The 57671-nt window shown below is 46.7% G+C and carries 45 protein-coding genes and 3 tRNA genes (1 of these 48 running past the window's edge); 42 read left to right on the plus strand and 6 right to left on the minus strand.

Annotated features, from left to right (window positions below):
- The 6 genes from mnmG to rpmH all read right to left on the minus strand — a co-directional run.
- A partial coding sequence (gene mnmG, locus GXO76_13990) for a tRNA uridine-5-carboxymethylaminomethyl(34) synthesis enzyme MnmG (GenBank protein ID NOY78968.1) occupies positions 1 to 1109 on the minus strand: 1109 nt, incomplete at its 3' end.
- Positions 1106 to 2503, minus strand: coding sequence for a tRNA uridine-5-carboxymethylaminomethyl(34) synthesis GTPase MnmE (gene mnmE, locus GXO76_13995; protein NOY78969.1), 1398 nt, complete (start codon positions 2501 to 2503; stop codon positions 1106 to 1108). The genes mnmE and mnmG, both read right to left, overlap by 4 nt.
- A gap of 57 nt (positions 2504 to 2560) precedes the next feature.
- Positions 2561 to 4390 carry a membrane protein insertase YidC gene (gene yidC, locus GXO76_14000; GenBank protein ID NOY78970.1) on the minus strand — a complete coding sequence of 610 codons (1830 nt, stop codon included), beginning with the start codon at positions 4388 to 4390 and terminating at the stop codon, positions 2561 to 2563.
- Positions 4391 to 4441: 51 nt separating this feature from the next.
- Positions 4442 to 4654: a membrane protein insertion efficiency factor YidD gene (gene yidD / locus GXO76_14005; GenBank protein ID NOY78971.1), complete on the minus strand. Its 213-nt coding sequence runs from the start codon at positions 4652 to 4654 to the stop codon at positions 4442 to 4444.
- Positions 4655 to 4670: 16 nt separating this feature from the next.
- The gene (gene rnpA / locus GXO76_14010) at positions 4671 to 4985 is read right to left on the minus strand and encodes a ribonuclease P protein component (GenBank protein ID NOY78972.1); all 315 of its coding nucleotides are present in this window, start codon (positions 4983 to 4985) and stop codon (positions 4671 to 4673) included.
- A gap of 41 nt (positions 4986 to 5026) precedes the next feature.
- Positions 5027 to 5182 (minus strand): 50S ribosomal protein L34, encoded by a 156-nt coding sequence (gene rpmH / locus GXO76_14015; protein ID NOY78973.1) that lies wholly within the window; start codon positions 5180 to 5182, stop codon positions 5027 to 5029.
- Between the two features lie 339 nt (positions 5183 to 5521).
- On the opposite strand from rpmH, the gene dnaA reads away from it, so the two are divergent.
- From dnaA to GXO76_14225, 42 genes are all read left to right on the plus strand, one after another.
- A complete protein-coding gene (gene dnaA, locus GXO76_14020) occupies positions 5522 to 6889 on the plus strand; it encodes a chromosomal replication initiator protein DnaA (GenBank protein ID NOY78974.1) in 1368 nt (455 codons plus the stop codon).
- 369 nt (positions 6890 to 7258) lie between these two features.
- Positions 7259 to 8455, plus strand: coding sequence for a DNA polymerase III subunit beta (gene dnaN / locus GXO76_14025; GenBank protein NOY78975.1), 1197 nt, complete (start codon positions 7259 to 7261; stop codon positions 8453 to 8455).
- A 56-nt stretch (positions 8456 to 8511) separates the two neighbouring features.
- A complete protein-coding gene (recF, locus tag GXO76_14030; GenBank protein ID NOY78976.1) occupies positions 8512 to 9648 on the plus strand; it encodes a DNA replication/repair protein RecF in 1137 nt (378 codons plus the stop codon).
- A complete protein-coding gene (locus GXO76_14035; GenBank protein NOY78977.1) occupies positions 9645 to 9929 on the plus strand; it encodes a DUF721 domain-containing protein in 285 nt (94 codons plus the stop codon). Before recF ends, GXO76_14035 begins: the two co-directional genes overlap by 4 nt.
- 28 nt (positions 9930 to 9957) lie before the next feature.
- Positions 9958 to 11892 (plus strand): DNA topoisomerase (ATP-hydrolyzing) subunit B, encoded by a 1935-nt coding sequence (gene gyrB, locus GXO76_14040; protein NOY78978.1) that lies wholly within the window; start codon positions 9958 to 9960, stop codon positions 11890 to 11892.
- Positions 11893 to 11948: 56 nt separating this feature from the next.
- The gene (gene gyrA / locus GXO76_14045) at positions 11949 to 14402 is read left to right on the plus strand and encodes a DNA gyrase subunit A (GenBank protein ID NOY78979.1); all 2454 of its coding nucleotides are present in this window, start codon (positions 11949 to 11951) and stop codon (positions 14400 to 14402) included.
- A gap of 47 nt (positions 14403 to 14449) precedes the next feature.
- Positions 14450 to 15223 (plus strand): FecR domain-containing protein, encoded by a 774-nt coding sequence (locus tag GXO76_14050; GenBank protein NOY78980.1) that lies wholly within the window; start codon positions 14450 to 14452, stop codon positions 15221 to 15223.
- Positions 15224 to 15311: 88 nt separating this feature from the next.
- On the plus strand, positions 15312 to 15710 hold the full coding sequence (locus tag GXO76_14055; protein NOY78981.1) for a YjbQ family protein: 399 nt from the start codon (positions 15312 to 15314) through the stop codon (positions 15708 to 15710).
- 111 nt (positions 15711 to 15821) lie between these two features.
- Entirely contained in the window at positions 15822 to 17000 is a 1179-nt protein-coding gene (locus tag GXO76_14060; protein NOY78982.1) for a hypothetical protein, read from the plus strand.
- Position 17001: 1 nt separating this feature from the next.
- Positions 17002 to 18282, plus strand: coding sequence for a hypothetical protein (locus GXO76_14065; GenBank protein ID NOY78983.1), 1281 nt, complete (start codon positions 17002 to 17004; stop codon positions 18280 to 18282).
- Positions 18279 to 19238, plus strand: a complete 960-nt coding sequence (pdxA, locus tag GXO76_14070; protein ID NOY78984.1) for a 4-hydroxythreonine-4-phosphate dehydrogenase PdxA — start codon at positions 18279 to 18281, stop codon at positions 19236 to 19238. The genes GXO76_14065 and pdxA overlap by 4 nt, the downstream gene beginning before the upstream one ends.
- Positions 19207 to 19998, plus strand: coding sequence for a class I SAM-dependent methyltransferase (locus tag GXO76_14075; GenBank protein NOY78985.1), 792 nt, complete (start codon positions 19207 to 19209; stop codon positions 19996 to 19998). Before pdxA ends, GXO76_14075 begins: the two co-directional genes overlap by 32 nt.
- A complete protein-coding gene (gene ftsE, locus GXO76_14080) occupies positions 19982 to 20632 on the plus strand; it encodes a cell division ATP-binding protein FtsE (GenBank protein NOY78986.1) in 651 nt (216 codons plus the stop codon). The genes GXO76_14075 and ftsE overlap by 17 nt, the downstream gene beginning before the upstream one ends.
- Positions 20629 to 21489 carry an ABC transporter permease gene (locus GXO76_14085; protein ID NOY78987.1) on the plus strand — a complete coding sequence of 287 codons (861 nt, stop codon included), beginning with the start codon at positions 20629 to 20631 and terminating at the stop codon, positions 21487 to 21489. Before ftsE ends, GXO76_14085 begins: the two co-directional genes overlap by 4 nt.
- A 106-nt stretch (positions 21490 to 21595) precedes the next feature.
- Positions 21596 to 22624, plus strand: a complete 1029-nt coding sequence (gene hrcA, locus GXO76_14090) for a heat-inducible transcription repressor HrcA (protein NOY78988.1) — start codon at positions 21596 to 21598, stop codon at positions 22622 to 22624.
- 7 nt (positions 22625 to 22631) lie between these two features.
- Positions 22632 to 23204 (plus strand): nucleotide exchange factor GrpE, encoded by a 573-nt coding sequence (gene grpE / locus GXO76_14095; GenBank protein ID NOY78989.1) that lies wholly within the window; start codon positions 22632 to 22634, stop codon positions 23202 to 23204.
- Positions 23205 to 23238: 34 nt separating this feature from the next.
- Complete coding sequence (dnaJ, locus tag GXO76_14100; GenBank protein NOY78990.1) at positions 23239 to 24354, plus strand: molecular chaperone DnaJ; 1116 nt, start codon at positions 23239 to 23241, stop codon at positions 24352 to 24354.
- A gap of 199 nt (positions 24355 to 24553) precedes the next feature.
- The gene (locus GXO76_14105; GenBank protein ID NOY78991.1) at positions 24554 to 24811 is read left to right on the plus strand and encodes a helix-hairpin-helix domain-containing protein; all 258 of its coding nucleotides are present in this window, start codon (positions 24554 to 24556) and stop codon (positions 24809 to 24811) included.
- Positions 24812 to 24884: 73 nt separating this feature from the next.
- Positions 24885 to 25535 carry a hypothetical protein gene (locus tag GXO76_14110; GenBank protein ID NOY78992.1) on the plus strand — a complete coding sequence of 217 codons (651 nt, stop codon included), beginning with the start codon at positions 24885 to 24887 and terminating at the stop codon, positions 25533 to 25535.
- Between the two features lie 153 nt (positions 25536 to 25688).
- Positions 25689 to 26630, plus strand: coding sequence for a hypothetical protein (locus tag GXO76_14115; protein NOY78993.1), 942 nt, complete (start codon positions 25689 to 25691; stop codon positions 26628 to 26630).
- A gap of 99 nt (positions 26631 to 26729) precedes the next feature.
- Positions 26730 to 27848 carry a hypothetical protein gene (locus GXO76_14120; GenBank protein NOY78994.1) on the plus strand — a complete coding sequence of 373 codons (1119 nt, stop codon included), beginning with the start codon at positions 26730 to 26732 and terminating at the stop codon, positions 27846 to 27848.
- Positions 27849 to 27854: 6 nt separating this feature from the next.
- Complete coding sequence (gene rsmD, locus GXO76_14125) at positions 27855 to 28430, plus strand: 16S rRNA (guanine(966)-N(2))-methyltransferase RsmD (GenBank protein NOY78995.1); 576 nt, start codon at positions 27855 to 27857, stop codon at positions 28428 to 28430.
- 16 nt (positions 28431 to 28446) lie between these two features.
- A complete protein-coding gene (gene coaD / locus GXO76_14130) occupies positions 28447 to 28956 on the plus strand; it encodes a pantetheine-phosphate adenylyltransferase (GenBank protein NOY78996.1) in 510 nt (169 codons plus the stop codon).
- Between the two features lie 19 nt (positions 28957 to 28975).
- The gene (gene pta, locus GXO76_14135) at positions 28976 to 29956 is read left to right on the plus strand and encodes a phosphate acetyltransferase (protein NOY78997.1); all 981 of its coding nucleotides are present in this window, start codon (positions 28976 to 28978) and stop codon (positions 29954 to 29956) included.
- A gap of 15 nt (positions 29957 to 29971) precedes the next feature.
- Entirely contained in the window at positions 29972 to 31168 is a 1197-nt protein-coding gene (locus GXO76_14140) for a pyridoxal phosphate-dependent aminotransferase (GenBank protein ID NOY78998.1), read from the plus strand.
- Positions 31169 to 31355: 187 nt separating this feature from the next.
- A complete protein-coding gene (locus tag GXO76_14145) occupies positions 31356 to 32483 on the plus strand; it encodes a tetratricopeptide repeat protein (protein NOY78999.1) in 1128 nt (375 codons plus the stop codon).
- Positions 32484 to 32497: 14 nt separating this feature from the next.
- The gene (locus tag GXO76_14150) at positions 32498 to 32992 is read left to right on the plus strand and encodes a hypothetical protein (protein NOY79000.1); all 495 of its coding nucleotides are present in this window, start codon (positions 32498 to 32500) and stop codon (positions 32990 to 32992) included.
- A 63-nt stretch (positions 32993 to 33055) separates the two neighbouring features.
- Complete coding sequence (locus GXO76_14155) at positions 33056 to 33247, plus strand: type II toxin-antitoxin system HicB family antitoxin (protein ID NOY79001.1); 192 nt, start codon at positions 33056 to 33058, stop codon at positions 33245 to 33247.
- Complete coding sequence (locus GXO76_14160) at positions 33244 to 33423, plus strand: type II toxin-antitoxin system HicA family toxin (GenBank protein NOY79002.1); 180 nt, start codon at positions 33244 to 33246, stop codon at positions 33421 to 33423. Before GXO76_14155 ends, GXO76_14160 begins: the two co-directional genes overlap by 4 nt.
- A gap of 84 nt (positions 33424 to 33507) precedes the next feature.
- Positions 33508 to 44862: a hypothetical protein gene (locus GXO76_14165; GenBank protein NOY79003.1), complete on the plus strand. Its 11355-nt coding sequence runs from the start codon at positions 33508 to 33510 to the stop codon at positions 44860 to 44862.
- Positions 44863 to 44874: 12 nt separating this feature from the next.
- Positions 44875 to 46782 carry a PorV/PorQ family protein gene (locus tag GXO76_14170; protein ID NOY79004.1) on the plus strand — a complete coding sequence of 636 codons (1908 nt, stop codon included), beginning with the start codon at positions 44875 to 44877 and terminating at the stop codon, positions 46780 to 46782.
- Between the two features lie 2 nt (positions 46783 to 46784).
- Complete coding sequence (locus GXO76_14175) at positions 46785 to 50546, plus strand: SpoIIE family protein phosphatase (GenBank protein NOY79005.1); 3762 nt, start codon at positions 46785 to 46787, stop codon at positions 50544 to 50546.
- Positions 50547 to 50621: 75 nt separating this feature from the next.
- Positions 50622 to 51308: an STAS domain-containing protein gene (locus tag GXO76_14180; protein NOY79006.1), complete on the plus strand. Its 687-nt coding sequence runs from the start codon at positions 50622 to 50624 to the stop codon at positions 51306 to 51308.
- Positions 51309 to 51622: 314 nt separating this feature from the next.
- Positions 51623 to 52879, plus strand: coding sequence for an isocitrate dehydrogenase (NADP(+)) (icd, locus tag GXO76_14185; protein ID NOY79007.1), 1257 nt, complete (start codon positions 51623 to 51625; stop codon positions 52877 to 52879).
- Between the two features lie 38 nt (positions 52880 to 52917).
- Positions 52918 to 53346, plus strand: a complete 429-nt coding sequence (locus tag GXO76_14190; GenBank protein ID NOY79008.1) for an RDD family protein — start codon at positions 52918 to 52920, stop codon at positions 53344 to 53346.
- A gap of 117 nt (positions 53347 to 53463) precedes the next feature.
- Positions 53464 to 54480: a GTPase ObgE gene (obgE, locus tag GXO76_14195; protein NOY79009.1), complete on the plus strand. Its 1017-nt coding sequence runs from the start codon at positions 53464 to 53466 to the stop codon at positions 54478 to 54480.
- The gene (gene dprA / locus GXO76_14200; GenBank protein ID NOY79010.1) at positions 54473 to 55579 is read left to right on the plus strand and encodes a DNA-protecting protein DprA; all 1107 of its coding nucleotides are present in this window, start codon (positions 54473 to 54475) and stop codon (positions 55577 to 55579) included. The genes obgE and dprA overlap by 8 nt, the downstream gene beginning before the upstream one ends.
- Positions 55580 to 55761: 182 nt before the next feature.
- Positions 55762 to 55845, plus strand: a tRNA-Ser gene (locus GXO76_14205).
- A gap of 49 nt (positions 55846 to 55894) precedes the next feature.
- Positions 55895 to 55981 (plus strand) — tRNA-Ser (locus GXO76_14210).
- Positions 55982 to 56097: 116 nt separating this feature from the next.
- Positions 56098 to 56184 (plus strand) — tRNA-Ser (locus GXO76_14215).
- A 19-nt stretch (positions 56185 to 56203) separates the two neighbouring features.
- A complete protein-coding gene (locus GXO76_14220; GenBank protein NOY79011.1) occupies positions 56204 to 56557 on the plus strand; it encodes a hypothetical protein in 354 nt (117 codons plus the stop codon).
- Positions 56558 to 57671 carry the 5' portion of a glutamate--tRNA ligase gene (locus tag GXO76_14225; GenBank protein ID NOY79012.1) on the plus strand. Its footprint extends 314 nt past the window's final position, so 1114 of the gene's 1428 nt are visible here — the first part of the coding sequence; its start codon is at positions 56558 to 56560; the stop codon falls past the right edge of the window.

The raw sequence follows: 57671 nt of genomic DNA on the forward strand, positions 1-57671 counted from the left end.
GGCTTCAATTGGGTGGGTGGAAAAAAATCATACTCAATGGCATACCCCAACCGGGTTATTTCCACCCTTTCGAGACCCGGAATGGTTCGAATGGCCTGAATCTGCACATCCTCCGGCAGGCTGGTTGCAAAGCCGTTCACATACATTTCAAAGGTATCCCTTCCCTCCGGTTCCAGAAAAATCTGGTGATGCTCCTTGTCGCTAAACCGGACAATTTTGTCCTCAATCGAGGGGCAATACCGGGGACCTACCCCGTGGATCATTCCCGTGTACAGGGGGGAGCGATCCAAACCCGAGCCAAGCACCAGATGCGTTTTGGGGGTGGTGGCAGTCAAATAACAGGGAATCTGCTCAAGCTCCAGCCTTTCCGTTTGATAGGAAAACGGAACAGGCGTTTCATCCCCCGGCTGGAGGGTCATGGCCGAAAAATCCACCGTCCGGCCATCGATTCTCGGGGGGGTTCCCGTTTTTAGTCGCCCCGACTCAAACCCCAGGGCAACCAGGTCCTCCGTAATTCCCCGGGCAGGAAACTCCCCGGCGCGTCCCGCGTGAATGGCCTGAAGCCCGATAAAGATTTTTCCATTCAAAAAGGTCCCGGCCGTCAGAATGACGGCCCGTGCCGCTATCGTTGTTCCGGTCTGAACCTTTACCCCCTTAATTTCACCCTTTTCGACCACAAGGCCCGTAGCCGGTAACTGCTTTATATCCAAATTTTCCTGCCGTTCCAGAGCGAGGCGCATTTCCCAGGAGTAGGCAAGCCGATCGGCCTGGGCGCGCGGCGACCAGACAGCAGGGCCTTTTGAGCGATTCAGCATTCTGAACTGGATGCCCGTTTTATCCGTGACCTTGGCCATTTCGCCGCCGAGCGCGTCAATTTCCTTTACCAGATGGCCCTTTGCCAGCCCTCCAATAGCCGGATTACAGGACATTTGCGCAATAGTAAAGATGTTCATCGTCAGCAAGAGGGTTTTCGCACCCATTCGTGCCGAGACCAGAGCGGCCTCACAGCCGGCGTGTCCCGCCCCGACAACGATGACATCATACTCGCCATAAAGACTGCTGGCCGATTGTTTCACGTGGAACAAAATGTCTTTCTTCGTATCTGTCATTTTCCGATGCAAAACCTTCCAAAAATAAAATCCAAAACATCCTCAGGAGATGTTTCCCCAACAATTTCACCGATCGCATTAAGTGCTCCCCGAACATCCACGGCTGCAAATTCCTGGCTGAGTCCCCTTTGAAGGGTCTCGCTGGCCGTATCCAGAGCAGAAAGTGCCTTTTCTATTGCTTTCACGTGACGGATATTTGTGAGGATAATCTCACCACGGTTCAGATTTTCATCGGTCAAAAACTCTTTTTTTATCATCTCATAAAAAGAGTCCATCCCTTCCCCTGTCTTGGCTGAAATCCGAATCGGAGTTTGCTGCGCAACAGAGCCGGGTATCCCCTGATTTTTGGGGTTCCGTTTCAGATCAATCTTGTTCTCGACGATTAATGTGGCGGCACCGCTTTTCGCCGTGGCTTCCCCAATTTTGTTCCAGACAAAGTCATCCTCCGGAAGCCAGCCTACAAACCCGTCATAGAGAAAAACCACCAAATCGGCCTCATTCAAATGGAATTGAGTCATTTCGACCCCCTTTGCCTCGATGCGGTCACGGGTCTGCCTTAGGCCGGCCGTGTCAATAACGCGAAACAAAACCCCGTCAATGTCCAGTTGGACCTCCACGGCATCGCGTGTGGTTCCGGGTGTGGCATCCACAATTGCCCGGTCGCTTCCAATCAATCGATTCAGCAGGCTGGATTTTCCCACATTCGGACGCCCCACGATGGTCATTTTAACGCCGTCCCGCAGAAAGCGTCCTTTTTGATAGGTGGAAATCCACTTTTTCAGGATCTTTTTGACCGAATCCAAACGGGCGACGAGCTCTGTCCGGGGGATCAGTTCAACATCCTCTTCCGAAAAATCCAGTTCCAGTTCCAGAAAACCCAGGATTTCGATTAATTCCCTTTGAACCGTTTGAATCTGTTGGAACAACTTCCCCGAAAGCTGTTGATACGAGGCTCGAAGGCTTTTCTCTGTTTGCGCCTGAATTAGATCGGCAACCGCCTCGGCCCGGGACAGATCCAGCTTTCCATTTAAAAAGGCCCGTTTTGTAAATTCTCCGGGTTCGGCCAAACGCGCCCCCGCTTTCAGGGTTGCCTGGAGCACCTTTTGTGTAACAAAAAGCCCCCCGTGGCAGCTAACCTCGACCACATCTTCTCCCGTGTAGGACTGCGGAGCACGAAAAACGGTAAAGACTCCCTGATCGATCTCCTCTCCCGACTGGGGATCAACAATTGCTGCCACATGAACCGTATGGGTGGGCACCTCTGAGAGAGTAACGTTCCCTCTGAAAATCTTTTCCGAAACCGAAAGCGCGTCCTCACCGCTGATCCGTATGACGGAAATCCCCCCCGTCCCGATGGGTGTGGAAATCGCTGAAATTGTCTCTGTTTTTTCCATAAATAAAAACAGCCCTACCAGGTATTTTGGCAGGGCTGGTAGTCCTCACGTAAATCCTTACTTCCCTTTTTTATGACTTCTCTGTCTGGGTGTTTTCTTTTTCACCGGTTTGATTTCCAGCTTGTCGGTTTTAACAAAATGCTGCTGGGCAATCGTCAGAATATTAAACAGCGTGTAGTACAGATTCAACCCCGATGGAAACGAGTTAAAGAGCAAAACAAAGAAAACCGGCATTAAATACGTCAGGGATTTTTGCTTTGGATCCTGAGTGGTCATCTTTTGCTGAAAGTACATGGTAAAGCCCATCACAATGGGCAAAACATTGATTGTATTTCCATACATTGGAATCGTAAATGGCAGCGTGGCAATGGTATCCGGCATGGACAAATCCTTTATCCACCACAAAAATTGTGCGCCCCGCAGCTCAATTGTGGATCGAAAAACAATAAACAATCCCACCAATAACGGCATTTGCAGAAGCGTCGGTAAACACCCCCCCATGGGATTTACACCATACTCCTTATAAAGCTTCATGGTTTCTTTGTTCATCCGCTGCGGATCATTCTTGTATTTCTCTTTTATTTCCGCCATCAGCGGCTGAACAAGCTGCATTTTTTTCATCGACACATAGCTTTTGTGCGTCAATGGATACACTACTATTTTTATCAGCAGTGAAAACACCACAATGACCCACCCATAATTTGGGATGAACCTGTGGAGAAATTTAAATGAAACCAGAATGGCAATGCTGAACGGACGAAAAAGACGCTCATACCAACCCGACGACATAATCACCTTGTCCAGTTTAACGCCCAATTTTCGGATGGTGTTGTATTCGAGTGGGCCGATATAAACGGTGAATGAATCCGCGGTAACGGTACCGCTATTTAATGGCATTTCAACCGTCGTTGAATAGCGCTTGATGACATTCTTTTTATTAAACGGAACCCCCCGGCCTTCTACAATGACTCCTCTTCCCTGCTTTCCCTTCAAAATAATGGCCGACGTAAAATATTTTGTTCGCACCGCCGTCCAAATAACCGACCCGGTTATCTTTTTCTTTTTATACTCGGGCTTATTGCCTATTGAAAATTCATCAAGCTCTTTGCCCAGCATCGAATACACCTTCGAGTAGCCCTCGTCATCCCGAAGACGCTTCTCTGTCGGATGTAAACCGGATTTCCAGGTGACATAATAGCTGTTGTTGTCAACCCAGGAATCAAATCCCTTCAGATTCACAACAAAATTAATATTGTACTTATCTTTATAAAAAACAAACTTTTTTATAATTTGCTGGCCGTTTTTTAGGGTCAATTTGGCCAGAAGGGTTGCTGTGGGATGGGCATCATTTAATACCACCAGAGAATCCGTTTGGTCCTTTTTCAGAAGACTCAAATTATAATTCACATTGCCAAAATCGACCGTATCATTATTTACAAAAAACAAAAGTCCAAGATCATCATACCCTTTCCCCAAAATCAACTGGACAGGGGTGCCATTGAATGTATTGTATTCTTTTAATTTCCAACTACTTATGGTAGCCCCTCTGGACGATATCTTTGCCTGATACAAGGGGGTTTCCACGGTTATTGTTCTTGCCTTTTTGCCTATTACGCTGGCGGGCAACAGTTCACCCAGCTGAAGATTTTCCTTTTTAACGGCCACCGGTTTCTTCGGCGGTTCCGTTTTTTTCTCCTGAATCGCCTTTTCAAATCGGCTTGTGGCCGATGGTCTTTCGCTTCGCATTTTTCGAAGCGTGTCCTCTACAACCCGGCCCTGCTGCGTCGATTGGGATTTTGGCATCACCCATTTTTTGTAATAGGACGTCTGGGTAAAAATTAAAATTATTCCGATCAAGATAAATGCAATGATGGTGTCTCTGTTCATGATTGTCCTAACTTTTTACTATATCGTTATTCGTAAGAGAATTATCGTACGTTACGGTAACGGATCATATCCCCCCTTATTGAAAGGATTGCACCGTAGGATTCGCCAAACAGATAGATAGGTTGCCTTAAAGAAATTGTATTTCGTATACGCTTGAATACTATACGTTGAACATGTGGGATAAAATCTGCAAGAAGGAGGAAAAAATGGCGAAATGAGCGTTTTATATAATTTGATTAAGAAAATTACAACTTTCTTTAACATTTTTTCAGTATGTCCTTTAGATCTGAAATTTCATGATATAAACGCCAAAATGTGGGCAATTCCTCTGTTTTGCGCACATAAAAAATAACTTTTTTTTTTCAAACCAAGCCTTATTTTGACGAAAGATTTCCCGAATATATCGCTTCACGCGATTTCGTTCAACCGCCTTTTTGTATTTTCGACTAACGGCTATGCCCATCTGGGTGCTTTCACTTGAAACATAAAAAAGGGTTATGAGCCGTCCCCTTATTTTTTTGCCTTTTTGGAATATCTCATCGTAAGCAGATGGTCCCCGAATGATTTCATGTTTTTTTAGAGTTTGGGCAGCCATGCGCGGTGATTTTCGTTTACGAGTAGCAATAATGTGGATAACTACTTCGTTGTATATTCATCACTAACGGTTAGCTTTTTTCGCCCCTTCAAACGACGACGCCGTAAAACCTCTCGACCAGCTACAGAAGACATTCTTTCCATAAAACCGTGTTTATTCCGGCGCTTTCTATTGCTGGGTTGAAACGTCCGTTTCATTTAAAAATCTCCTTTCGATTGTTTTTGTTTTACTTAGCGTTTTAAATAGTGACGTTAAATATAATATTAAAATGCACAAAAAGTCAAGTTTTTTTTGGTAAATTCCTTTAGCCCTTTTTGCGCCGCATTTTTCCAAAATTTTTAAATCTTTTGGTTTGACTTTGAACGAAAATTTTTTATATTTGTTTCCGCAAAACGTACCTTTCTGTGTGTGGATAACTTGTGGAAAAGGCCTGTTTAATTCTTTGAATCCTTTCTTGCTCAACACAGTTACACTCGATCAAATATGAAGACTTTTTACGATTTATCGCTTTTTGTTTTTAAAAAACGAGGGGTTTTATGGAGGATATCATCAGTTCTGTAGAAAAGGCATGGGATTTTTGTTTGTCCCATATCCGCTCAAAAATCAGCGCACAAAGTTTCAATACCTGGTTTAAACCCATCATCCCAATTAAGGTAACAGACGACCAGTTGACCATTCAGGTTCCCAGCGAGTTTTTTTATGAATGGATTGATGAACACTTTCGGGATATTATCGATCAGGCGCTTTATGAAGCCTTTGGTCGACCCATAAAACTAAAATATTCGATTGTCCTGGATGAAACGGCTGGCAGTGTTTCTCCCGAGGAGTCTCTTAAAAATAAAAAACATCTGCTTTTTTACAACAATAATGGCACGCATCTAAACAGTCGATATATTTTCGAGAATTTCGTGGAAGGTAACAGTAACCAATTTGCAAAAGCAGCCTCTCTGGCCGTTGCAGAATCGCCCGGTAAGACCTCTTTTAATCCCTTATTAATTTACGGAGGGGTCGGGTTAGGTAAAACACATCTCATTCAGGCCATCGGAAATTACGTTTTAACCAAATATCCCAATAAGCGCATTCAGTATGTCTCAAGCGAAAAATTTACCCTTGAATTTATTAATGCCATCAAAAACAACCGGGCCTCTGAGTTCAGCCTGCACTATAGAAATGTGGATATTTTGCTCGTCGACGATGTGCAATTTTTTATCAATAAGGAACGAACCCAGGAAGAATTTTTTCACACATTTAACGAATTGCAGCAAAAGGGAAAGCAAATCGTTTTATCATCGGACCGTCCCCCTCAGGAACTGGCCGGCTTGGAAGATCGACTGATCTCCAGGTTTAGTTCCGGGCTTATTGCCGATATTCAGCCACCCGATCTGGAAACCCGAATTGCTATTTTGCAGCGCAAGGCCGAACAGGATCAAATTGAACTCTCCGATGAAATCACCCAGTTTATTGCGGCGAACATTAGCTCCAATATTCGGGAACTCGAAGGAGCCCTAATTAAATTACTGGCGTATGCTTCCCTGAATGGGGAAGACATCACCCTGCGCCTGGCCAAACGGGTACTCAAAGATTTAATCAAAAAGAAAAACAAAACAAATGTTTCAATTGAGCTTATTCAGGGAGTGGTAAGCGATTATTTCTCCATTAAGGAAGATTTGATTCGGGCCAAAACCCGAAAAAAAGAAATCGTCGAAGCCCGTCAGATTTCCATGTACCTGGCCAAAATGCTGACCAGCAGCTCCCTAAAGACTATCGGTCTGCATTTTGGCGGGCGCGATCATACAACCGTCATCCATGCCTATCAAACGATTGAAAACAGAATGGCATCGGAACCGAAATTCCGCGAGATTGTCCAGGAAATTCAGGAAAAAGTGGAATTGGAAACCCAATAATCTTTTCCACATCTCTTGTGGAAAAGCGGGTGAAATAGTGTGGAAAAACCGTCGTTTTTCCACATTGTTTTGATCAACCCAATTACCCTTTTAAAACGTACCCGGATATAAACAAGTTTTAAACAATTTTTTCACAGGATCAAACGTCCTTTAATCCAATCAAGCTCATTGTTTTTTAGTATAATTACTCACTTTTACAAAAAGGTTTTCCACATATTCACAGCCATTACTATTACTATATTTTTATTCTTTACTATAAAAACAATTATAAAATAGAATAAAATAATTCGCTTGAAATTATATGAAAAATTAATTACTTTAATAAAAATATAGAGGTTACTATTTGATATCATATTTTAGGAGGCCACAATGAAATTTTCCGTACCCCGTTCGGAATTTTTTAAAGCAATTCAAAGCATTATCGGTGTTGTTCCTCCCAAAACGGCTACACCCATCCTGAGTGATGTTTTATTAATTCTTGAAAATGACAGCCTGAAAATATATGCGACCGATCTGGAAATTCTCATGTCAACTCAAATAAACGTGGATGGCGTTGAAAACGGGGCTTTGGCTGTTCCATCAAAGATGTTAGCGGAAATCTTACGGGAATTGGGGGATGTAAAAATAGAGGTTATTGCAGAGGATAACTATCGTCTGCGGCTCATCAGTGATCGGGGAGTGTATAAAATTGCTGGGGACCCCAGTGAGGATTTTCCCCTGATGCCGGTGTCGGATTTGGTAGAAGAATTTGATATTGACAGCAAAAAACTTTCCCGCATGATTGACAAAACCATTTTTGCCGTTTCGCATGATGAGTTGCGGCCGGCGCTAATGGGGGTCCTTTTTCAAATTGGCTCAAATGAATTCAGAATGGTTGCCACGGATGGGCACCGGCTGGCCCGCATTACAAACATGGATTTTTCGGCATCGGTTTCAGAAAAAAAATTAATTGTACCAACCAAAGCACTGAATCTGCTGGTAAAGAATATTTCCGACGAAACGGAGGATATCAAGGTTTCATTTGGAGAAAACTATATTGTGTTTAAATTCAATCATGCAGAAATTATTTCTCGACTGGTTGAAAGTCAATATCCTCAATATGAGAATGTAATTCCAACTACCAATAAAAAACGCTTGCAAATTAATCGCGAGCTATTTCACAGAAGCTTAAAGCGTGTCTCAATCTTCTCAAATTCAATGACAAAACAAGTAAAATTGTCCCTGAAACCGGATAAAATCGAAGTCTTTTCACAAGACCTGGATATCGGCGGTGAGGCCATGGAAGTATTGCCGGCAGAATATGAAGGCGAAGAGATGGATATTGGTTACAACGCTCAGTACCTTATGGAAATTATCCGACATATTGATACGGACGAGGTTGTCCTTATGTTGGACACACCGATTTCTGCAGGAATTGTTTTGCCATCAGAACAATTGGAAAAAGAGGATTTTCTCCTTCTGGTAATGCCTGTTCGGTTAACGGAAACCGAAGAAGTCGAAGAAAACGTTTCGGATGCAAATGAGTATACGGAAACATCCGACACCTCCGAAGAATATGAGTATTAGGGTGTAAGTAGCTGGTTTCCGCAACAAAAAGTGTTATTTGAAAATTCAGGAATAGAATGGTTTTAAAATCACTATATCTTCAACAATTTAGGAACTATTTGAAACAAAATTTCGTGTTCGATGAAGGCGTAAATGTGATTTATGGCTATAATGGGCAGGGAAAAACCAATCTTTTGGAAGCAATTGCTTATACGTGCATTACAAAGAGTTTTCGCACCAATTCCGATGCAGATGTTATTCCTTTTCATGCGGATTTTTTTAAAATCACGTCAGATTTTATTTTTGATCAGGGCGTAAAAAAAACGGTTTCTTTAGAATACGTACAAGGGGAGGGAAAACGTGTTTTTGTTGATGGAGCCCGCGTTTCTTCTGCCTCAGAGATAATTGGTCTCTTTCCGATCGTTATTCTCACCCCGGAAAACGAAGTCATTACGTATGGAAGCCCGTCTGAGCGGCGGCGATTTTTGGATTTTATCTTGTCCCAGACGGATAAATCCTATTTTAATAATATTCAAAATTTTCGAAGGGTGCTCCGGCAGCGCAACAGATTATTGGCCGATGCCCAGGAGAACCGATTTGGTTTCAGGGAGAGAATTGAACCGTGGAATATCGAGCTTTTCGAACTCAATAAACAAATTACAAAAAAACGGAAAGAATTTGTAAGGGATTTTCAGAAAATTTTACAGCCAATATTCAAACAGCTTACATTGGGACAGGAAGAAATTTCCATCATCTATACGCCCTCTTTTAAAGAGGCCTTTTTTGAAAGGAACGTGTTTCTCCGTGAATTGGAGAAAAACATCAATTTTGAGATCATGCGTGGAAACACGCTCATTGGTCCCCACCGTGACGAAATTTCATTTTTGAACAATGGGTGGGATTTGCGAAAATTTGGTTCCCGGGGTCAGCACAGAACGGCTGTTATTGCCCTGAAGATTGCAGAATATTTTTACGTGTATCAAATCAAAAAAGAACGCCCCCTTTTTCTTCTGGATGATGTATATACAGAAATTGATAAAATCAGGGCAAAAAATATTACCGAGTATTTTACCCAAATAGGGCAGATATTTTTAACGACCAGCGATGTGGATTTAAAAATTGACACAGAACTGGAAAAAGAGAAAAAAATTTCCTATTTTTATATTGACCGTACACATCCGGTACCCCATACGGAGGTTGGACAACGTCCATGAAAAGAGCGGCTGAACTGGGGTCCGTTTTGAACAGAATTCTGAAGGACCTTCATATTGAAAAGAAGGTCTATCAGAGTCAGGCTCTTCTCCTGTGGAGTGAAGTTGTCGGTGAAAAAATCTCAAAAATATCCCGTGCGGAAAGAGTGGATAATGGGATTCTTTTTGTCCGCGTGGACAGCCCAAGCTGGAGAACGGAGCTTATCTATTTAAAACGGGATATTATTCATCGTTTGAACAAAAAAATTGGTGTTAACGTAATAACAGACATTCGGTTTAAATAAGAGTATTTCTGGAGGCATAAAACAAAAGATGGCAGTTAAAAAGAGAGACGTGGAAAAAAAGCAGAGTCACGACCTGTATGACGCCCGAAAAATTCAAGTCTTAAAGGGGTTAGAAGCGGTACGAAAACGCCCGGCAATGTATATCGGGGATGTGTCCTCAAAAGGACTTCATCATCTGGTTTACGAGGTGGTGGATAACAGTATCGATGAAGCGATGGCCGGGTACTGCAGTCAAATTAAGGTCATCCTTCACGAAGACAACAGCATTACGGTTGAAGATGATGGCCGCGGTATTCCCGTGGACATCCATCCGGTGCAAAAGCGCCCGGCTGTAGAAGTGGTCATGACGACCCTTCACGCCGGTGGAAAATTCGACAAGAACACCTACAAGGTTTCTGGGGGATTACATGGAGTGGGTGTATCGGTAGTGAATGCGCTTTCGGAGTGGATGGAGGTTGAGGTATACCGCGATGGCAAGATCTACCACCAAAAGTACGAACAGGGAAACCCGGTTACTGATCTGAAAGTGATTGGCAAGCACAAGAAAACGGGAACGAAAATTCATTTTATGGCCGACCGGGCCATTTTCAAAAAGGTCAGGTATTCGGTGGATACCCTTTCCAATCGGCTTCGTGAGCTTGCCTTTTTGAATCCGGGAGTACGGATTTTCCTGAAAGATGCTGCTAACAACGAGGAAATGGAATTCCACTACAAGGGCGGGCTTGTGTCCTTTGTGGAATATCTGGAACAAAACCGGACGCCAATTCACAAAAAGCCAATTTATGTGTCCGGCAGTAAAGAAAATGTTCAGGTTGAAATCGCGCTTCAATATGATACATCCTACACGGAAAACATTTTCACGTACGTGAACAATATCCCCACAATTGAAGGGGGAACGCATCTGGTAGGATTCAAATCGGCGCTCACCCGATCGATCAACAACTACGCGATCAAAAACAATTTGACCAAGGGTCTTAAAAACGGACTGACCGGCGATGATGTTCGCGAGGGACTTACAGCCATCATCAGCGTGAGGGTTCTGGAACCCCAATTCGAGGGTCAGACGAAAACCAAGCTTGGCAACAGTGAGGTCAAAGGAATTGTTGATTCAATCGCGTCGGAGGGATTGAATGCCTTCTTTGAGCAAAATCCGTCCGTGGTGAAAAAGATTGTTGAGAAATGTACAATGGCAGCCCGGGCCAGGGATGCCGCCAGAAAGGCCCGGGAATTGGCCCGTCGAAAAACGGCGCTGGATGGTGGAGGGCTGCCGGGTAAACTGGCGGATTGTTCGATTCGAGATCCCGAGCATGCGGAGATTTTTCTGGTTGAAGGGGACTCAGCCGGAGGATCGGCCAAACAGGGACGGGACCGTCAATTTCAGGCCATTTTACCCCTGAAGGGAAAAATCCTGAATGTGGAAAAGGCCCGCCTGGAGAAAATCCTGAATAATGATGAAATCCGGACCATCGTTACGGCACTCGGCGCCGGTATTGGCCGGGATGAATTCCGGCCGGAAAAGGTGCGCTACCATAAAATCATCATTATGACGGATGCCGATGTGGACGGGGCCCATATTCGAACCCTGCTTCTGACCTTCTTTTTCCGCTACATGCGGGAACTGATTGAACTCGGGCACATTTACATTGCTCAGCCCCCTCTTTATCGTCTGGCAAAGGGACGGGAAGAGTACTACGCTTATGATGAAGATGAGCGGGAAGAGATTACACAAAAACTCGGCCGGGACGGCGTGAATATCCAACGGTACAAAGGTCTGGGTGAAATGAACCCGGAACAGCTGTGGAAAACCACCATGGATCCGGAGCAGAGGGTCATCCTTCAGGTGAACATAGAGGAAGCCTTTGAAGCTGATCGGATTTTCAGCACGTTAATGGGAGACAATGTCGAACCCCGGCGAGAATTCATTCAGAAGAATGCAAAATACGTGCGCAACCTGGATGTTTAAACACGTGATGGCATGATTTAAACGATAAAACGATAATGTAAGGAAGAGACAAACGAATGGCTGTAAATCGGGAAAGAGTTTTACCAGTTTTAATTGAAGACGAAATGAAGGGCTCCTATCTGGATTATTCCATGTCGGTTATTGTATCAAGGGCCCTTCCGGATGTTCGTGACGGACTGAAACCGGTTCACCGGCGTGTTCTTTACGGAATGTACAATTTGGGCCTGTTGCCCAACCGTCCCTATAAAAAAAGTGCAAGAATTGTGGGTGAGGTTCTGGGTAAGTACCATCCTCATGGCGATACGGCTGTTTACGATTCGATGGTACGAATGGTACAGGATTTTTCTCTGCGGTACCCACTGGTGGATGGCCAGGGTAATTTTGGTTCCGTCGACGGGGATTCACCGGCCGCCATGCGATACACGGAAGCCCGCCTGGCACCCATCGCTCTGGAGCTGTTGCGCGACATCGAAAAAGATACGGTTGATTTTGTCCCGAATTTCGACGAAACCCTGAAAGAACCGGTTGTGCTCCCTTCCGTTCTGCCCAATCTTGTGGTGAATGGTGCCTCGGGAATTGCGGTGGGCATGGCGACGAACTTTCCGCCGCACAATCTGACGGAAGTAATCGATGGGTTGATTACCCTCATTGACAATCCGGAGGCTGCAGTCGAAGAAATTATGCAATCGATTAAAGGCCCCGATTTTCCAACCGGAGCCATTATTTACGGCGCAGCCGAAATTCCGACCATTTACAAAACGGGACGGGGAAAATTAACCATTCGGGCTCGTGCGAATATTGAAACACAGAAAAATGGAAAAGAACGGATTATTGTTACGGAAATCCCGTACCAGGTGAACAAAAGCAACCTGCTCGAAAAAATGGGAGATCTGGTCCGGAATAAAAAAATCACCGGAATCAGCGATATTCGTGACGAATCGGATCGGGACGGCATGCGTGTCGTCATTGAGCTGAAACGCGACGCTCAGGCCGAGGTTGTGCTCAATCAACTCTACAAACACACGCAGATGCAGACCACCTTTGGTGTCATTATGCTGGCGTTGGTTGACGGGGCGCCCAAGGTAATGAATCTGAAAGAATCCCTTCAGCATTTTGTCGATTTCCGGCATGAAGTGGTGGTGCGCCGCACAAAATTCGATCTGGACAAAGCGGAAAGACGGGCCCACATTTTAGAGGGATTAAAAATTGCTCTGGACAATCTGGATGCCATTATTCAAACCATTCGAAAATCACGCGATCCCAAAACAGCCAAACACAACCTGATGCGAAATTTTAAACTTTCCGAAATTCAGTCTCAGGCTATTTTGGACATGCGCCTCCAGCGTCTCACGGGGTTGGAGCGAAAAAAGATTGAAGATGAGTATCTGGCAACCATTAAGCTCATCGCCGAATTAAAGGCCATTCTGGACAGCCGTTCCCTTCGGATGAAAATAGTTAAGGATGAGCTCATCGAGCTGCAGAAAAAATATGGGGATGAACGGCGAACCGAGATTATTAACAGTGCCGAGGACTTTCAAATTGAGGATCTGATCGCCGAAGAAGACATGGTGATTACCATATCCCACGACGGGTTTATTAAGCGGTTTCCCGTTTCCGGGTACAAGCGGCAGATGCGCGGCGGCCGCGGTTACACGGGGGCCTCGCCCACCAGCGGGGATTTTGTGGAGCACCTGTTCATTGCTTCCACCCATCACTATATTTTGTTTTTCACAGATAGGGGAAAGTGCTACTGGTTGAAGGTTTACGAAATTCCGGAGGGCGGCCGTGCCTCCCGAGGGCGCTCGATCGTGAATCTTTTGGATGTCTCCAAGGGTGAAAATATCCGGGCCTTTTTGCCGGTGAAGGAATTCGACAATGAGCACTATATTGTCATGGCCACCGAAAAGGGCCTGGTCAAGAAGACCAATCTTGAGGCATTCAGCCGGCCGCGGCGCGGCGGTATTGTGGCCATTTCCATCAATGAAGGCGACCGCCTCATTGAAGCCATGCTGACCAACGGGACTCAGGAGCTGTTGCTGGGGACGCTTTACGGAAAAGCAGTCCGGTTTAATGAATCGGAACTGCGGCAAATGGGACGCAATGCAGCAGGCGTTCGCGGAATTAGCCTGGCACCCGAGGACCGGGTCATTGGAATGGTTCCGGTTCAACGGGGGTCGACGCTTCTGGTTGTGACCGAACAGGGATACGGAAAGCGGAGCAAGATCGAGGACTACCGCTTAACCCATCGCGGAGGCAAGGGGATTATTGCCGTTAAAATAACGGAGCGTGTGGGCAAAATGATCGCCATGAAAGTGGTGATGGACAGTGACGATATTATGATCATTACGGCGCATGGTGTGGTTATTCGCCAGCCCGTGAAGGGAATCTCCATTATTGGACGGAATACCCAAGGAATTCGTCTGATCCGTCTGGATGAAGGGGATCGCATTGCGGACGTGGCCCGGGTCATTAAGGAAAATACCAACGGCAATGGAAAAGAACCTGAATAATCCGACAAAGAAGTGCCAGAAAAAAACACCAAGCGAAAGGTGATTGAATGAAGAATAAAAAGCAGTTGCAATGGATTGTACCTTTGATTGCCGTAATTTGGTTGGTTCCCTACCTTTTGTTTTCTGAGAAAGTGGAAGAAAAGGGTGTGGTTACCTATGTGGCGGGCCGGGTGAAAAAGAAGACGCCCAAAATCGAGAATTGGATCCCTGCCCATAAAAATACGCAGGTAATTCGCGGTGAAAAGGTCCGCACGTACCTTCGATCGCGTGCAGAGATTAAATTAAGGGGTTTGGATATTATTCGTCTGGCACCGGAAACGACCATTGATATTGTGAAACTTTACGATGAATCCAAAGACTCGCAGATCAAAACGACACAGATCAACATCGAGAGCGGCGACCTCTGGGCATCTGTTTCGAAAAAAAGCAAAAAAATGAAATTTAAACTGGATACGCCCGTTGCGGGTACCGCGATCACCGGAACAAAACTGGAGGTCAGCTTTGGCTCCGATTCCAGCTCCGAAGTGCGGGTCTACAGGGGAGAAGTGAAGGTTTCCAATGCCAAAACGGATATGGACAGGTTAAAGCTAACCCCCAAATTGATCAAGCCCCACCAGATTCAGGGACCCCATCAAATCCAAGGTCCGCATGAAGTCACAATGGAAAAGTGGCTGTATATTGTGAAGGAAATGCAGATGCTAAAAATCGACAAGCATGGAAAAGTAAAATATGCGGGTTCCTTTTCGCTGAAGCAAATGAAGAATAAAGCCGACTGGGTGAAATGGAATCTGAGCCGGGACAAGGCCCTTGGGATAAAATAGGCGCGTGTTTGACCCTTTACCAGCGGTGAATTCAAAACCATCATTCAACGAGCGATCCTCTGGAAAGTAATGAATGAAAGGGCGTAAAATGTTTGTTGAAATTCCTGTCCGAACCCACAATCACACCGAATTCATTCAACTGGACTCAGAAATCCAGAGTATTGTGGCAAAAAGCGGGGTGAAAAACGGGCTGTGTACCGTTTTTGCTCCTCACACGACCGCAGCCATTACCATTAACGAAAACGCGGATCCGGATGTGGTTCGCGATATCATTGCCGAAACGGAAAAAATCATTCCCTGGAATGATGGGTATCACCACATGGAAGGAAATTCGGCGGCGCATATTAAATCCAGTCTGTTTGGAGCCTCTGAAACTGTTCTTATTCGGGACGGCCGCTTGAAACTGGGTACCTGGCAGTCCATCTATTTTTGTGAATTTGACGGTCCCCGTCATCGAAAAGTTTGGATTCAGATTGTCGGTGACTAATTAATAAAAAAATGGATTAAAAGGATATCCCGTTTTACGGGATATTTTTTTATCTGCGAATGGTGGTTGGTTTTTCTGAATAACATCAGCTCAATTTGTGATTGAATTTAAATGAAAAGCTTCCTTGCACTTTTTCTTCTGGCATTTGTCTTGCTGTTTGGCGTACCGCTGGTGCGTTTTTCGCGGTCAAAAATTGGCTTTGAAGCGGTCCCCTTTTACAGTGTTCTTTTTGTGCTCATTGGTATTTTCTTTAGCCAATCCGGATTAAACATTTTTACCGACAGGGTGTTAACCCAAATCTTTCCTCTGGTCGGATTCTCCCTCGGGTGGCTTGGCTTTTTGATGACCATCGATTTCGATATCCGGCTTGTCAGAAAAGTGGATTCCCGGGACATAATCTATTCTCTGATATTTTCGGCTGGCGCCTTTTTGGCGGTGGGTACAGGATTCTTTTTGGCGTTCAGAATCTTTTTTCGCGGATTTTCTCCTGCAATGGCATGGCTCCTTGCTTCATTGTCTGTGACAACTTCTCCGGTACTTATCCGACTTCTGATTAAAAAACGCCGAAAACGCTCCCTGATTATTGAAAGATTGTCGTTGATTACCGTTTTGGGTGGGATTCTGGGCGTATTTGTTTATGGGCTGATTGTCAGTTTTTTGACGGGGAATCTTTGGTGGCGAAATCTGATCTTTTCTCTCATTGTGGGAATCGGTTCCGGCCTTTTTATTAATTTGATGGTAATGGGTGCACGAAAACACAACGAAATGTTGTTGTTTGTGTACGGTATTATTTTTCTCTCCAGCGGCCTGGCCGGGTTACTAAATATTTCCCCCTTGTTTGTGAACGCAATTGCCGGTATGGTTGTGGCCAACTCCTCTGTTAAGAGAAGCCGGGTTGCCGCCATTTTATACGAGGCCGAACCGTTAATCATTGTGCTGATTTATGTCTTTTTTGGGGCTCTCTGGACGCTTCGTCCGGAAGAGTTGGGTACCCTTTTATGGCTGGCAGCAGGATTGGGTGTTCTGTATACCGTTCTTCGGTATGGAGGGAAATTCCTGGGCGCTCTTTTAATTAAAAAGCTTTACAACGAAAATGCGGTGTTTTTTGCAAATAACCTCATTTGTCAGATCTCGGTATTGCTGGCACTCTTAATTGATTTCCGCCTGGTCGCCCGCACAAACCGGGAATTTGTCAATGTCCTGTTTTTGGGGCTGTTTATTGCCGTGCTGATTTCGATGGTTGTTGCGTCCTATTTTTTGAATCGTGCGTTTAAGGAGCTGGCCGAATAACATGTTTGAATTTATTGGATTTCTGCTCATAACCGCTGTCGGATATGTCACATTTTTAGGCAGACCCGCTTACGACGGAAATCTGATTACATTTGCTGTCGGATTTTTATTGCTGAGCGGGTACCTTCTTGGAAAACTGCTCCTTCGAATTAAATTTCCAAAATTGACGGGATATATCCTTGCCGGCATCGTTTTTGGACCGTATATCTTCAGTTTTCTCACCAACCAAACCGTAGAGAAACTTCGGTTAATCGACGATCTGGCTTTGAGCATCATTGCGCTTTCTGCCGGTGGAGAGCTGCGTCTTTCACAGTTGAAAGAAGATTACCGGTCTTTGCTGTACATTACAATTATTCAAACAGCAGGCATGTTTGTGATTATCACGACCCTGATTTATCTTTTTGCACCGGCTTTCAATTTTTTAAGAGACTTTTCGCGGTTGCAGATTTTTAGCGTATCCATGATTTTTGGAATTGTTCTGGTTACGAAATCTCCCTCGACTACAATTGCCATGATCAGCGAACTGAAGGCAAAGGGAAAATTCACCGAAATTGTTCTGGGAATCACTATCCTGAAGGATGTGGTGGTTATCCTGCTTTTTGCCCTCGTGTTTTCGCTGGCCCGGAAACTTCTTCAAGCCGATAATCCGGCAGAAAATCATTTAATGACCGCGTTAATGATTGAATTATTTGGGTCGCTTTTGGTTGGAGGAGCAATCGGTTGGGTTTTGATAGAGTACTTGAAACACGGGATTCCCTATGTTTCGCTTTTCATCCTTGGAATAATCTTTTTTGTTTCAAAATTTGCCCCTTTGATTCATCTGAATATTTTATTAATTTTTATTGTTGCCGGATTTTTGATAGAAAATTTTACACCGTTGGGCGATCGTCTGCTCCGGATCATTGATCAGAGTTCCTTGATTATTTATGTCTTGTTTTTCGCTGTGGCAGGTGCCAGCCTGAATCTGGTGGCACTTAGGGAAACGTGGATGCTTGCTCTGTTGATTGTCTTGATCCGGATCCTTGCCGTTTGGAGCAGTACCCTGTTCGGAAGTATGGCGGCCCGGGCCATACCCGCTATTCGAAACTATTCGTGGATGGGGTTTGTCTCACAGGCCGGGGTTGGACTGGGGTTGGCCATCCTGGTGGAGCGGACCTTTCCGGGATGGGGGGCCGATTTTAAAACCCTGATTCTGGCCGTGATTGCCATTAATCAAATTATTGGCCCTATTTTATTCAAATATGCACTGGTTAAATCAGGAGATGCACGAGTTCTTCAATGAAACCCAAAATACTCATTACGCTCGGAGATTTTAACGGGATTGGCCCGGAGGTCACCCTGAAGGCTCTTTCGGATGAAACCCTGCTAAAAGCAGCGTCGCCGGTCTTGATTGGCTCTCAGCAAATTGTGGACTATTACACAGAATTGCTGGGATTGCAAAGATACGGATCCGATGTGGAAGTGATTGAGTGTGTGCCGGATGAAAAACTTCCGATTGATCCGGGGAAAATCTCGAAAAAGGCCGGAGAAATGAGCGCACGATTTCTCCAATGCGCCATTGACCGCGTGAAAAATAATAAGGGCGACGCCATTGTGACCGCCCCTATTTCAAAAGAAGCGCTGTGGCTGGCCGGGTATCGCCGGTTTCCGGGTCAGACGGAATTTTTTGCGGCCGGTTTTGGTGTCAGGCGATTTGCCATGGTGCTCATCGCCGGAACGTTCAGGGTAAGTTTTACAACCACACACTATCCGATTCGGGACGTGGCCTCTCAACTGACGGAGGAGAAAATAATTGAAACGACGCGGGCGGTGGTTCATGCGCTGCAACGGTTTTTTGGGATCCCTGATCCGAAAATTGCCGTATCTGCCTTGAATCCACATGGGGGAGAACACGGAAAACTGGGCGATGAGGAAGAACGCATCATTCGTCCGGCCATAAATAAACTGATTGCCCTGGGTGTACAGGCAGAGGGACCCTTTCCGGCCGACACGCTTTTTACCCGTATCGACAAAAAGGATTTCGACGCCTATCTGGTACACTATCACGATCAGGGGATGATTCCTGTTAAAATGGTCGGTTTTGGAAGGGCTGTTAATTTTACGGCCGGGCTCCCGGTACCGCGTACCTCTCCCGATCACGGCACCGCATTTGATATCGCGGGTAAGGGAAAGGCTCACGAACAAAGCATGAAGGAGGCCATTCAACTTGCTGTACAACTGGCTTCGCACAAAGGTTAAAAAAGCGGCACCCTACGAAAAACTGGCGCATATTTACGATTTTGTAATGCGCCACGTGGATTACGGGATGTGGGTCGACTATGTGTTGCAAATTTATGATGCGCTCCATTTTCAGCCAGAAAGTTTGCTGGATACCGCCTGCGGAACCGGAAGCTTTTTAATCCACATGCGGCACTCCATTCGCAACGTGTACGGATGCGACGGCTCGTTTCCGATGGTTCAACAGGCCCGAAAAAAGGAAAATCTTAATGAAATCCCTCTGTGGGTCGGAGATATGCGGCGAATCGGATTAAAAAAGAAAGTAAGCACGGTGGTTTGTTTGTACGACAGCATTAACTACCTCCGCACGCCTGATGAAATCCAACTGGCTTTGGAAAATTTTTATGATATGACATTGCCCGGAGGTGTACTGATTTTTGATATCTGTACGATTCAAAATTCCGAACTGAATTTTTCGAATTACTACGAAACAAAGAAAGAAAAGGATTTTGCCTACACCCGGTGGAGCCATTTTGATCGTAAAAAACAAATCCAGTATACGGAGTTTCAAATAAAATTCAAAGGCGATGGGGCCCTGTACCACGAGGTCCACCGGCAGAGGATCTATCACACAGATACCTTTTTCGATCTTATCGAAAAAACAAAATGGAAGCTGGCATTTGCTTTAGACGGATTCTCGTTTGAACCAGCCAATCCCAATTCAAACAGAATTCATTTTGTCTTAAAAAAACAGGAAACATCCGATGATTCGCTTTTTTAATGTGAGCTTTTTCTATCCCCGGGGCAGCGGTGTAAAAAATGTGAATCTTTTTCTTCGTAACGGAGAATTTCTCTTTCTGGTGGGTCCATCCGGTGCAGGAAAGAGTACCATTTTGAAGTTGATTTATCTGGAAGAATTTCCAACGCGTGGTCACATTCTTTTGGATGGGTACAACACGCAGGAGATTACGCCGCGGGACGTTCCGTACATTCGAAGAAAAATCGGGATGATTTTTCAGGACTTTAAACTGCTTCGGGACAGAAATGTATTTGATAATGTGGCATTTGCAATGGAAGTGATCGGGGCCCGGCGATCAAAAATAAACAAACGGGTTTTGGAAGTGCTGCGCGATGTGGGGCTGTCGCACAAAAAATTAAAGATGCCCAGAGAATTGTCCGGAGGAGAGCAGCAGCGCGTGGCCATTGCCCGGGCTATTGTGAATGAACCGTTTGTAGTTTTGGCCGATGAGCCCACCGGCAACCTGGATGAGGAAAACCGGGATGAAATTTTATCCCTGTTGAAGAAGATTAACAACCAGGGAACCTCAATTATTATGGCAACCCATAATTTTGAAATGGCCAAACAATCCGGTTGCCGGATAGTACGAATTGAAAATGGGATGATTTTATCATGAAGCTTTGGTACCCAATCCGCGAGGGATTTTCGAACTTAAAACGGTCGCGCAGTTCCGTGTGGGTGTCTGTTTTGACGATTTCTCTTTCACTCTGGTTGGTGGGGCTTTTTCTGATGGGTGCCTGGAATGGCTGGCAGTTTCTGCAGAATTTAAGGGATAAATTAGAGTTAGAGGTGTTCCTGGTGGACACGGTTCAGACACAGGAAGCCTATGACCTCCGAAAAATCATATTGAATATTCCGGGAGTCGACTCGGTACAGTTCATTTCGAAATATGCCGCCATGAAAAAATTTGAAAAGGAGTTTGGCGAAAATATTGAAGCTATTCTGGGCGAAAATCCTCTGCCCGCTTCATTTAAGATCCGGCTGAAAAAAAGTTACCATTCCAAGAAAAATGTTCAAAAAATAATCGGACAGATCAAAAAATTACCAGGGATTGAAGACGTTTCTTATCGTTACGATTTGTTAAAAATTATTGAAAAATACCTGAAACTGTTTTTTGGCGGCGGGGTTTTTCTGGGTATTATGATTGGGTTTCTTTCGATTCTTCTTATTGCTAACACGGTGCGAATGGCGATTATCAGCAGACGGGAAGAAATTCAGATTATGCGGCTGATTGGAGCGACACCGGCGTTCATTCGGCGGCCGTTTCTGGTTCAGGGATTCTTGCTGGGGCTTTTTGGAGGCGTGCTTTCGGTCCTTTTTCTGGGACTGGTTGTGTGGATTGTCAGACAATGGCTGGCCATTACATTAGTAAATGAAAAGGAAATTTGGGCGTTTATTCTTGTTTGGGGAATTGTTTTGGGCATGATCGGAAGTTGGAGAGCCATTCGTCTGTATTTAAAAGAGAAGATTTAAAAATCGAAAATCTACTTGACAAAAGCCATAAAAATTATTATTTTAGAGATTGAAAATCTTGAAATTATCCATGGTTTTAAAAATGAATTTTGGTAGGTGATCAGTGGTGACCGAAGAACTGAATAGTCGAGAAAAAGAAATCCTGCGTCTGATCGTTCATGATTTCATCCTCACAGCTACGCCTGTGAGTTCTCGCTCATTGCATAAAAATTATAAACTTGGGTACAGCCCGGCCACCATCCGAAACGTGATGATGGACCTGGAAGAACGGGGCTTTTTACAGCAGCCGCATATTTCAGCCGGACGGGTTCCCACAAATCTCGGTTATCGATTTTATGTGGATAGCCTGATGAAACCCGAACGATTGACTTCCCGGGAGAAAAAAATTATTTTGGAGGACCTGAATACGGTCAGTTCCGACATTAATCATATCCTTGAACGGGCGTCGCAGCTGCTGGCAAAAATATCCAGGCAGTTGAGTGTAGTCCTTATCCCTCATTTTTACGAGGGAATTTTTGAAAAATTGGAGCTGGTTCCGATTTCTGGAAATCGCACCCTAATGGTCCTGAAATTACATTCGGGTCTGGTAAAAACGATTATGATGGAACTGGACTTTCAGATTTCCCGTAAAAAACTGGATACAACGGCCCGTATTTTGAACCGGCGCCTGTATGGTTTGAAACTGGGAGAGATTAAACGAACGATCGATCAACGTCTTCGGAATGTATCGGGCGGTCATGCGGATATGATTCAGTATTTTATTCATCAGGCAAATGACCTCTTTGATTTTGAAGAATGGGAAGAGGTGTATTACGGCGGCACACGGAATATTGTTCATCAACCGGAATTTACGGATCAGCGGCGGCTGGAATCGCTGATGACGCTGCTGGACAACCGGAAAAGCATTATTCAGTCGCTCACAAAAATTGGAAACAACCACAAAATTGTGGTTAAAATCGGTGAGGAAAATAGGGATTTAAACATTCAACATTGCAGTCTGGTTACCACGTCGTACCACGTGGGAAGTGTACACGGAACCCTTGGAATTATTGGACCGACGCGAATGCGTTACTCAAAGATTATTCCGATTGTCGATTACATGTCACAAGTGTTGAGTCATGTCTTAACCAATTAGGGGATCCATGAAAACAAAAGACAGGTTATCTATCCAGGAAAAAGAAATAGAAACACCTGAAAAGGCGGGAAAAGAGGAGACGGCGTCCCCCAAAAAGCGCAGCGTTCGAAGATCGAAAACCAAGGAACTGGAAAAAAGAATTTTCGAATTGGAAACGGAACGGGATGCGCTAAGAGACCAACTGCTGCGTCTGGCGGCTGAGTTCGAGAATTACAAGAAAATTACCGGCAGAGAAATCGAAAACCGAATCAAGAATGCAAATGAAGATTTAATTTTGAATCTTCTTCCGATTTTAGACGATCTGGAGCGCTCACTGGACGCGGGTAAAAAGTCTCACAAATTTAAAACGCTTTACGAGGGTGTGGAACTCATTTACAATAATTTCAAAAAACTGCTCGAAAAATACGGTGTGGAACCGATAGAATCGGTGGGGCAGCCCTTTAATGTGGATGTTCACGACGCGTTAATGATGGTTGAGGATAAAAACTACCCGCCCAATACGGTAACTCAAGAGCATCAAAAAGGCTACAAATTGAATGGAAAAGTTATCCGCCACGCAAAGGTTGTCGTGACGAAATAAACGCGTTAAAAAAGGGAAGCGGAATTTTAGGTCGATGAAACGGGATTATTACGAAATTTTAGGTGTTTCTCGTACAGCCACTGTCGAAGAAATTAAAAAGGCCTATCGAAAATTAGCTATGCAGTATCACCCCGACCGAAATCCGGGGGATAAAGAAGCAGAAGAAAAATTCAGGGAGGCTGCCGAGGCTTATGAAGTTTTAAATAATGAAGAAAAAAGGCGTCTGTACGATCAGTATGGCCACGACGGCTTAAGAGGCGGCGGGTTTTCCGGTGGTTTTACGGACTTCGATTTGTCCGATGCCCTGCGCACCTTCATGCAGGGGTTTGGCGGTTTTGAAGATTTCTTTGGAATGGGTCGCGGGCGGGAGCGTGGCGCGCAAAAAGGAACGGATTTACAGGTTCATCTGCGATTAACGCTTGAGGAAATTGCCTCCGGTGTTGAAAAAAAGATTCGGGTCAAAAAGTATATTGTTTGTGATGCCTGCCGGGGGACCGGGGCCAGAGGCGGGACGGGGGTAAAAACCTGTCCGGTCTGCCATGGCACGGGGGAGGTGCGACAGGTTTCCCGGTCCATTTTTGGGCAATTTGTGAATATCACCACATGCCCCAATTGTCAGGGGGAGGGAACGCTTGTTGAAGATCCGTGTCCTGTGTGCCGGGGCGACGGACGCATAAGAGGTGAGGCAACCGTTACCGTAAAAATTCCGGCGGGTGTTTCTTCCGGAAATTATTTAACCCTTCACGGGGAAGGAAATGTGGGGAAACGCGGAGGCCCTGCCGGGGATCTTTTTGTGATTATTGAAGAACAGGAACATCGTCTTTTTGAACGCCACGGGGATGATGTCCTGTACGAACTGAAGGTCGGCTTTTCACAATTGGTGCTTGGGGACGAGGTTGAGGTGCCGACTCTGACCGGTAAGGTCATGCTGAAAATCCCAAAAGGAACCCAGGCAAGCAAAGTGTTTCGACTAAAGGGAAAGGGGATTCCGCATTTAAATCACTATGGAACCGGGGATGAGTTAGTCCGGATAAGGATAGAAACGCCAAAGGAGTTATCGAAAGAAGAGAAAGAACTGTTTAAAAAATTGGCCGAGCTCGAAAAGAAACGGCTTCTGAAAAGAAAAACATCCAAAAAATTTATTTTCTGATAGAAGATAGCGGGGGGACTCCACAATCAAAAAACGTGAAAAAATTAGAGAATATTTTCGATTTACACCCAACGAGCTTCGTATTCTCAGTATTTTTTCGCTGCTGTTTTTACTACTCCTTGCGTTTCGAGGCTATGAAAACTGGCGATGGGCGCATCGAAAAATTCCTCCGGACGTTCTCGCCTTTGAAAAAGAGTACGTGAAGGCCGTTCGTGATGTAAAACGGCAGAACTCCTCGAAGTTAAGGAATAAAGAACGTTCAGCCCGAGTTCGGATTGATCTGAACAGGGCGACACGAAGCGAATTGATTCGCTTGCCGGGAGTGGGCCCGAAAATGGCCGAGCGCATTCTCCTTTTTCGGAATGACCATGGGCCGTTTAAAAATAAACGCGATCTAATGCGGATAAAGGGGATTGGTAAAAAGAAGTTTAAAGCAATAGAGCCTTTTTTGAAATGAAATAGACTGAAACCCGAATAGTTGCCAGTTACGATTTGAGCTGCAACACAAATTAGTTTAGACAGGAGGAAAAATGACAGTTCCAACGACAAAACCAAGACCCAAAGGATCGATTGTTTACGAAATATTGATTGTGATTTTAAGTATTATTTTGATACTGACCATTTGGTATCCCAAAAAGGTCTGGCAAAAAATGGACAAGGATACGACTATCTGCCGGGATCGTATGCATCGGGTATACGATGCGGAGGTTTTGTACAACTACAAATACAGCACCTATTCGGATACTCTTGACTCTGTAATGCACTACATAAAAACGGACAATATTTTTAAAGAAGATACGGTGATGGCCGCTCTCCGCGACACATTTTTTGTAAAAATCTATCGCGATTATTTGCGCGATTACGCCAATATGGCCACGCAGAAAGCGACAGATTCTGCATTTAATGCGGTCTCCGATACCACGGACAGCTCAAAATTCTCTATTATTTATGCCATGCTGGATTCCATTAAACGCTGTCCCACCGTGGAACGTCCTTACAAAATTACGGTGGTTGATACATCCGCTGCAAAGGGAATCATTATTCAATGCCCCATTGACAGCACAGACATTGCAAAAGCAAATTCCAATTTCATCTTTCATTTTCTCGGGGGCGCCAGCCTGAAAAATCATGGCAAAATTGAAAACGGTGAGCCCAGTTGGACTGAGACAAAACGAAAATAAGGCCCGGCGCCGGGCAATGTAACAGAAACAAGCCGTTTACAGTTGCATTGTTTGAACACGCCAGTGCCTCGCTTTTTATAGAGATTTTCTGATGTCAAAAAATAAAATGGGGATGCGTAATCCTTAAAGACGTTGTTCCGAAAGGAAATACCGATGAGTGAATCTGCTGTTGGTGCGGTTTTGGGAGAAAATGCTTTTCTCCTGGTTCAGTTGGGTCGATCTGAAAATGGATGGGTACTCGAAAATTTTGTGGAAATGAAACTTCCCCACAAATTTCGACTGCTTACCATGAATGACGAGACTCGCTTTCGAGAGATTCGTCAGATATTTCAGGAAAACCTGTCCCGGAATGGGTGGGTTCAAAAGGTGAGTACCGCCATAAATCCGGACCTTTTCTTTGTAAAAGAAGTCCCGGTTGACCCGAAACTGCCAGAAGATGATGTTGAAAGGCAGGTGTTTTGGGAAACCCAACAATTCTTGCCGGAGGATTTGAGCAAAAACTACAAGATTACATGGATCCGTGTTTTGCCGGAAAACCCACTTGTGGTATTGCTCATTTTTAGAAAGCTGGTGGTTGAACGGATTCAAGAGCTGTTTGAGGGAATGCAAAAAGATCTCCAACATATTGGCGTTCGTCAATTTACCGCACTGACAGCAGTGGAAAAATTGTTTAAACCTAAAGGACGCCTCATCGGTCTGGCAGATGTTGGAAAAACCTCGGTCACCATTACCCTCTTAAGAGATGGGACCTATTTTCGATCGAAAGAAATGGATCTGGATGATTACGAGGAAGATGTCCTGGAATCTGATCAAAATCTGTCCAAAGCCATCAATCGAGAACTCGATCGGCTGCTTCTTGAAGCTGAAATCAAGGAATCGGATTCCCCCATCTCGCAATTGTTTGTTCATGGCGAAAAAGCCAGCCCGGCCCTTGTTTCAGCCCTGACAGGAGGTCCGTCGCTGGAGGTAATCCTTCCCAATCCTTTTGAAGCCGTTGAGATTCCAGACGGACTGAAACATTCAGTAGGCGCTCTGGACAATCCGGCAAATTGGCTGGCCGGGTTTGGAGCGGCTTTGGAGGTGTTGGAGTCGTAATTCAGAGCACACATCGTGTTTGGGAAGGCATAACTTTTCAGGGGGGGATCAGTTGGGTGACCGGCGGAAGAGGGTCTCTTCTGAATTGGAGGAAATAGCATGTTAAATGTAGATTTGCTGAAGGGAAAAGATATTCCTTTGGCAGAAGAAACGACTGAAATAAAGGAATCAGAATTTTTATCAGCTGAATACTTTGTTTCGGAAAAAGAAACTCTGGAAACAGCCGGGGAAGAGCCGGCGGAAAAAACAGAACAACCTCTGGCAGAAGAAGACCATGGCAGAACGTCTCCGGAAGAGCCAGAGCAAACGGCGGTTAAGGAGGAAACCATTAAACAGCCGGTAGAAGAAGAGGATTTTGTTTTTCCAAAGAAAAGCAAATTTCCGATTATTCCGGTCGTACTGCTTTTTGCTATTGCTCTTATTGTATTGGCGTATTTCAGGTTTGTTTCAAATAAAAAGAGCGGGCCGGCTCCTGCAAACGTGGCGGTTACGGATACTACCAAGAGAGCGGTAACGCCTGCGGTAAAAGAAGCTGTTTCCCCGAAAGGAACAACGCATCAGACGGCCAAGGAAAAGATGGCACCGGTAGAAACCGCTCAACAGACAGTCGCCCCGGTTGCAGCCGGTCTCTCAAATGAAAAGAAAGCGGGTTTTGCCGCAGTCAATTTGTTCGGCAAGGTTTTGGGGGCGGTTCCATCAGGTGCGAAAATCGCTTTTCTCAGCTTTAACTCCGGCTATTTTACAATTGAATTGTATGCTCCCAAAAAAGAAATTCTAAAAGCCTTTCTGCAAAAGGCCAAAGCCAGTGTGCCCTCATTCAGCTATAAGATTGTGTCCAGCGATCTCGGGTTTTACAACGGCAAAAAAATGCACCACACCATTGTTTCGGGGCAAATTGCTCTTTCCGGCGGAACGGCTGCTTCCGGCAGTGTTCTGATGCGGGAAAAAGCAAAAGCGGCCCTTTTGGGTCTGGCCAAAACAGATCGGGTTCGCGTGCGCGAAATTCGACAATCGCCGCTTGTCACCGATGAAAAGGGAAAACATGTTCCAATGACTGTAAAGATTTCTGCATCGGCAGAAAACATCCAAAAATTTATTACCGATTTATTGAATCAGTATCAGAATGTGGGGGTCACAAGAATTTTGATGAGCGCTTCCCGGTCAGGAAGGGCAAACCAGCAGGATGCGGCGCTCGATTTGAATCTCTTTTTTGAATGATGCAGGATGCGCGTTATTGCCGGGCGATGGGGCGGAATTCGCTTAACCTTTCGCGAGCAAAAAGGGGTTCGGCCAACCACTGATCGGGTAAAGGAAACCCTCTTTGATATTATTTCCGATCGTCTTGCGGGCGCACGTGTATTAGACCTGTTTGCCGGAACGGGTTCCTGGGGTATCGAAGCGTTGAGCCGTGGGGCCAGAGAGGTCGTTTTTGTGGAAAAATTGCCCCGAATGATTCAGAATATACGGGAAAATCTGGAAAAAGTCCGCTGCACAGAAGGTTTTGAACTTATCCGGCAGGATGTGCGGCGGTTCCTGGAACAAACCAAATATGAGGGGGAACCGTTCGATATTATTTTTGCAGATCCTCCCTATCATTTGAGATTAGGACAAGCAGTAATTTCAGCCCTTTCAAAACAAAGGTTTTTGGAGCGAAGGGGCATTTTTATTTTAAAACACGGCTCGAAAGAAAGACTAACCGAAACCCGCACCCTCAGGCTATTCCGGGTTAAAAAAATGGGTGAATCCCAATTGTCTTTTTTTGAGTTCGGGGAAACCGCGGAAAATACGATTGTCAAATAAGATAAAAGGAAAAATTATGAGACTGGCAATTTATCCGGGAACATTTGATCCGATTACCCACGGCCATATCGATATTGCCGAACGAGCCGTGACGCTCTTTGACAAGGTTGTCATCACAATTGCAATAAATTCCTCAAAAAAACCACTCTTTACGGTGGATGAGAGAAAACAAATGATCGTCGAATCGGTGAGCCACCTTCCCAATATTGAAGTGGATGCCTTTGAGGGTCTGCTGATGGATTATGCAAAAATGAAAAAGGCCGCCGCCGTTATCCGCGGTCTCCGGGCGATTTCAGATTTTGAATATGAACTGCAAATGGCTCTCATGAATCGAAAATTGGCTGAAGATGTGGTGACGGTTTTTCTGATGCCCAATGTCAAGTATACCTATTTGAATTCGACTATTGTCAAAGAAGTGGCCAGTTTTGGGGGAGATATTTCTGATCTGGTCCCTTCTGTGGTGGAGCAGCGTTTGAAGGAAAAGTTTTCCTTGTTGGCCAGTACGGGTACCAAAAATAACAAATAAAAAAAGAATGGAGAGAAAAATGGAATTCATTCAATCGATTCGAAATAAAGCAAAAGAGCGGAAGCGGAAAATTGTGCTTCCCGAAGGGACCGAGGACCGCATGATTCGGGCTGCGGAGATCATCAAAAAGGAAGGCATTGCGGAGATCACCCTTTTGGGTAACGAAAATGACATTCGCAGTAAGGCACAAAAACTGGGTGTGAATCTGGGGAATGTCACAATCATTCATCCGGAAGAAAGCCCCGATTTCGATTCGTATGCAGAAACCTATTACGAACTGCGAAAGGAAAAGGGAATGACGCCGGAGCAAGCCCGCGAAACCATGAAGAACCCGCTTTTTTTCGGAGCGATGCTGGTTAAAAAGCATATTGTCGATGGGAGTGTTGCCGGTTCTGTCCATACCACCGGAGACGTACTCCGGGCAGCCTTGCACATTATTGGTCTGGCCCCCGGAATTTCCGTCGTTTCCGGTGCATTTGCGATGGTGATTCCCGGCTGGGATCAGGTGTTTACCTTTGCCGATAGTGCCGTTGTTCCGGATCCTACCCCTGAACAGTTAGCAGCCATTGCCAGAAGTTCGGCCCAAACCCACAAAAGTCTGACGGGAGAAGAACCCGTTGTGGCCATGCTTTCTTTTTCAACGAAAGGAAGCGCCAAACATCCCCGCGTCGATAAAGTGCTGGAAGCGTTGAGATTAGCGAAGGAGGCTGCCCCGAACCTTAAGATCGATGGTGAGCTTCAAGTGGATGCCGCCATTCTACCGGAAATCGGAGCCCGGAAGGCACCGGGTTCGGATGTGGCCGGGAAAGCCAATGTCCTTATTTTTCCCGATCTGGATTCGGGCAACATCGGCTACAAATTGGTGAACCGGTTTGCCCGGGCAGCAGCCATCGGGCCGATTATTCAGGGGCTGAATCAGCCTGCGAATGATTTGTCCCGGGGTTGCAGTGTGGACGACATTGTAAACGTAGTGGCAATCTGTTCATTAATGGCAAAATAGGCGACAGGAGAAGCTATGCAACTGGCCGATCGGGTAAGGAGGATTCAGAGTTCAAAAACAGTGGGTATTTCGAATACGGTGCTGCGCCTGAGGCATGAAGGGAATCACGTGGTATCTTTTGGTGCAGGTGAACCCGATTTTGACACACCGGACTTCATTAAGCAGGCGGCTATTGAGGCCATTCAGAAGGGAAAAACAAAATATACGCAGGTGATGGGAATCCCCGAACTTCGGGAGGCCATCGCAAGAAAATTGAAAAAAGACAATAATCTGGATTTTGATACGGACCAGATTGTGGTATCCACAGGCGGAAAACAGGCCCTGTTTAATGCGGTTCTTTCTCTTTGCCAGGAAGGGGACGAGGTGCTCGTCCCCACACCCTATTGGGTAAGTTACCCGGAGCAGGTGAAGCTGGCCGGAGCCTCACCGGTTTATGTCCCTTCGCGGGTTGAAAACGGGTTCAAAATAACGGCAGACGATTTAAAACGGGCCATCACCTCAAAGAGCAAACTCCTGATTTTTAACAGTCCCAACAATCCTTCCGGGGCGGTTTACGATCGGGAGTGGCTGCAGGACATTGCGACGGTGCTGGCCGAAACCTCTCTTGTTATTTTGACCGACGAAATCTACGAAAAAATTGTATTCGATGGACGAACCCATGTTTCCCTGGCGTCATTTCCGGAAATCAAGAATCGGGTCGTCGTTGTCAATGGGGTTTCAAAGGCCTATGCCATGACGGGCTGGCGCATTGGTTATGCGGCCGGCCCCCGGGAAATTATTTCGGCCATGATTAAAATACAGGGACACAGCACCTCAAACCCGAACACGATCGCGCAGTGGGCAAGTGTGGCAGCCTTGAGCCATGACGCAAAAGAGGTACGGGATATGGTGGCCGAGTTTCAAAAGCGGCGGGATTATGTATACCGGCGTCTTTCGCAAATGCCCGGCATTCACTGCAGAAAACCCGAAGGAACGTTCTATATTTTTCCAAAGGTCTCCGATTATTTTGGGAAAACCTATCATTCCTACAGAATTTCAAATTCATTTGATTTTTGCCAGTTTTTACTGGAAGAAGAAAAGGTGGCGCTTATCCCCGGGGGGGCCTTTGGAATGGATTCATTTGTCCGGATCTCTTTTGCAACCTCCTTCCAGGAAATTGAGGAAGGAATGGATCGGATTGAGCGGGGACTTACAAAATTGTACTCTCGTTAAAACTGATTAAAGGGAACAGATTGGTAAGTCGATAATAATTAGGTACCAATTTATCTTTTAATGGAACAATATTTGTAGACATTTATTGCACAGATTCTGATTCACGCCCAAAGTGATCAGTTTTTACCGGATATTGTTCCCTTGTGAATCATTTTGAAACAGCCAGGGTTTGGCGTGGAGAGTACAGATGGAAACGTTGGGTTTAAATGAAACACTCGTAATTGACCAGCGGAAATTCTATATTGAGACAAATTATATCGACGAGGAAAACCGGGTCGTCTCCCACGTGTTTGAAAATGGAATGCTTCTGGAAACACGGGAACGGAACCTTTATTCTGAAGTTAAAGAAGAACATATTCAAGAATCGGTAAAAGAACTTCAGCGGGAAAGTGTTCGGAGAATGGAAGTTCTTTTTTATGTTCAGAAAAAAGTGTGGCGAAAGAAGCACGCACTTTCATATAATAAATTGGGTGTTGTTTTTCTTCAAAAGAATCTGATTGCTGATGCCAAAAAGAATTTTCAGGAAGCCATTGCGATTGATGAAGACCTGATCGATGCACAAAAAAACCTGGCCATCGCTTTTATTAAAAATCAAGAGTTTGACCAGGCACTTAAGGTGTTGAACCGTGCAATTGAGAAGGAACCCAATTTTCCCGACCTGCACAATTACAAAGGGATTGCCCTGTTGGGGAAAAAAAATTTTCTGGATTCAATTCAGGCTTTTGAAACCGCCCTTTCGCTGAGCGAAAATTATCCGCTGGCGCACTTGAATATGGGGTTAACGTATTTGTCCGGGTTGGTTGAATCTCCTATTCATCCACAATTATTGCCATTAGAAGAACGTCAACAAAAATGTCTGGAGCACCTTAAAAGGGCGGCCGATCTCGACCGTGATTTGCGGATGCCTGAGTTTGATTCCGTTATCCGCCTGGTTCAGGATTCTCAATTTCGGGAGGCTTTGGATGAATTACTGGAAATTCACAGCAGCCGGGCATTCCGATTGAATTCCGTTCTTGAAAATGAATTTTATCTGAATTTCATGTTTGGGGGCAAAAGCAAAGATGAACAGGCGGTAGAAACATACATCGAAAATCTAAAGGCCGAAATTGCACGGTATCCGCGCTATCCCGATTTACACAACAACCTGGGAGTGGCGTATCTGATTCAGTGCCGAAATTTGTTCTTGCGCGCTCTGGAGGAATTTCGCCGGGCCATTAAATTAAATCCAAATTATAAACTGGCAAAGAAAAATTTGAAGCTGGCGGAAAATGAGGGCAAAGGTCTTCTCATTTTGTTGCGGGCGTTATTAAAATAGGGTAAAATCCAATTATGAAAGATCGATTTAAATTGGTGAAAATTTTTTTCTGGATATTTTTTTTAGGAACACTTGGCGTAACCAGCACCTTCGCATCGGTAAAACAAATTTCCGTAACCCCCCTTTCTCCTGAAGCAGGCAAGGCCTCGGTTTATGAGATTGCTTTCAGCTTGACGGAATCCTTCCCCTCAACCGGACGTGTGGTTTTGGATTTTCCGGCTGATTTTGATTTGTCGCAGGCCATTCTGGCGGGTTCCCCTAATGTGAACGGTGGATTCAAGGTGTTTGTAGAGGGACAGAAAGTCATTGTGCGCCGAAGCGGCCTGGGTGCAGCGATAGCTGCCGGCCAATCGATTATCCTTCGTGTGGCAAATATTCGGAATCCGAAATCGGCTGGAACCTACAGTCTATCGTTTCAGGTGTTGGCCGGAAAGAGGGTTCTGGGAGAGGTAAATTCGGTCTCTTTTTCCGTGTTACCCAGGAAAAGGCCATTGAAACCCGTTCGGTAGGAAGAAACCTTTACGAGGCGTTTGCCCCTTCGTAAGCGCAAAGTTTAAAATTGGGTTAAAAAAATGAGAAAGATAAAATTTATTTTCTGGAAAGAACAGAATGAATGGCTTGGTTATTTGGAAGAATTTCCCGATTACTGGACAGAAGGAAAAACACTTGAAGAATTAAAAGATAATCTGAGGGATCTTTACAAAGATTTGGCAGGTGGCGCCATTCCTTCTGTTCGCAAGGTGGACGAACTTGAAGTCGCATGAAAAGAAATGAGCTAATAAAGAGACTAAATCAGATGGGTTGTATTTTAATCCGTCATGGAGGCCGGCATGATTGGTATCAGAATCCGAAGACAAAACTATCACAACCAGTGCCCCGGCATAGAGAAATTAACGATACGCTTGCAAAACATATTTTGAAGATGCTAAAAAACAAGTAGATTTATTTTAATCTTGCGAAGGTTTCAAACCTTCGCAAGATTAAACAGCCTTTTGTTCTTAACTTTTTAAATAATGGTTGCCCTATGAAGCGATTGTTTGCAGTTTTAAATTTGTCTGTTCTTTTTTTAGTTTTTTCTGGTAATGTGTTTGCCCAATCTGTTGATGCCGTTACGCTTTCAACTGCAAAAGCGGGTGAAAACGCGATTTATACCGTTACGTTCACACCGTCAGCCACAAATTTCGTGCCCAATAACGGCAAGATAGTGGTTACCTTTGACGCAGGTTTCACGTTGAATTCGGTTACGATCGCTTCGTCTTCCACGATGGATGGGGGGTTTTCCATTTCGGTAGCGGGCGATTCCGTTACCTTTACCCGGGATGGAACGGGTACGCCTTCCGCTGCAGGTGCACAGGTGGATATTTCATTTGCGAATGTGGGCAATAATCAGATTGCCGGATCCTACAATTTAAAAGTGACGATCAAACAAAATGACGATACGCCAATTGAGACAATTGGTACAAAATCCTTTACCATTACCCCAGCCGATTTGGATCATTTTGCGTTTGGGGCCATTTCCCCCCAAACAGCCGGTACCAATTTTCAGATTACCATTACGGCCCAGGATGCCTACAATAACACGATTACAACTGCAAATTATTCTTTAACTCTGATCGATGACACCGGTACCCTGACCACAATTGCGGCTGGCAGTTGGTTGAATGGTGTCATTTCACCCACAGTCAATATTACAAAGGCCACAGCTTCGGATAAAATTACAGCTACAGCAAACGGGATTTCTTCAACTTCCGGGAGTTTTGCAGTAAATCCCGCAGGGGTCAGCAGTTTCGAGTTTGCGACCATTGCTTCACCCCAAACAGCGGGATCGGCATTTTCCGTAACCATTACGGCGAAGGATGCCTACGATAATGTGGCCACGGGATTTTCCGGGTCAGTTAATTTAACCGTAAATAAAGGGGATATCTCACCGGCTTCCTCTGGAATTTTTTCTTCAGGAACTAAGACCGTCAGTGTCACCATAAACACCGCCAATACCGACATTCAAATAACAGCCGACGATGGCAGCGGCCACACGGGAACCTCCAACACATTTAATGTCAATCCCGGGCCCGTGGCCTCTTTTGCTATTTCGGCAATCAGTTCGCAGGCGGCGGGCGAACCCTTCACCATTACAGTAACGGCCAAAGATGCACAGGGCAATACGGCCACCTCCTTTGCCGGTACGGTGGACATTTCTGACGGAACGAATACCATTTCGCCCGCCACAAGCGGAAGCTTTTCCAACGGACTCTGGAGCGGCAGTGTGACCATTACGGGCACGCAAACCGGCAACACCATTACGGTAACCAATTCGGCTGGAGCGGAAACGGGCACATCCAATGCATTTGATGTGACGGCTTCGGACGTTGCCTACTTTACCGTTTCCACGATTTCATCTCCTCAAACGGCCGGTACGGCTTTTTCCATTACCATTACGGCCAAAGATGCCAACGGCAACACGGCCGCTTCCTTTACGGGAACCGCGTCTCTTTCCGATTCGACGGGAACCATTTCACCCAAACTGACCAGAGCTTTTACCAACGGGACACTGACAGATACCGTAACCATTACACAATCGTTTACAAACAACCAAATTGTGGTGTCAGCCGTTGGGAAATCCGGCTCCTCCAATGCGTTTGATGTGAATCCCGGCGCGCTGGATCATTTCACGCTGGATGCGATTAATTCACCCCAAACGGCCGGTACGGCATTTGACATTACGATTACGGCCAAAGATGCCTTTGAAAATACAATTACGTCCTACAGCGGGACACCCACGATCTCCAACACCACGGGGACCATTTCCCCGACCACTGCCGGTGCTTTTTCAAACGGGGTGCGGACCGAGTCGGTCACTATTACAAAAGCCGCATCCAGCGACCAGATTACGGTGACTGACGGGGCGGTTACGGGCAGTTCCAACACCTTTACGGTTCAGGCCGGTGCGCTGGATCACATTGTCATTGAAGATGCCCCGGGCGGAACCGGAGCGCCGGTTGGGGCGCTTTCGAAAACCACGGATCAAAATGTGTCCCTGTTTGCCATTGGGTACGATGCCAACAACAATTACGTGGAAGACGTGAGCGTGTCCTGGAGTGTTTCTGGCGGGATTGGAACGGTGTCTCCTGCCACCGGAACGAACACCGTTTTTAATCCCACAACGGTGGGGAGCGGGACGGTTTCGGCAGATGATGGCAGCGGGCACACAGATGATACCGGCACGATTACCGTGACGGCAGGAGCTCTTGCGAGCCTGCAAATTCGGGATTCGGCAGGCGGCGCAGGGTCTGTGGTTGGAAATTACCTGATGACAACGGATCAATCGCTGACCGTGTACGCCGCCGGCTACGATGCCGATGGAAACTACATTTCCGATCAATCGGTCACCTGGTCTTCAACCGGCCTGACACCTTCGCTCAGCGGAACGGCGACATCATCCACATTTTCACCGACGGCCACCGGAAGCGGCACCATTACCGCAACAAGCGGCAGCCTTTCAGCCCACACGGGAGCGATTACGGTTTCAGCCGGAGCCCTGGCGGCGATCAAAATCCGTGATGAAGCCGGAGGGGGCGGATCGGAAGTGGGTGCTGTTTCGATGACCACCGACGATTCCCGTACCTTTTATGCGGCCGGTTACGATGCCGAGGGCAATTACAAAGAAGATATTTCCGTCACCTGGGCATCTACCGGAAATCTTTCCCCTGCCGTTTCGTCAACAGGAACCAGTGTGACGTTTTCGCCTGACAGCGCCAATCGATCGGGCACCATCACCGCTGATGCCGGAAGCGGCATTACAGATGCCACAGGAACAATTTCAGTCTCAGTGGGGGCCTTGAAATATGTAAAAATTGTGGCGGGTGCCACCGGAAACGGAGCGGAGTACACCACGGGCACTTTTTCGCCGGGTGATCAGCAGACCTTTCACGCGGCCGGTTACGACGCCGACGGTAACTACATTGCGGACGAATCCGTGGCCTGGAGTTTGACCGGTTCCATTGGAAGTCTGAGCGATGCGACAGGAACAAGCACGGTCTTTACGGCAACCACAGTCGGTCAGGGAAGCATCACAGCGGACCACGCCACGGCCCTGGATGATGCGACGGGAACCCTTACGGTGGTTGAGGGAAATCTGGATCACATTGTCATTCGCGATGCTCCGGGTGGAGCCGGTAATGTGGTTGGAAACGTCAATCTGACGGCCGACCAGTCGATTACGCTTTACGCGGCCGGTTACGATGCCGCAGACAATTATCTGGGCGATTACAGTGCAACCTGGTCACTTGCTTCCGGAAATCTGGCTCCGGTTCCCAGTGGCTCGGCCAGCAGTTTTACCTTCAATCCGACCACAGCCCCTGCTTCCGGGGTCATTCAGGCCAGTTACAATGCCATTACGGATGTTACGGGAACGATTTCCGTTTCAGTAGGCGCTCTGGCAAAGGTTCAAATCCGAACGGCAGCGAATGGCGGCGGGGTTGAAGTTACCACGCACACCATGACCACGGATGAAACCTTTACCGTGTGGGCGGCCGGTTACGATGCCGACGATAATTTCATTGCGGATACAACGGTCAGCTGGACTTCAACCGGGCTTACCCCGGCCCTTTCCTCAAGCGGAAGAAGTGTCACCCTTGATCCCACCGCTCCGGGGACAGCCACCGTAACGGCCACAGAACCCAATTCCGGCCTGACGGACAACACAGGAGCCATTGTGATCAATCCGGGAGCCATCACGCACCTTCTGGTAAGGAGCGAAGCCGGCGGGGGCGGAATGGAGGTGGGCGATATGACACTCACCCTGGACGATAAACTGACCCTCTACGCGGCGGGGTATGATGCCGAGAATAATTACTCGCGGGATGTGGTAGCAACGTGGAGTGTAAGCACCGGTAATTTGGATGCTCCCAGTCCTGCAACAGGAACCAGTACGGTTTTTGCCCCCTCGACTCCCGAAACCAGCGGCAAAATTCGGGCGGACAGCACAGGCCTGATCGGAGACGAAACCGGTACGTTAACAGTGGGCAATGTGTCGTACGTGAAAATTCGGGACGCGGCAAACGGGGCCGGAAGCGAAGTGGGGGATCGAACCCTGACGGCCGACGAATCTCTGACCCTTTACGCGGCCGGTTACGATGCCGGGGGGAATTACGTGGGCGATGTGTCGGTCACATGGAGCAGCACGGGTTCGTTAGCCCCGGCTATCTCGGGGGTAACCGGTACGAGTGTGACATTTTCACCCACAACGGCACCGGCAAGCGGCACAATTTTGGCGGATCACGCGACGGCAACAGACGACGTGACCGGTACCATTACCGTCACGCCGGGGGTGCCGGTGGGTACCATTTCCCTTTCTGCTTCACCCACAGCCATTCCGGCGGATGGCAGCAGTACATCCACCATTACATCCGGTGTCATAAAAGATGCGGACGGCAATCCTGTGGCTCAGGGAACGCTGATTACCGTTAGCACAAGTTTAGGAACCATTATCACGGCAGACGCCAGTGCGTCCTACACAGGCACCCAGGTAGCTGCGAATGCCAGCGGACAAATTAGCTTCACACTTCAGGCTCCCGCTTCGGGCGGAACGGCCTACATTTCGGCTGCCAGTGTGGGCGGAAGTGCCACCGGCAGCACGACCGTGCAGATTACAAATCTTAGAATTGTGAGTATTTCGTCGGATTTTTCATCGGTCAGTCAGGGTCAAACCAACATTCCCGTACGAATGGTGGTTGAAAATCTGGGGAGTGCGGCCCTGCAAAATGCCACCGCGAACCTCACATTTACCGATGTCGCCAGTAACGATCGCACGGGTGAGTATTCCGGGATCTCCCAAACCGGGATCTCCGTTGCTGCCGGAGAGACCAAGACCCTGACTTTTTCCGTTTCCGTTGGGGGCTCGGCGTCACTGGGCTCGATTATTATTGACGGGAATATCAGCGGTACGGTCGACGGAAATTCTGTTGGAACCAGCGGCGCCGGAACGCCCTACAGCTGGGTGGTACAAACACCAGCCGCTCTGGAAGTGCTTTCCGTTCAAACCACACCGGACAGTGTCAGTCAGGGCCAGCAAGGTATTTCGGTTGTTTTGACGGCCCGAAATACAGGGCAAGCCGCGGCATCGATTGACTCGATTAAATTATCCTTTAAAATAGGTGCTACAACGGTTACCAGTGAGTACATTCAATCGCAGGCGTCGGGAAACCCGGTTCAAATTGCGGGGGGCGCAACCGAACAGTTTGAAATGAAAGTGGATGTTTCTGCCTCTGCCACAACCGGAACGGTCAACTTGGATGGCGCGATTTACGGAAAAGACGCCAATTCATCTGCGGCTGTTGTTGATGTTGGTGCAGCGTCAACCGATTCCTGGGTGGTCACACAGGCAGCCGCCTTTCAAATTACGGCTCTGATTCCCTCCCAATACAAAGTGACCTCGGGGCAAACGCGAAGCTGGACCGTCAAAATGGCGGTGGAAAATAATAGCAGTTCCGCTATCGATTTGGATTTGGATCCGGCAAAAACCTATCTCAAATTTGTGATTGGGAGTGATGTGACGTCGCAATATTCAATAACCTACCCGACCGCTCTTTTGGGAGGGGGAATCCGCTTGAATGCCGGGGCAAAAGATACCCTAAAATTTGTAGTGAATATTACCGGAACAACAACAGGAATTGCAGCCATTAATGGAGTTGTGACGGGAACAGACGTGATTTCCGGCAAGGCCATTACAGACAACACAAATGATACGGGATCAGGGTCGGTTACGGTGCAGACACCGGCATCTGTGAATGTAACGTCGGTGGTTCCTTCACAGGATTCCGTAAGCAGCGGTCAAACCGCAACATGGAATGTAACGGTGACCGTAGAAAATACCGGACAGAGCGCGGCCACCCTTTCGCTCGACAGCACACTCCTGAGCTTTCGGAAAGGAACCGGGTACGTCTTTCTCAAGCCGTCTCAATTTCAAGGCGGGGGTCTGGTTCTGAATGGAAATTCTTCGGGCACACTGATTTTTTCAATTACAAAAACCACGACTTTTTCCGGAACAGACAGCATTGACGCAACAGTCGGTTTTTTTGAAAATAACAGTGGTCGTTACGTTGTGGCCAACACGGCGGCCGGAAATTACGGTACCGTGATTGTGCAGACGCCTGCCGCCTTTTCTATTCTCAGTGTTCACCCGTCGCAGCCAACCGTTACACAACATCAAACCAACACCTGGACCGCGACAGTTGTGGTTAAGAATACCGGACAAAGCCGGGCTGTAATTGATTTTCAACAGGCGAGCACCTTTTTATCATTCTCCAAAAACGGAACCCCCCTTTCTGATTATGCCGTTCAGCAACCCTCTGCTCTGGAAGGAAGTGGTGGAAGTATTCTCTACGGGGGGAAAACGGACAGTCTTACATTTGTGATTGCCACCACCGGTGCCGATACGGGGTCAATTACCATTCATGCGACCCTTGCGGGTACCGAGGCGAACAGCGGACGGTCGGTGAGTACGAATACGTTTGGCGGAAATAGCGGGCTTGTGGAGGTTCAGGCGCCGCCGGTTTTGTCGTACATTGCGGCGTCCTTAAGTCCCAAGAGTGTGAATCGCGGGAGCAATGCATCTTTTGAAGTGCGGGTGCGAAATTCGGGAGGGGCCACACTGGTACTGTCTCCCTCGGAAACAAAATTTAGTTTTTCGGACGGTGTCCATTCCTTTGAAGCCTTTTTGAACGAGAATGTGGTCACCGAAGTTCAGCCGGGTGATACGACCCTGGTTTTTGTGTCCACCCTTGTTCCCGAACTGCTGGCTACGGGAAACTACACACCTGACATTACGCTCAGCGGAACGCAGAATGGGAATGCATTTCAGGCCAATTTGACGACCGGAACCAATGAGCTGGCCGTTCTTGAGAAGGCCGTTCTGGATATCGTGTCCATTACTCCTTCCCAAACCCAGGTGACAAGCGGACAGACCCGGCAATGGTATATTTGGATGAATGTGGCCAACAACGGGGGCTCGAGCGTCCGCCTCGATAGTACCCAGGTTCATTTGTTCATCGGAACAGAAGTAACGGACGAATATTCCATTACCGTTCCCACCGGTTTTTGGCAGCAGGACGGCACGGAAAATCCCGTTCTTCAGGGAAATGAGACGGGTACACTGCGTTTTGTGGTAACTCACACCGGGTCTACCACTGGGCCGGCAACCATTCAGGGCCGGCTTTGGGTGACCGATCAGGTTAGTCACGACCAGCTCTTTGTTCAAACGGATGGCGGGGCAGGGACGGTTCGCGTGCAGTCGCCGGCCGAATTAAAAATCAATTACACCATTGTTTCTCAGGCAGCCGTTACCATTGGGCAAACCGAGGATTGGTTTGTAACCCTTAATCTTTCAAATAAAGGCGAGAGCAGTCTTCGGATTGACACAACCCGGGCGAAGACCTACCTTACTTTTACCATTAACGGGCAACCGGTTCAGGATTTTGTAGTGAAACAACCTACCGAGCTTTCCAACGGGAGCCTCATTTTACAGGGGGGGGAATCCGCCAGATTGGTTTTTACGATTGATTCAACGACCAGCCGAACGGGATATTGCGTCATTCACGCACATGTTACGGGGGTGGAAGTCAACTCCGATTCCCTGATTGTGGATGAGAATTATGATTCGGGTTGGAATGGGGTTAATGTGCAGTCAGAGTCCAGTGTTCAGATTGTGAGTACGGAAAATCTTGCATTTAATGCACCGAACGTGAATACGGGTCAAACATTTAATATTCGTGTCCGTGTCCGAAACAATGGCGGGGAGGCCATTAAAAATGTAAAGGTGGCTCTTGCGTCTACGGGCCGTTCTATTTTTACGTCGCCGAGAACCATTACCCGGATTAATGCGGGCCTTTCGTATTCTTTAAACTTTTCGATAAGGGCATCGAGCGATTTTGATTCTACAGAAATATTTACCTCGCGGTTGTTGGAGGCCTATTCGGCAAATACCGGTGACACGATTACCGTTGCGCCCGCTGCAGATTCAACCGATACCACAACATTTGCGAAAATCCAAAAACCGGCCGCGCTCGTGATTAGGGAGGTTTATCCCTCACAAGATCGGGTTTTGGCCAGCCAGACCGACGAATGGCAGGTCTTTGTGGTGGTACAGGATACCGGACAGGCCAATATCCTGCTGAATGATTTTAAAAATACCGACATTGTCTTTCAGATTAATGGGCAGAACCAGGGAGATTATCTAATTGAAGCCCCGGACTCGCTCCGCGGTGGTGGTCAGGAACTGGTGGGAGGGCAAACGGACACACTGGTTTATCGAATCAAAGCCACCGGCCATTTGGGGGGAACCGCCACCATTTTGGCCACCTTAAACGGCCGGGATGTAAACAGCCTGCACACGCTTTCCGCGTCCAATAGCACCAGCATCCTGGTCCAAACCTCGGCAGCGATCCAAATTATTAACACAACCATTTCATCCCCTCACGTGGTGGATAATGGAAATGCAGAAGTCAATCTGAAGCAGCAATTTACGGTAAATGTGTTTGTAGAAAATAAGGGGAACGAACGGGTCGATAGTGTGAAAGTCCGATTGCGAACAAAAGGCCATTCACAGTTGCTGGATTCCCTTCGCACAATTCCTACAATTCCGGCCCGATCCATTCGGTTCGCTCAATTCGATGTAATCGCCGATTCGGCAGAAAATCTTCTGGGGGAAGAGTTCGATTCACGATTGATCAGCGGAAAGGCGTTTGTGAGCCACTTACCGGCCGTTCTTTCCGAAGCCTTGGATTCCGTAGCCGTGGCCCGGATTGAGAAACCGGCGCAACTGGAGGTTGTGGGAAGTTTAAACGATCAGGACGGTATTTTGTCGGCCAATCAGACCTTTGAGGTTCGGGCCGATGTCGTAAACAAGGGGCGCTCCGGAACAATTGGTTCCGGGACCATTGCAGTGGAATTGCCTGAAAATTATCGGCTGCTCCGCAATGGCGACACCCTTTCCGTAAGTGGGGATACCACAACCTTTTCCGTTGGCACGCGTGTGACGTGGAAAGTGCTGACGCCGCAAGCTACTCAGGGGCCGGACACATTGTTTTTAAAGCTATTAACCGCGCCCAAAGATGAAAATACACTAAAAGCCGCAGCGGTTATCCAGGCACAAGATACACTCATTGTAAATACAATTGGAACCAGCCAGATTGCCAGTAGCGGTGCCGTTGTGAATCCTCCGGGGGCACGGGATGGGGTTGTTTCGACAGAAGAAGAATTTACGGTGGTCACACATATTTCAGCCACGCCCAATCTCACCCAATTGAAGGGCGAATTGACCATTCCTCAGGGTTACGTGTATTTGTCGCCAAAAATAAAAAGTGTTCAGGGTGATTCTATCGTCTGGACTATTCGTTCGCCGGAAATTCAGGATCAGGAGACCAAGTATCTTCGCATTACCGCCCGGGGGACGGACGAATCGGGTACGCTGGTGGAAAGCAGTGTGGACAGCATTTCCATTCGCGCCGTCAAGCGGGCTAATCTTTCTCTGGATGTTTACATTACCGAACCACAGGGTGCCAAGGACGGCGTGCTGACGGTGGGCCAGCCCTTCATTGTCCGCGCGCTGGTTACAAACAGCGGACAAGCCGGGGTGTACGGCACGGGGAAGGTCAAAATAATTTTTGGTGCTACAGGTGTTTCCACGAACGAGCCGCTGGAAAAAGAATTTACGCCGGGTATCCCTGTCGATTGGCGGGTACAGGCGCCCGATACGGTGACAACTGAAGCCCTTATTCGGGTGCAGATCAGCGCTGTTCCGTATGACGAAAATTCAAACCGGCTTAGCTTTGTTTCGGTGGACAGCAGAAATTTGCGTGTAGAAACCGTCCAATCGGCAAAACTAACGAATACGTTGTCCATCTCCAGTCCTGAAGGAGCAAAAGACGGTATTATTTCCACATCTCAGGAATTTCTTGTGGAAGCGGTGGTTCAATCCGAGAATTGTTCCCGGATCACCTCCGAACTGATTCTTCCGGCGGATTTTTACACAGAGAACCGTGTGAAGAATGCCAACCCCGGTTATTTTGTGGTGTCGTGGCTGGTGCGGGCGCCATCAGAGCCAAAATCCCCGGTACCGATAAAGGTTATTTCCCGGGCGTATGATGCCAATGATGATACGCTTCGAATCATTAGCCAGCCGGATAGCGTAGAGGTGACCACCGTCAGCCGGGCCAATGTGGCGGTGAACGTTTCCATCACCGATCCGCCCGAAGCAGCCAATGGCATTGTTTCCACCCAGGAGGAATTTACGGTTACGGGTGTTCTTCAAAATCTCGGTCTGGCGAATTTTGAAACAGAGGGGTCGTTGAAAATCATTCTTCCGAAAGGTTTTGTCCTGAAGAGCGACACTATTCAGGAAACACAGCTCTATCGGGTAAGCTGGCGGGTACAGGCGCCTGAGCAGCCCACACGCTCTCCTCAAAATATTCGGATAGAACTTGTGCAGGCACCGAAGGATGAAAACACCAATAAATCGTCCTTTGTTTCGGCGTCCTTTGATGAAATAGCCTTGACCGTGGAAACGAAAAAATTTACGATTTTAAAATGGGGCGATTTTAATCAACCCTCGGTCGTGAAAGGCCAAAAAAATATTGCCGTTTTGGGGTTGATCTTAAAAAACCTGGGACTTCCCGGATCGAATGATGTGTGGCTGAGCGGACTGCGGATTCAAATCCAAAATCGGAAAGGGAATCTGATTTCCCCCAAAGGCAATTTTGAACGGATTTGGATTGCACCGGCCATGTATCCCGATCAGGTTCTGGCGGAAAGCCTGAATCCCCAGAATAATCCGGTGGAATTTTCATTTTCCAGTCCGCTGGTTGTAAGAGCCGTCAAAAATGATTCCATTGCCGTTTTTGTGGATTTGTCACCCAATTCCAAACTGACCGATTTCTTGATTGCGTTTGACGGGGTAAAGGATGTTACGGCAATAGACGGCGTCTCCAAACGTCCCGTCCTGATTACCGACGCTGCCGGAAATCCGTTGGAAACCCTGAAGGTACAATCCGACTTTACGGTGGTTCTGAATTCAAATTTTGAAAAAACCTTCGGAAATTATCCCAATCCTTTTGGAGAGATTGGAAAAGAGACGACCCGGTTTGTCTATTATTTTGACCGGGCCACCGATGGTCAGATTCAGATTTTTACATTAACCGGAGATCTGGTCTGGACGAAAGCCATCGAAGCGAATAAACAAACCGGGGCCAAGGGACTTCACGACGGAGACATTGTCTGGGATGGCACCAATTTATCGGGTCTGAAGGTGGTGAATGGTGTTTATATTGCGGTTCTGACCACGAAGAGCGGGAAAAAGGCATTTACCAAGATTGCTGTTGTTAAATAAGAAGGTTTTAGAATGAAGAAAAATTTCACATATTATTTTCTTGGATTGTTTTTTCTAGTGTTGCTCCACCCGGGTTTTGCACAGGATGGAAGCGGCGGTTACGCCAGTATATTCGCGAACGGAGCAGGCGCCAGACAATTGGGAATGGGGGGAGCAGCGGTCGCTTTTCCACAGGATGCCACCACCATTTTTTGGAACCCGGCAGGAATGGAACAGCTTCAACGCCAAAGCTTTACCGCCTATTATGCCTCTCTTATGCTTGGGACATCCTACAACTACCTCGGCTATGTGTACCCCACTCTAAATATTGGAACATTTGGAATGGGGGTTTCAAGAATTTCGACCGGTGACATTCCCTATCGGGAGAATCACTATGTGGAATTGGGCACATTCGGTTATAATCAGGAAGAATTTTATTTTTCTTACGCTAAAAATATCCGTGATTGGTTTGTTGCCGGTGCCAATGTCAAGATCGAACGTCAGGTGATAGGCCAGGATTCCGATATTGGATTTGGAATTGATGTGGCGGCATTTTATAAACCTGATTTTGCCTCGGAGTGGCTGCAGAATTTACAGGTGGGGGCCATTTATCAGAATGCCTATGCTCCGCGCCTGCGGTTGCGCCAAAGTGTAGATTACATGCCAAGCCGGCTGCGGTTAGGAGTGGCAAAAACCCTCTATTTTACGAACGATACGTCCCCTTTTGTTGTGCTGATGGATCTGGAAAAGGGTGATCAGCTGCCGTTTAAATTCCATTTGGGACTGGAGTACAGCTACAACGGCCAGGCCATGCTTCGGTTGGGACTGAATGACCGGGGCCTTTCGTTTGGTGCAGGGGCGGTTTACAATCAGTTTGAATTGGATTATTCCTACGGAAGGATCGATTCCAAAGGCGTTTTGGGGGGAAGTCACCGGATTTCATTTGTTGTGAATATTGGAAAGAGCCGTTCCGAGAAAATTCAATTAATTGAAGCCCAGCGCCGAAAAGAGCTGGAAGAACAAATTGCCCGGGAAAACGAACGCCGCAGGCAGGCACAGATCAGAAAACTCCTGGATGAAGGGAAGTCTCTGTATGCCAATGCCGATTATTTTAAGGCGCTCGTAAAATTCCAGCAGGTTTTGGAATTGGATAAGAGCAATCCCGAAGCCCTGGAAATGGCGGATGAAACCAAGGCCCGGATGGACGAACTTCGCGAAAAGGAAATGGAGCAGCAGCTTTCGAAAATCCAGGAAGAACGCCAGCGCAAGCAAATTCAAAGCTATGTGGACAAACATGTGAACAAAGGATTGGAATATCTGAAACAGGGAGATTATGTTTCCGCCATTGATGAATGGAATTTGGCTTTGGAACGACAACCGGACAGCCAGCAGATCAAGCAGTACATCGAAAGTGCCCAAAATGAACTGCTGACCCGGATTAACGGTCTTATTTCCAAAGCGGACGAGCTGGCCAAAAAGGGGAATTTCCCTGAGGCCAATAAGCTCTACAATCAGGCCCTGCTGCTCAGCCAGAACGATAGCGTCCGCAAGGAAGAAATTCGCAAAAAAATGGCGGAGCTGGAGAAAAAACTCAATATGTACGATTATTACCAATCCGGCCTGATTGCCTATCGTTCGGAGGACTGGAAAACGGCGATGAAGAATTTTGAGCGGGCCCTGAAACTCAATCCAAAGGATCCGAAAATTCAACGTTATTATAAGGATGCCGAACGACACGCCATGGCCCGCAAGCAGCAAATGACGCCGGAAATGGAAAAAAAGTTTAATAAGGCTCTTCAACTCTACGTGGATGATCGAATCGAGGAGGCGTTGAAAATCTGGGAGAGTCTGCTGGAAAAACAACCTTACAACAAAGATATAATTGACGCGATTGACATGGCCAAAAAACAACTTCAAGAACGGCAGAAAGCTCGAAAGTAACCGTGTTCAAGAAAATTAAAAAAGAAGAACTTCGGGTTCCGGCCTCCATTGAACACCTGAAGGACCTGAGAAAATTCATCGAGAAAATTGGCAAAAAACACCGCATTCCGGATAAAATTGTCAATAGCTTCAAATTGGCAATTGATGAAGCCAGTACCAACATCATTCGTCATGCGTACCGGGATTCCTCCGGCGAAATCCTGCTTCGTGTCATTATCCGAAAAACCAGCGTCACCGTTTCTCTTATCGATCATGGCCGATTTTTTGATCCGAATAATGTGAAGGATCCCGATCTCAAGCGCTATGTAGCCATCGGAAAGCGGGGCGGGCTGGGTATTTTTATGATTCGGAAGTTGGTCGACGATATTGAATACTACCGTACCGGTGAGGGAAATGAACTTCGGTTAACCAAAAAAATTGAAAAAAAGCGCAAAGCAAAAATTAGTGTTCCTTCTATTCCGGGTTCGCTGCGAATAAAATACTATTCCTATTCTGCAGCGATCCTCTCAACGCTGATTATTTTAGGCTATTTTTATTTTTTCTTCCAGCGAAGTGAGCAAATTCTGGATCAGACATTTGCACAGGGAGAAGCCGCCGTAAAGGTTCTGGCAAAAAACAGCACCAACTGGATCGGCACGGCAGCGGAGCTCAACCTGAATAAAGAAGTGAAAGTGATTCTTACCCAAAATCCAAAACTGTTGACCTATGCCGTAGTTGTGGACAAAAATGGTGTGGTGAAGGGGTCAACCGATTTCGATCTGTTTCGGGTCTTTAAGCCCTATTCGGGTGTTGTGACAGAAAAGGTCTTCGGAGAAGAGCGGGCTTTGGTTCGGCTGCCAAATGGCGAAAAAGAATATATGATTAGCAAGCCCATTTACGTAATTGATCATACCGTTCCAAATTCAAAACGATTTATGGGCAGAGCCTATGTATTTATTTCAAGCAGGCAGGTAAATCATTGGATTCATCAAAAACGCACAGATGATCTGCGTGTAGCGCTTTTGCTCCTGCTTTTTGGAAATATTGGGGTGGCGCTGTTAATTACGCTGATTATCAGCCCCTTTCGGAAATTGGCAAGCTGGGTGCGAAATGCCAGTGAGGGCAATATTGAAGATGAGATGGAAATTGATTCCTCGGACGAAATTGGGGAAATTGCTCAGGCGTTTAATGAAATCACGTATAAATTTCGGAAATCACAGCAAAGCCTGCAAGATCAGGAACGCCTGAAACATGAAATGCATTTGGCGCAGGAAATTCAACAAACCCTGCTCCCGGCGAAATTTCCAAAAAGACGGGGATTCGAAATCTCATCTTATTATGAGTCGGCAAAGGAAGTAGGGGGGGACTATTACGATTTTGTGGAGATTGATCCGGATCGTCTGGGGGTGGTTATTGCCGATGTGTCGGGAAAAGGAGTCCCCGGTTCGCTGGTCATGACGATGATTCGTACGGCTCTGCGCACAGAGGCCAGGGGAACCTATTCGGCAGCTGAAACGCTGAGAAAGGTGAATCGATTCATCATGGGGGATATTAAAAAGGGAATGTTTGTGACGGTTTTTTACACCATTCTGAATTCCCGAAACAGAAGTCTGACCTATGCCAGTGCAGGCCATAACCCCATGATCCTGTATCGTCCCAGCACAAAAAAAACCTACTATTTAAATCCGAGGGGATTTCCGGTTGGGATCAGCCTCAATGATGAGGAACTCTTCGACAAGTCGCTGGAAGATGATTCCATCCGGTTGGCAAAGGGGGATATTGTCATCATTTACACCGATGGAGTAACCGAGGCCATGAACTCCAGGCGGGAACTCTTTGGGGAAGAGCGTCTGCTGGAAGCTGTTCGCCGGTATGGAAATTTGAGCGCAGAAGAGTTCGTAGCCAAACTTCGGGAAGAAATTGTCTCCTTCACGGAAGGCCAGATTCAATACGATGACATTTCGCTCGTGGTGATTAAAGAAAACATGGATCAGGAAGAAGAGTACGAGGAACGCGCCCGTGAGGCCTATTATCAGGTACTCAACGGTGTTTCCGCGACGCAGGCCTGTAAGAATGTGGGCCTTTCCTTCAATACCTTCAAAAAATACAAGGAAAAATTTGAAGAGGTCGGGGTTGATAATTTTCGTTCGGACTATGAGGCCACGGCCGTTGAAGCCAAGCACTTAAGTATTGAAGAACAAACGAAGATATTCGATATCATCAAGAAGCATCCGGATTACGGTCCCAGGCGAATTGCGGAATTACTTGCCACCGACACCTATGGCAATATGACTATTTCTGAAAACCGGGTTTACGGTGAACTGGTTCGCCTGAAGTTGAATACGAAACAGCTTCGCGAAAATTTCGTGGTGCGGAATAAACATAAGCGCAAATTCAAACCTCCCGGAACCCCAATGCTTACTCTGGATGGACGGGTTATCATTGATAATGCGCCGGCGAAATTATCGGCTCCCATTCTGAGAGAACCCGAAGAAGAATCCTCTGTTGAGAAAACCGAAGAATTCAACGGAGAAACACTCTCCGCTGAAATAGAAGAAATTACATCGACGGAAGGATTGGGTCTGGAAGTAGGTGAGGCAGAATCCGCACAGGAGAAACCGCCGCGTCCAAGGGCGAAAAGGCGGGAAGAAAAGTCCTTAATGGATGAAGATATTGAAGAAATTATTCTTTCAGACCCCGTGGATGTTTTCGATAAAAATAAGGGAATGGAAACAGAGCCGGAAGAAGAACTTTTGGGGGATGAAAATGATGAAGAAAAAACCGACCTTTCGGAGATCGAGGGAATTGAGGTTTTGGAACGCACACATGCCCGGGATGTGAGTAATATGGATTCTGACAAAATCGAATCATCAAAAAAGGAAATGGATTTGGATCAGAGAGAGGAAAGCGGCACATCTCTAAAAAAATTGTTTGAGTCGCTGAATATGGCGGGTGATGGCGAAGATGTTTCGGAGAGTGAATCCGGAGAAGAAGAGCTCGACCTGCTGCAGTATTCCATTTTGGAAGATGGTGACTTGTTGGAGGAAGGCGAATTTTCGGATCAGGGAATGCAAGCAGACAAAACGGAATCGGAACCCGCAACAGGAGAAATCCCGCCAGCTGAAGAAATCTTCCCGAATGGAAACTCAGAAAAAAGCGACGAGGAACCGGAACCGGAGATTTCCCTGGAGAAAATATTTGGACAATTAAGTGTGCAGGGTGAAGAGGACGTTGAAGACCGTTCCGTACAAGAAAACTTCAATAGAATTGAAGATTTGGTCGATAATATAATTGTTGAGGAGGAGGAAATTGAGGGGGTCTTGGAGAGCGAGGATACTGAAAAAATCCAAGAGAAACAGAAAACCATTCCCAAAAAAGAAATAGATGAAGCCTCAAAGGTAAAACGCCTCCTGCTAACGGGATTACGGTTCTATCTGGATAAAGATTTTAAAAAGGCCATTGCTGTTTTCAAAAAGATTATCGATGAGTATCCCGATCATTTCGAAGCGCATTACAATTTGGGTAATGCCTATTTCAGAATGAAGGATTTTGACAAGGCCGAGCGGGAATACCTGAAGGTGATCGAAATCGATCCGTCATTCACGGATGCCCATGAAAATTTGGGTGTCATTTATGCCAACCGCAAGGACTTTAAAAAAGCCATTCAAATCTGGAAAAAGATCCTGGAAATCAAGCCGGATCGGAAGGATGTGAAAAAAAATATTGAAAAGGCCCTAAAATTGAGTAAAAGTCAAAAACATAAAGAAACCACAACAACTGAATGAAAAAAATAATATTGATTTTTTCTGTAAATTCATTTATATTAGCGTGAGTCATTATTCTCATAAAGGAGACAATCAATGGAAGGAATCCAGGTATCGGTATCCAAAACAGGCCCTCAAAACAGCGTATCCGTTATAAAAGTAGGGGGCTATATTGATACAACGACTTCTGCTGAATTAGAACGTGCTCTCGATCACCTATTGCGGGCGGGGAATTACAATATCGTGGTTGACCTGGGTAATGTGGACTACATCAGTAGTGCCGGCTGGGGTATTTTTATCAGTGAAATCAAGGGCATTCGGGAGAAAAACGGAGACCTCAAACTGGCAAATATGATTCCGGATGTTTATGAAGTTTTTGAACTTTTGGAGTTTCACTATATTCTAAAAGCATTTGATTCCATTGAAGAAGCCGTTCGTGACTTTAACAAAGATTCCCTGGGAAAAAGCGTTGCTGAATTTCAAGCAGATTCATCGACAAATGAATCCCTGCCGGAAGAAAGTCAGGCACAAATCCCCAATGAGGGCGTTTCCGATATTTCATCGGCTCAGACGACGGTTTCAAAAAAGAGCCTTCAGGAGAAAATTCGCCAGGCGGTTATGGACAAGCCGGATGCCAGTCTTCTGGAAATAAAAAATGATTTAAATACTGAAAAATATGGTTTTACCAAAATCGGAATGTTCCGTCTCTGGAAGGAATTGGGGAAGTTGGGTCTGGGTTCAAAGAAAAAAAGAATCGCCTTTTTCAAAAAGCATGCATTTTAGGGCTGCCCCCCATTCAACAAAATTAGCGATTGCCTCATTTTTTTTCCGCACTATCCCATCCAGGGGGCAAAATCTTCACAAAAACAATTGATTTTCAATAAAATTTTTCTTATTATTTTTCTACCATCGTGGATTGTGCAAACAGTTTTATCATAATAAATTGTGGCGGTTATTCAAGACAATCAAGGGAAAAACACGGCTTTTTTATATCCTATTTTTCCTTTGAATTTACACGTTATTTTTGAATACCGATTTTTAGACTCTGTGCAATTGTTTAAATTCTTTAATCCAAAACGTCCTGGAGGGCATTAGAAATGAGTTATAAACATGTGAAGGTTCCCGATCGCGGTGAAAAGATTACAGTTATAGACGGAAAAGTATCCGTTCCCGACAATCCGATTATTCCGTTTATTGAAGGGGATGGAACCGGCCCGGATATTTGGCGGGCGGCAAAAATGGTTCTGGATGCCAGTGTTGAAAAGGCTTACGGCGGAAAGCGGAAGATTGAGTGGATGGAGGTGTATGCGGGTGAAAAGGCGCATGATCTGTACAACGAGTGGCTTCCGGAAGAAACCGTAAAAGCCATTTCGGAGTATATTATTGCCATCAAGGGGCCGTTAACAACGCCTGTTGGAGGGGGATTTAGAAGTCTGAATGTAACGCTCCGCAAGGTGTTGGATCTGTATGCCTGTGTGCGCCCCGTGAAGTATTATCAGGGTGTACCCAGCCCCGTAAAACACCCGGAAAAAATGGATGTGATTATCTACCGAGAGAATACGGAAGATGTTTATTCGGGGATTGAATGGCGCGAGGGCACGGACGAAGCGCTGGAAGTGATTAAATTCCTTGAAGATAAAATGGGGGTAAAGGTGCGTAAAGATTCGGGGGTCGGCATCAAACCCATCAGTGAATATGGATCGAAACGTCTGGTCCGCAAAGCCATTCAGTTTGCTCTGGAAAGCGGTCGCGAAAGCGTTACGCTGATGCACAAGGGAAATATCATGAAGTACACCGAAGGCGCTTTTAAGGATTGGGGCTATGAAGTAGCCAAAGAAGAATTTGGCGACAAAACTATTTCCGAAGCTGAGCTCTGGGATAAATATGACGGTAAAATGCCCGAAGGGAAGGTTCTGATAAAGGATCGAATTGCCGACAATATGTTTCAGCAGGTTTTGACCCGAACAGACGAATACGATATTATTGCCACACCCAATCTCAATGGCGATTATATTTCGGATGCCTGCGCGGCACAAGTGGGCGGCCTTGGAATGGCTCCCGGAGCAAATATCGGCGATTATATTGGCTTATTCGAAGCAACCCATGGAACGGCCCCCAAGTATGCCGGGCTGGACAAAGTAAATCCCGGTTCACTTATACTTTCCGGGGTGATGATGCTTCAATATATGGGGTGGAAAGAAGCGGGTGAACTTATCGAAAAAGCCATCTCTGAGACGATTCAACAGAAGCGTGTTACGTATGATTTGCACCGTCAAATCGAAGGAGCCACCCTGTTGAAATGCTCTGAATTTGGTGCTGCTATTGTTGAAAATATGGATAAATTCGTAAAATAGCCGTGTAAAAGAAATGGAATCAATTAGGGAGATCACTCGTGGAAACAGTCTATCCTAAAGCAGATGTGTCCAAACGAGTCATTGCGTTTTTGATTGACCTGGCCGTTTATGTTGTGGTTTTGGTACTGCTCTATTTTTGGCTTGGTCTCGGAGACTATTTGACCGGACTTATTGCAGGTCTTTACATCGTTTTTCGGGACGGCTTGTTTAACGGTCAAAGCATCGGAAAGAGACTCATGGGCCAGCGAGTGATAAATTTGGCTGCAGACAGCCCGTGTTCTTTTACGGATTCAGCAAAACGAAATATTGTATTGTATCTTCCGAATCTTTTTCGGTTTGTTCATTTTCTGGGTGGAATTATTGGCCTGGTGATTGTTGCACTGGAGCTTTATTTTATTTTTTCAAATGAAAAAGGTCTTCGGTGGGGCGATCAATTCGCAGATACCCAGGTCGTGGATGAGGAATAACGCAAAAATCTGAAAGCAACTGAAAAAGGCAGAGAAATCTGCCTTTTTTTATAAAAACGTTTTTCCAGCAGATTGGGAGAACATTTTGAGTGGGATAGTCTATAATGTGTAATCGATATGTTTGTTGATCGTGCCAAAATCTACATCAAGGCGGGGGACGGTGGAAACGGAATTGTCAGTTTCCGGCGGGAGAAGTACGTGCCTCGCGGCGGTCCCGATGGCGGGGACGGGGGGAAAGGCGGAGATGTTCTTGTTCAAGTGGATTCGCATTTGCAAACGCTGTTGGATTATCGTTACAAACAGCATTTTAAAGCGGAGCGGGGAGCCCACGGCCAGGGAAGTAATAAGACCGGAAAGAGCGGCAAATCCCTCATTATCCGGGTACCTCCGGGAACGGTGATCAAGGATTTTGACACGGGAGAGGTTCTGGCGGATCTGGTTCTGCCGGGTGAACGTGTAATTGTAGCAAAGGGTGGAAAGGGGGGCCGTGGAAATGCCCGCTTTGCAACGCCCACCAATCAGGCGCCGCGAACATCCGAACCGGGCACGCCCGGTGAAGAACGCACCATTCTGCTGGAACTTAAGTTGATTGCAGATGTGGGGCTGGTCGGTTTCCCGAATGCAGGGAAGTCAACACTCCTTTCCAGGGTATCCCGGGCAACGCCCAAGATTGCGGATTACCCCTTTACAACGTTGAAGCCAAATCTGGGTTATGTACAGGTTGGCGATGAATTTAGCTTTGTGATGGCCGATATTCCCGGACTGATCGAAGGGGCATCGGACGGAAAGGGCCTGGGTCTGCAATTCCTGCGTCACATTGAACGAACCAAGCTGCTTTTGTTCTTGATAGATTCAACAGCTGAAAACATTGAACAAGAGTACCGAATCTTAAAGGATGAACTGGCCACCTACAGTCAGGAGCTTACGGTTAAACCCACACTCATTGCCTTTTCAAAATCAGATCTGTTGGATGAAGAATTGAAATTGGCTCTTCCCCGTGAAATTGATGGGATCCCCACCCACTATTTTTCTTCGGTCACGGGTGAGGGGGTCAGTGACCTCTTGTTTAAAATCAGACAAGAACTGGAAAGCCTTTCTGTAAAGGAAGAGTTGAAGGACGAAGAAGGTGACTGACCATTTACGGGGGCTGTTTGTGCTTCAATCCGTTCCGGGGATCGGGAACCAGCGCATCCGGCAGCTCGTGAGTCATTTTGGTTCCGTAGAAAATGTGTTTTCCGCCACGTTTTCCTCCCTCTTAAAGGTTGATGGAGTGGATAAAAAACTGGCGGGAAAGATTCTTCGGGAAAGGGATCCCGAATTTGCGACCCGCCAATTAAATCAGCTTAACGCGCACAATGCATCCGCACTCACATTTTGGGATCGCGCGTACCCTGAGGGGCTGAAGCAGATTTTTGACCCGCCCGTTGTTCTGTTTCAAAAGGGGAGCCTGCAGCCGGAGGATTCTGTTTCGATTGCGGTGGTGGGCACAAGAAGCCCTTCCAGCTACGGCGCACAGGTTACGGAAAAGCTCACCCGGGAATTGGTGAAAGTCGGTTTTACAATTGTCAGTGGTCTGGCCCGGGGAATTGACACCATTGCTCATCGAACCGCATTAAAGGCAGACGGACGAACGATTGCTGTTCTGGGGAGCGGCCTTGATTTGATTTATCCGGCGGAAAATAGACGACTGGCGCTGGAAATTGAAGCATCCGGTGCGGTTTTAACGGAGTATCCGTTTGGTACCAAGCCGGACGCATCCAATTTTCCCAAACGAAATCGAATCATCAGCGGGCTGACATTGGGAACACTTGTTGTGGAAGCGGGAACCAAAAGCGGTGCTCTGATTACGGCAAATTTTGCGACTGAACAGGGGCGGGAAGTTTTTGCGGTGCCCGGGCCCATTACCAGCAGGCGAAGCGCAGGAACAAATCATCTGATCAAGGAAGGGGCCCGGCTTGTTCAGGGACTCGATGATATTCTGCAGGAACTGGACCTGAAACTTCGGGCACTGCGAAAAATGGAAACCACGGCGAACGGGGCGACGGTTCCCAAAAATCTGTCCAGAGACGAACAACAGCTCTGGGAACTTCTGACAGATGAGCCCCAGCATATTGATGTACTTTCGCAGAAAATGGGTGAACCCTCGTCCCGGGTTTTATCCCTGTTGCTGACACTGGAACTCAAGGATGTGGTCAAACAACTGCCCGGGGCCTATTTTGTTCGACACTTCTAACGGGTGGGGAGTCGGCCTTGCATGTTTTCCCCCCAAAATGGTAGAATAGTCGGACTGCGAGCCCTTCGGCACGGGTAGAATAGTCGTGTTTTTCAAGAAAATATATGTCATGGAGAGGCCAAAAATTTGTTGACATAGAGGCAAAATATTTGTATATTTAAAGTCGCTTATGCGGAGTTTTTGGAGGGCTAGTCCTAATTGGTAAGGCGGCGGTCTTGAAAACCGCTGGGCGTTTGCCCTTGGGGGTTCGAGTCCCTCGCCCTCCGCAAAGGACAAGGAAGAGAGAGACGTTATTTGACATAAAATTGCCTGAGAGGAGAGGTGGCCGAGCTGGCTTAAGGCGGCGGTCTCGAAAACCGCTTCACGCTTGTCGTGACGGGGGTTCGAATCCCTCCCTCTCCGCAATTAAAATCCGGCTTGTCGGCACTTTTAAACGTGCGAAAAAGACGCAGCTCCGGTAAGAAGCTGTGAATCTGCATGGGCGGATTAAGACTAATTTTTAATGAAATCATTGGCCTGGAGAGGTGGCCGAGTGGTTGAAGGCAGCGGCCTGCTAAGCCGTTGTAGGCGTCAGTCTACCGTGGGTTCGAATCCCACCCTCTCCGCGAACAACTTCGAGAACGTATGGATTATGAGCTAAAACATATCGATGCCTGGTCCGTGGCAAAAACCCTTTTTGTTATTTTTCTGATTTTGGGTTTTCTGCTGGGCATTTTATACGTGCTGCTCCTGGCGGGTATTTCAAATATTGCGGGCAATTTCGGGAGTGAGTTCGGTTCGGAAATCCCGCACATGGGCGGGGCCTTTTTGTTGTTTCTCTCTGTTTTTATGGCGGTTTTTATCGCTGTTCTCTATGCAATTATAGGGGCAATTTTTGCGGTTTTGTACAATATTCTGGTCGGATGGATTGGCGGCATTAAAGTTGAGTTGGAAGGAGATGAGAGTCAGCTATCATCGAAGGAAGAAATTGTAGGGTAAATGGATAATTCTCAATCGGATATTCGAGTTCGTTTTGCACCAAGCCCAACCGGTTATCTGCATATTGGCGGGGCGCGGACGGCAATTTTCAATTGGCTGTTTGCCCGAAAAACAGGTGGAAAATTCTTCCTTCGAATTGAGGATACAGATCGGGCCAGAAGTTCTCAGGAAGTAGTTGATGCGATCTTTGAAAGCCTAAATTGGCTGGGGCTGAATTGGGACGGTGAACCTTGGTACCAATCCCGGCGCTTTGATATTTATCGGAAATACGCGGAAGAACTTGTTCAAAAACGAAAGGCTTATCACTGCTATTGCGGAAATGATGAAAGCTCTGCCGCGTCGGAAGACCCCTCCGAACAGAATAAATGCCAGTGTTACTTGTTGACGGTAAAGGAGAAAGAAGAACTGGACCGGAAGGGGGTTCCACGGGCCGTTCGATTCTGGGTTCCCGATGGCACAACCGTCGTTGACGATCAGGTTTACGGCTCGATGGAATTTAATAATTCCGAAATTGAGAATTTTGTCATTCTGCGTTCCGATGGAATTCCAACCTACCATCTGGCGATGGTTGTGGACGATCATGATATGGGAATTACCCATGTGATTCGCGGTGAGGATCATATTTCGAATACGCCGAAACACGTTTTGCTGTATCATGCACTGGGTTGGACGCCCCCGCAATATGCGCACGTTCCGTTGATTTTGGGGGGAGATAAAAAGCGCCTCAGCAAACGCCACGGCGCTGCTTCGGTAATGGAATATGCCGAAATGGGAATCCTGCCGGAGGCCATGGTAAATTATCTCGCACTTCTGGGATGGTCGCCCGGAAACGATCGGGAAATCTTCACGATTCCTGAGCTCATTGAGGCGTTTTCAATTAGTGGTATTTCACGGAAAAGCGCCATTTTTGATCCTAAAAAACTGGAATGGGTCAACAGCGAACACCTGAAAATTTATCCGACGGATAAACTGTTGGAAAAGGTGCTGCCCTCGCTTCTGGAATCGCATCTCATTACCGATTTCGATGCGGAACGAAAAGTACCATATCTGCTTGACGTGCTGGATCTTTTTAAAAATCGAATGAAAACCACCAGGGATTTAGCCAAATATGGCC

This window comes from Calditrichota bacterium (genome assembly GCA_013151735.1).
In the GTDB taxonomy this organism is placed as follows: domain Bacteria; phylum Zhuqueibacterota; class JdFR-76; order JdFR-76; family BMS3Abin05; genus BMS3Abin05.

Excerpts from the sequence above, each read along its gene's own strand:
- GXO76_14060 (NOY78982.1), top strand. The coding sequence starts at position 15,822 with ATGAAAAGCTTCCTTGCACTTTTTCTTCTGGCATTTGTCTTGCTGTTT.
- mnmE (NOY78969.1), bottom strand. The coding sequence starts at position 2,503 with ATGGAAAAAACAGAGACAATTTCAGCGATTTCCACACCCATCGGGACG.
- grpE (NOY78989.1), top strand. The coding sequence starts at position 22,632 with ATGAAAACAAAAGACAGGTTATCTATCCAGGAAAAAGAAATAGAAACA.
- GXO76_14220 (NOY79011.1), top strand. The coding sequence starts at position 56,204 with ATGGATTATGAGCTAAAACATATCGATGCCTGGTCCGTGGCAAAAACC.
- rsmD (NOY78995.1), top strand. The coding sequence starts at position 27,855 with ATGCGCGTTATTGCCGGGCGATGGGGCGGAATTCGCTTAACCTTTCGC.
- gyrB (NOY78978.1), top strand. The coding sequence starts at position 9,958 with ATGGCAGTTAAAAAGAGAGACGTGGAAAAAAAGCAGAGTCACGACCTG.
- GXO76_14165 (NOY79003.1), top strand. The coding sequence starts at position 33,508 with ATGAAGCGATTGTTTGCAGTTTTAAATTTGTCTGTTCTTTTTTTAGTT.
- coaD (NOY78996.1), top strand. The coding sequence starts at position 28,447 with ATGAGACTGGCAATTTATCCGGGAACATTTGATCCGATTACCCACGGC.
- dnaJ (NOY78990.1), top strand. The coding sequence starts at position 23,239 with ATGAAACGGGATTATTACGAAATTTTAGGTGTTTCTCGTACAGCCACT.
- gyrA (NOY78979.1), top strand. The coding sequence starts at position 11,949 with ATGGCTGTAAATCGGGAAAGAGTTTTACCAGTTTTAATTGAAGACGAA.
- GXO76_14050 (NOY78980.1), top strand. The coding sequence starts at position 14,450 with ATGAAGAATAAAAAGCAGTTGCAATGGATTGTACCTTTGATTGCCGTA.
- GXO76_14120 (NOY78994.1), top strand. The coding sequence starts at position 26,730 with ATGTTAAATGTAGATTTGCTGAAGGGAAAAGATATTCCTTTGGCAGAA.
- GXO76_14115 (NOY78993.1), top strand. The coding sequence starts at position 25,689 with ATGAGTGAATCTGCTGTTGGTGCGGTTTTGGGAGAAAATGCTTTTCTC.
- GXO76_14155 (NOY79001.1), top strand. The coding sequence starts at position 33,056 with ATGAGAAAGATAAAATTTATTTTCTGGAAAGAACAGAATGAATGGCTT.
- dnaA (NOY78974.1), top strand. The coding sequence starts at position 5,522 with ATGGAGGATATCATCAGTTCTGTAGAAAAGGCATGGGATTTTTGTTTG.
- GXO76_14145 (NOY78999.1), top strand. The coding sequence starts at position 31,356 with ATGGAAACGTTGGGTTTAAATGAAACACTCGTAATTGACCAGCGGAAA.
- GXO76_14150 (NOY79000.1), top strand. The coding sequence starts at position 32,498 with ATGAAAGATCGATTTAAATTGGTGAAAATTTTTTTCTGGATATTTTTT.
- GXO76_14180 (NOY79006.1), top strand. The coding sequence starts at position 50,622 with ATGGAAGGAATCCAGGTATCGGTATCCAAAACAGGCCCTCAAAACAGC.
- yidC (NOY78970.1), bottom strand. The coding sequence starts at position 4,390 with ATGAACAGAGACACCATCATTGCATTTATCTTGATCGGAATAATTTTA.
- GXO76_14085 (NOY78987.1), top strand. The coding sequence starts at position 20,629 with ATGAAGCTTTGGTACCCAATCCGCGAGGGATTTTCGAACTTAAAACGG.
- GXO76_14110 (NOY78992.1), top strand. The coding sequence starts at position 24,885 with ATGACAGTTCCAACGACAAAACCAAGACCCAAAGGATCGATTGTTTAC.
- obgE (NOY79009.1), top strand. The coding sequence starts at position 53,464 with ATGTTTGTTGATCGTGCCAAAATCTACATCAAGGCGGGGGACGGTGGA.
- rnpA (NOY78972.1), bottom strand. The coding sequence starts at position 4,985 with ATGGCTGCCCAAACTCTAAAAAAACATGAAATCATTCGGGGACCATCT.
- icd (NOY79007.1), top strand. The coding sequence starts at position 51,623 with ATGAGTTATAAACATGTGAAGGTTCCCGATCGCGGTGAAAAGATTACA.
- yidD (NOY78971.1), bottom strand. The coding sequence starts at position 4,654 with ATGTTAAAGAAAGTTGTAATTTTCTTAATCAAATTATATAAAACGCTC.
- recF (NOY78976.1), top strand. The coding sequence starts at position 8,512 with ATGGTTTTAAAATCACTATATCTTCAACAATTTAGGAACTATTTGAAA.
- pta (NOY78997.1), top strand. The coding sequence starts at position 28,976 with ATGGAATTCATTCAATCGATTCGAAATAAAGCAAAAGAGCGGAAGCGG.
- dnaN (NOY78975.1), top strand. The coding sequence starts at position 7,259 with ATGAAATTTTCCGTACCCCGTTCGGAATTTTTTAAAGCAATTCAAAGC.
- GXO76_14065 (NOY78983.1), top strand. The coding sequence starts at position 17,002 with ATGTTTGAATTTATTGGATTTCTGCTCATAACCGCTGTCGGATATGTC.
- GXO76_14160 (NOY79002.1), top strand. The coding sequence starts at position 33,244 with ATGAAAAGAAATGAGCTAATAAAGAGACTAAATCAGATGGGTTGTATT.
- pdxA (NOY78984.1), top strand. The coding sequence starts at position 18,279 with ATGAAACCCAAAATACTCATTACGCTCGGAGATTTTAACGGGATTGGC.
- GXO76_14170 (NOY79004.1), top strand. The coding sequence starts at position 44,875 with ATGAAGAAAAATTTCACATATTATTTTCTTGGATTGTTTTTTCTAGTG.
- GXO76_14055 (NOY78981.1), top strand. The coding sequence starts at position 15,312 with ATGTTTGTTGAAATTCCTGTCCGAACCCACAATCACACCGAATTCATT.
- rpmH (NOY78973.1), bottom strand. The coding sequence starts at position 5,182 with ATGAAACGGACGTTTCAACCCAGCAATAGAAAGCGCCGGAATAAACAC.
- GXO76_14140 (NOY78998.1), top strand. The coding sequence starts at position 29,972 with ATGCAACTGGCCGATCGGGTAAGGAGGATTCAGAGTTCAAAAACAGTG.
- ftsE (NOY78986.1), top strand. The coding sequence starts at position 19,982 with ATGATTCGCTTTTTTAATGTGAGCTTTTTCTATCCCCGGGGCAGCGGT.
- GXO76_14035 (NOY78977.1), top strand. The coding sequence starts at position 9,645 with ATGAAAAGAGCGGCTGAACTGGGGTCCGTTTTGAACAGAATTCTGAAG.